At 63.8% G+C, this 56755-nt stretch carries 53 protein-coding genes and 1 tRNA gene (1 of these 54 cut by a window edge); 41 read left to right on the top strand and 13 right to left on the bottom strand.

What is annotated here, in order from left to right:
• The 3 genes from V6M87_RS24485 to V6M87_RS24475 all read right to left on the bottom strand — a co-directional run.
• Positions 1-524, bottom strand: partial view of a beta-propeller fold lactonase family protein gene (locus tag V6M87_RS24485; protein ID WP_332879287.1) — the 5' portion only. It extends 430 nt beyond the left edge of the window; 524 of the gene's 954 nt are visible here — the first part of the coding sequence; its start codon is at positions 522-524; the stop codon falls past the left edge of the window.
• Between the two features lie 137 nt (positions 525-661).
• Entirely contained in the window at positions 662-2251 is a 1590-nt protein-coding gene (locus V6M87_RS24480; protein ID WP_332879286.1) for a phospholipase D family protein, read from the bottom strand.
• The gene (locus V6M87_RS24475) at positions 2252-3028 is read right to left on the bottom strand and encodes an enoyl-CoA hydratase (RefSeq protein WP_332879285.1); all 777 of its coding nucleotides are present in this window, start codon (positions 3026-3028) and stop codon (positions 2252-2254) included.
• Between the two features lie 110 nt (positions 3029-3138).
• On the opposite strand from V6M87_RS24475, the gene V6M87_RS24470 reads away from it, so the two are divergent.
• Positions 3139-4407: an MFS transporter gene (locus V6M87_RS24470; protein ID WP_332879284.1), complete on the top strand. Its 1269-nt coding sequence runs from the start codon at positions 3139-3141 to the stop codon at positions 4405-4407.
• Here V6M87_RS24470 and mltA read toward each other — a convergent pair.
• Positions 4404-5636 carry a murein transglycosylase A gene (gene mltA, locus V6M87_RS24465; protein WP_332879283.1) on the bottom strand — a complete coding sequence of 411 codons (1233 nt, stop codon included), beginning with the start codon at positions 5634-5636 and terminating at the stop codon, positions 4404-4406. The genes V6M87_RS24470 and mltA overlap by 4 nt on opposite strands.
• Positions 5637-5723: 87 nt before the next feature.
• The gene (gene apaG / locus V6M87_RS24460; RefSeq protein WP_332879282.1) at positions 5724-6098 is read right to left on the bottom strand and encodes a Co2+/Mg2+ efflux protein ApaG; all 375 of its coding nucleotides are present in this window, start codon (positions 6096-6098) and stop codon (positions 5724-5726) included.
• Positions 6099-6246: 148 nt separating this feature from the next.
• Between apaG and rpe the strand changes: the two genes are divergently transcribed.
• The 8 genes from rpe (at position 6247) to trpC (ending at position 13739) form a co-directional block, all read left to right on the top strand.
• On the top strand, positions 6247-6927 hold the full coding sequence (gene rpe, locus V6M87_RS24455; RefSeq protein ID WP_332879281.1) for a ribulose-phosphate 3-epimerase: 681 nt from the start codon (positions 6247-6249) through the stop codon (positions 6925-6927).
• A 23-nt stretch (positions 6928-6950) separates the two neighbouring features.
• Positions 6951-8042, top strand: a complete 1092-nt coding sequence (locus V6M87_RS24450; protein WP_332879280.1) for a branched-chain amino acid aminotransferase — start codon at positions 6951-6953, stop codon at positions 8040-8042.
• A 118-nt stretch (positions 8043-8160) separates the two neighbouring features.
• Complete coding sequence (locus tag V6M87_RS24445) at positions 8161-8874, top strand: FRG domain-containing protein (protein ID WP_332879279.1); 714 nt, start codon at positions 8161-8163, stop codon at positions 8872-8874.
• Between the two features lie 51 nt (positions 8875-8925).
• Entirely contained in the window at positions 8926-9642 is a 717-nt protein-coding gene (locus V6M87_RS24440) for a phosphoglycolate phosphatase (protein ID WP_332879278.1), read from the top strand.
• Positions 9643-9828: 186 nt separating this feature from the next.
• Entirely contained in the window at positions 9829-11325 is a 1497-nt protein-coding gene (trpE, locus tag V6M87_RS24435; protein WP_332879277.1) for an anthranilate synthase component I, read from the top strand.
• Positions 11326-11889, top strand: a complete 564-nt coding sequence (locus tag V6M87_RS24430; protein WP_332879276.1) for an anthranilate synthase component II — start codon at positions 11326-11328, stop codon at positions 11887-11889.
• 8 nt (positions 11890-11897) lie between these two features.
• The gene (trpD, locus tag V6M87_RS24425) at positions 11898-12935 is read left to right on the top strand and encodes an anthranilate phosphoribosyltransferase (protein WP_332879275.1); all 1038 of its coding nucleotides are present in this window, start codon (positions 11898-11900) and stop codon (positions 12933-12935) included.
• 9 nt (positions 12936-12944) lie between these two features.
• Positions 12945-13739 carry an indole-3-glycerol phosphate synthase TrpC gene (gene trpC, locus V6M87_RS24420; RefSeq protein ID WP_332879274.1) on the top strand — a complete coding sequence of 265 codons (795 nt, stop codon included), beginning with the start codon at positions 12945-12947 and terminating at the stop codon, positions 13737-13739.
• 12 nt (positions 13740-13751) lie between these two features.
• Here the strand turns inward: trpC and V6M87_RS24415 are convergent, their stop codons facing one another.
• From V6M87_RS24415 to V6M87_RS24400, 4 genes are all read right to left on the bottom strand, one after another.
• Complete coding sequence (locus V6M87_RS24415) at positions 13752-15563, bottom strand: M61 family metallopeptidase (protein WP_332879273.1); 1812 nt, start codon at positions 15561-15563, stop codon at positions 13752-13754.
• 111 nt (positions 15564-15674) lie between these two features.
• Positions 15675-16244: a nucleotidyltransferase family protein gene (locus tag V6M87_RS24410; protein ID WP_332879272.1), complete on the bottom strand. Its 570-nt coding sequence runs from the start codon at positions 16242-16244 to the stop codon at positions 15675-15677.
• 5 nt (positions 16245-16249) lie between these two features.
• On the bottom strand, positions 16250-16975 hold the full coding sequence (locus V6M87_RS24405; RefSeq protein WP_332879271.1) for a DsbC family protein: 726 nt from the start codon (positions 16973-16975) through the stop codon (positions 16250-16252).
• Positions 16976-17000: 25 nt separating this feature from the next.
• Positions 17001-18209, bottom strand: coding sequence for an FAD-dependent monooxygenase (locus tag V6M87_RS24400; protein ID WP_332879270.1), 1209 nt, complete (start codon positions 18207-18209; stop codon positions 17001-17003).
• A gap of 130 nt (positions 18210-18339) precedes the next feature.
• Here V6M87_RS24400 and V6M87_RS24395 point away from each other — a divergent pair.
• From V6M87_RS24395 to V6M87_RS24370, 6 genes are all read left to right on the top strand, one after another.
• Positions 18340-18415, top strand: a tRNA-Phe gene (locus V6M87_RS24395).
• A 612-nt stretch (positions 18416-19027) separates the two neighbouring features.
• Entirely contained in the window at positions 19028-19828 is an 801-nt protein-coding gene (locus V6M87_RS24390) for an HDOD domain-containing protein (protein WP_332879269.1), read from the top strand.
• Between the two features lie 632 nt (positions 19829-20460).
• Positions 20461-21678 carry a hypothetical protein gene (locus tag V6M87_RS24385; protein WP_332879268.1) on the top strand — a complete coding sequence of 406 codons (1218 nt, stop codon included), beginning with the start codon at positions 20461-20463 and terminating at the stop codon, positions 21676-21678.
• 13 nt (positions 21679-21691) lie between these two features.
• Positions 21692-22330 carry a hypothetical protein gene (locus V6M87_RS24380; protein ID WP_332879267.1) on the top strand — a complete coding sequence of 213 codons (639 nt, stop codon included), beginning with the start codon at positions 21692-21694 and terminating at the stop codon, positions 22328-22330.
• 696 nt (positions 22331-23026) lie between these two features.
• Entirely contained in the window at positions 23027-24004 is a 978-nt protein-coding gene (locus V6M87_RS24375; RefSeq protein WP_332879266.1) for a Stealth CR1 domain-containing protein, read from the top strand.
• 262 nt (positions 24005-24266) lie between these two features.
• On the top strand, positions 24267-25028 hold the full coding sequence (locus V6M87_RS24370; RefSeq protein ID WP_332879265.1) for an ice-binding family protein: 762 nt from the start codon (positions 24267-24269) through the stop codon (positions 25026-25028).
• A 29-nt stretch (positions 25029-25057) separates the two neighbouring features.
• Here V6M87_RS24370 and V6M87_RS24365 read toward each other — a convergent pair whose 3' ends face one another.
• Positions 25058-26251, bottom strand: a complete 1194-nt coding sequence (locus tag V6M87_RS24365) for a glycerophosphodiester phosphodiesterase (protein ID WP_442920637.1) — start codon at positions 26249-26251, stop codon at positions 25058-25060.
• A gap of 171 nt (positions 26252-26422) precedes the next feature.
• Here V6M87_RS24365 and V6M87_RS24360 point away from each other — a divergent pair, with 171 nt between their 5' ends.
• The 20 genes from V6M87_RS24360 (at position 26423) to V6M87_RS24265 (ending at position 44138) form a co-directional block, all read left to right on the top strand.
• Positions 26423-27532, top strand: coding sequence for a hypothetical protein (locus V6M87_RS24360; RefSeq protein WP_332879264.1), 1110 nt, complete (start codon positions 26423-26425; stop codon positions 27530-27532).
• Between the two features lie 20 nt (positions 27533-27552).
• Positions 27553-28722: a toxic anion resistance protein gene (locus V6M87_RS24355; protein ID WP_332879263.1), complete on the top strand. Its 1170-nt coding sequence runs from the start codon at positions 27553-27555 to the stop codon at positions 28720-28722.
• Positions 28723-28724: 2 nt separating this feature from the next.
• Entirely contained in the window at positions 28725-30299 is a 1575-nt protein-coding gene (locus V6M87_RS24350) for a substrate-binding domain-containing protein (RefSeq protein ID WP_332879262.1), read from the top strand.
• Entirely contained in the window at positions 30299-30925 is a 627-nt protein-coding gene (locus V6M87_RS24345; RefSeq protein WP_332879261.1) for a hypothetical protein, read from the top strand. The genes V6M87_RS24350 and V6M87_RS24345 overlap by 1 nt, the downstream gene beginning before the upstream one ends.
• 139 nt (positions 30926-31064) lie before the next feature.
• Positions 31065-31871, top strand: a complete 807-nt coding sequence (locus V6M87_RS24340; RefSeq protein ID WP_332879260.1) for a mechanosensitive ion channel family protein — start codon at positions 31065-31067, stop codon at positions 31869-31871.
• A 25-nt stretch (positions 31872-31896) separates the two neighbouring features.
• Positions 31897-32685 (top strand): aquaporin Z, encoded by a 789-nt coding sequence (aqpZ, locus tag V6M87_RS24335; protein ID WP_332879259.1) that lies wholly within the window; start codon positions 31897-31899, stop codon positions 32683-32685.
• 45 nt (positions 32686-32730) lie between these two features.
• Entirely contained in the window at positions 32731-33132 is a 402-nt protein-coding gene (locus V6M87_RS24330; protein ID WP_332879258.1) for a hypothetical protein, read from the top strand.
• 226 nt (positions 33133-33358) lie between these two features.
• Positions 33359-33505 (top strand): DUF2256 domain-containing protein, encoded by a 147-nt coding sequence (locus V6M87_RS24325; protein ID WP_332879257.1) that lies wholly within the window; start codon positions 33359-33361, stop codon positions 33503-33505.
• 212 nt (positions 33506-33717) lie between these two features.
• Positions 33718-35094: an alpha/beta hydrolase family protein gene (locus V6M87_RS24320; protein WP_332879256.1), complete on the top strand. Its 1377-nt coding sequence runs from the start codon at positions 33718-33720 to the stop codon at positions 35092-35094.
• Positions 35095-35115: 21 nt separating this feature from the next.
• Positions 35116-36330, top strand: coding sequence for a sensor histidine kinase (locus V6M87_RS24315; RefSeq protein ID WP_332879255.1), 1215 nt, complete (start codon positions 35116-35118; stop codon positions 36328-36330).
• A 1-nt stretch (position 36331) separates the two neighbouring features.
• On the top strand, positions 36332-37093 hold the full coding sequence (locus V6M87_RS24310; RefSeq protein ID WP_332879254.1) for a LytR/AlgR family response regulator transcription factor: 762 nt from the start codon (positions 36332-36334) through the stop codon (positions 37091-37093).
• A gap of 116 nt (positions 37094-37209) precedes the next feature.
• The gene (locus V6M87_RS24305; RefSeq protein WP_332879253.1) at positions 37210-37572 is read left to right on the top strand and encodes a hypothetical protein; all 363 of its coding nucleotides are present in this window, start codon (positions 37210-37212) and stop codon (positions 37570-37572) included.
• Entirely contained in the window at positions 37572-37811 is a 240-nt protein-coding gene (locus V6M87_RS24300; protein ID WP_332879252.1) for a sulfurtransferase TusA family protein, read from the top strand. Before V6M87_RS24305 ends, V6M87_RS24300 begins: the two co-directional genes overlap by 1 nt.
• Positions 37812-37872: 61 nt before the next feature.
• Complete coding sequence (locus V6M87_RS24295) at positions 37873-38235, top strand: DsrE family protein (protein WP_332879251.1); 363 nt, start codon at positions 37873-37875, stop codon at positions 38233-38235.
• Between the two features lie 25 nt (positions 38236-38260).
• Entirely contained in the window at positions 38261-39136 is an 876-nt protein-coding gene (locus tag V6M87_RS24290; protein ID WP_332879250.1) for a phosphate/phosphite/phosphonate ABC transporter substrate-binding protein, read from the top strand.
• Positions 39136-39903, top strand: a complete 768-nt coding sequence (gene phnE / locus V6M87_RS24285; RefSeq protein ID WP_332879249.1) for a phosphonate ABC transporter, permease protein PhnE — start codon at positions 39136-39138, stop codon at positions 39901-39903. Before V6M87_RS24290 ends, phnE begins: the two co-directional genes overlap by 1 nt.
• The gene (phnC, locus tag V6M87_RS24280; protein WP_332879248.1) at positions 39900-40658 is read left to right on the top strand and encodes a phosphonate ABC transporter ATP-binding protein; all 759 of its coding nucleotides are present in this window, start codon (positions 39900-39902) and stop codon (positions 40656-40658) included. Before phnE ends, phnC begins: the two co-directional genes overlap by 4 nt.
• Positions 40655-42043, top strand: coding sequence for a hypothetical protein (locus V6M87_RS24275; RefSeq protein WP_332879247.1), 1389 nt, complete (start codon positions 40655-40657; stop codon positions 42041-42043). Before phnC ends, V6M87_RS24275 begins: the two co-directional genes overlap by 4 nt.
• 16 nt (positions 42044-42059) lie before the next feature.
• Positions 42060-43580, top strand: a complete 1521-nt coding sequence (locus V6M87_RS24270) for a 5-methyltetrahydropteroyltriglutamate--homocysteine methyltransferase (RefSeq protein ID WP_332879246.1) — start codon at positions 42060-42062, stop codon at positions 43578-43580.
• Positions 43581-43634: 54 nt separating this feature from the next.
• Positions 43635-44138 (top strand): SRPBCC family protein, encoded by a 504-nt coding sequence (locus V6M87_RS24265; protein WP_332879245.1) that lies wholly within the window; start codon positions 43635-43637, stop codon positions 44136-44138.
• A gap of 28 nt (positions 44139-44166) precedes the next feature.
• Here V6M87_RS24265 and V6M87_RS24260 read toward each other — a convergent pair whose 3' ends face one another.
• On the bottom strand, positions 44167-45195 hold the full coding sequence (locus V6M87_RS24260; RefSeq protein ID WP_332879244.1) for a LacI family DNA-binding transcriptional regulator: 1029 nt from the start codon (positions 45193-45195) through the stop codon (positions 44167-44169).
• A 187-nt stretch (positions 45196-45382) separates the two neighbouring features.
• On the opposite strand from V6M87_RS24260, the gene V6M87_RS24255 reads away from it, so the two are divergent.
• From V6M87_RS24255 to V6M87_RS24235, 5 genes are all read left to right on the top strand, one after another.
• A complete protein-coding gene (locus tag V6M87_RS24255; protein ID WP_332879243.1) occupies positions 45383-46534 on the top strand; it encodes an ABC transporter ATP-binding protein in 1152 nt (383 codons plus the stop codon).
• Positions 46525-48480, top strand: coding sequence for a beta-galactosidase (locus tag V6M87_RS24250; protein WP_332879242.1), 1956 nt, complete (start codon positions 46525-46527; stop codon positions 48478-48480). The genes V6M87_RS24255 and V6M87_RS24250 overlap by 10 nt, the downstream gene beginning before the upstream one ends.
• Before the next feature lie 88 nt (positions 48481-48568).
• Positions 48569-49801, top strand: coding sequence for an ABC transporter substrate-binding protein (locus V6M87_RS24245; RefSeq protein ID WP_332879241.1), 1233 nt, complete (start codon positions 48569-48571; stop codon positions 49799-49801).
• A 97-nt stretch (positions 49802-49898) separates the two neighbouring features.
• Entirely contained in the window at positions 49899-50858 is a 960-nt protein-coding gene (locus tag V6M87_RS24240; RefSeq protein ID WP_332879291.1) for a carbohydrate ABC transporter permease, read from the top strand.
• Between the two features lie 7 nt (positions 50859-50865).
• On the top strand, positions 50866-51717 hold the full coding sequence (locus V6M87_RS24235; RefSeq protein WP_332879240.1) for a carbohydrate ABC transporter permease: 852 nt from the start codon (positions 50866-50868) through the stop codon (positions 51715-51717).
• Between the two features lie 22 nt (positions 51718-51739).
• Here the strand turns inward: V6M87_RS24235 and V6M87_RS24230 are convergent, their stop codons facing one another.
• Complete coding sequence (locus tag V6M87_RS24230) at positions 51740-52615, bottom strand: class I SAM-dependent methyltransferase (protein WP_332879239.1); 876 nt, start codon at positions 52613-52615, stop codon at positions 51740-51742.
• 65 nt (positions 52616-52680) lie between these two features.
• Positions 52681-53802 carry a metallophosphoesterase gene (locus V6M87_RS24225; RefSeq protein WP_332879238.1) on the bottom strand — a complete coding sequence of 374 codons (1122 nt, stop codon included), beginning with the start codon at positions 53800-53802 and terminating at the stop codon, positions 52681-52683.
• Positions 53803-54062: 260 nt separating this feature from the next.
• On the opposite strand from V6M87_RS24225, the gene V6M87_RS24220 reads away from it, so the two are divergent.
• Positions 54063-56216, top strand: coding sequence for a DUF1631 family protein (locus tag V6M87_RS24220; protein ID WP_332879237.1), 2154 nt, complete (start codon positions 54063-54065; stop codon positions 56214-56216).
• The last annotated feature ends 539 nt before the right edge of the window (positions 56217-56755 follow it).

Below are 56755 nucleotides of genomic sequence, written 5' to 3'. Positions count from 1 at the left end.
TGCTTCTTCTGCGCCACGTCGATGACGTCGACCTGCTCGGCCTCCTCGGCGCTGACCAGCAGCCAGCGGCCGTCCGGGCTGAATACCGCATGTTCCGGATTTTTCCCTGCGACCGTGATGTCGGCCAATTGCGCACCGGTGGCGGCATCGATCAGCGTCACGCTGTTGCTTTCTTCCACGGCAATGGCCACCAGCTTGCCGTCGCGCGAGACGCTCACCCCTTCCGGCGATTTGCCCAGGGGCGTGCTGCGGGAGGCGCCGCCGGGCAGGTCGAGTGTAATCAGTGCGTTTGCACCGGCGTCGGACAGGTACAGGCGCTGCCCGGCCGGGTCGACGGCAATCCCACGCGGCCGTTTGCCGGCAGCGAGCTGGCGCACGACTGCCTGGCTGGCCGTGTCGATGACAGTGACCGTGCCGGATTTTTCATTGGGTACGTAGGCGAACGGCGCCGCGCTGGCGTTGGCGGTCAATACCGCAAGCACCGTCCATGCAGCAGCCGGCAGCGTGCGAGGTGCATGCCACATCGGTTTGTCTCCAGCTTGTTATTGTCACCAGCTAGCTGCAAGCCCCGTGCCATGCCCGAATCAGGCGCGATGGGAACGCGACTGTGGCAAAGCTGAAACAGGTGTACCGCGGCGGGCGACACACCTGCTGAAACTCGTTACAGCAGCCAGTCGATCGGCAGCCACGACAGCACTTTGACGCCCAGGCGCTGCAGGAAGGTGGTGCCCGGCTCGACATCGTAACGGGTGACGACGCCCTTCTCGGTGCCGATCCAGTACAGCGAGCCGTCCGGCGCCAGCTTCACCTGGTAGGCCCGCTCCGTCATGTTCCTGTTGAAGCTGTCGCTCAACTGGCGCGCCATGGTCGGGCTGTCGACCACGAGGCCCATCTCGGTATTGAGTTCGCGCGAACGCTGGTCGACATTATAGGAACCGACGAACACCTTCTCGCCATCGACTTCGAAGGTCTTGGCGTGCAGGCTGCTACCGGAACTGCCACCGGTGGAGCCGCCGGCGCCCGAGCCGGAACCGGTGCCGATGATGCTCTTGCGCGACGGCGCCCCCGGGGCGGCGCGCAGTTCGTACAGCGTGACGCCGGTCTTGAGCAGCGGCGCGCGCCATTTCGAATAACCCGCATGGACGGCCGCCACATCGGTCGATTCCAGTGCATTGGTCAGGATGCGCACGTCCGTGCCCTGCTCGCGCAACTGCGCGAATAGCGCGTAGCCCCGCTCGCCCGGCACGAAATACGGCGACACCAGGTTGACCGATTTTTTCGGCTTGCCGATCAGTTGCAGCAGCTGCGGCGCAAGCTTCGACGCCTCCGATTCCTGCCCCAGCACCTTGCCCGGATCGTCGCTGACGAACTGCGTGGCGGCCCATTCCAGCTTGACGCTGCGGTCGGTCAGCTTTTCAACGAACGGCGTGTTCTTGACTTCATCGAGGTAGACCTGCGCATCGGGCTCGCTGGCGATGGTGTCGAGGGCGCTCAAGGGATGCGCTTCGGGATCCGGTTTGATCAGCAAATCGACGGGATAGGCAGACTTGCTGTTCCAGTAGACGTCGAAATCGCGCGACACTTCGCGCACAACCGGCCCGAGCGCGATCACGTCGAGGTCGATGAACAGCACGTCGCTGCCGGCATCGAAGTACTCGTCGCCGATATTGCGCCCGCCGACGATGGTGATCTGGTTATCGGCCGTGAACGATTTATTGTGCATGCGCCGGTTCAGGCGCGAAAAGTCGGTGAGGTAGCCGAGCGGGCGCAGCGTGCGCATCGCGAACGGATTGAACAGCCGCACTTCCATGTTCGGCAGGCGGTCCAGCGCCAGCAGCAACTGATCCATGCCCGTCGTGTTGTTGTCATCTAACAACAAGCGCACCCGCACGCCCCGGTCGGCGGCCCTTTTCAAGGCCGCAAACAGCAGCTTGCCGGTGGTATCGGCATGCCACATGTAGTACTGCACATCGAGCGTGCGCTCGGCCGCGTTGGCCAGCAGCGCACGGGCGGCGAACGCCGAGTGGCCGGTCGACAGGCTGACCAGGCCAGCCTTGCCGGGATGCTCGGCGGTGGCCGCCGTCACACTCTTGCCCAGGCGCGTGCCATCGGTGTCGACTGCGGCGCTGGTGACGGCCCGGTTGCCCAGCTTTGGCAACGCCGTGCAGCCTTCCAGCGCGCCGCCGGCGGCCAGTACCAGGATCAGCACGGCGCTGATCCAGCGGCGTTTGCGATGGCTTGCTGCGTTCATTTACATCCCGTCGAATTGGGCTTTGCGCTTTTCAAGGAAGGCGGACATGCCTTCTTTTTGCGCCGGCGTGCCGAACGCCGCGTGGAAGAAACGGCGCTCGTAACGCACGCCTTCGGTGAGCGTGGTTTCAAACGCCCGGTTGACCGAATCCTTGATGGCCATCGCCACCGACACCGGCATGGCGGCAATCGTGTTCGCCACCGCCATCGCCTCTTCCATCAATTTGTCGGCCGGGAAGATGCGCGAGACCAGGCCGGTACGCTCGGCCTCCTGGGCATCGATCATGCGCGCGGTGAGCAGCATGTCCATGGCTTTTGATTTGCCGATTGTGCGCGGCAGGCGCTGGGTGCCGCCGGCGCCGGGTGTGACGCCGACCTTGATTTCCGGCTGGCCGAATTTGGCCGTGTCGGCGGCGATGAGGAAATCGCACATCATGGCCAGCTCGCAGCCGCCGCCCAGCGCGTAGCCGGCCACCACGCCGATCACCGGTTTGCGCACATTGAGAATATGTTCCCAGTTGCGACCGATGTAATTGTTCGGGTAGGTGTCGGCATAGGTGTAGTTGGCCATGGCAGCGATATCGGCACCGGCGGCGAATACTTTATCGCTGCCGGTCAGGACGATGCAATGGACTGCCGGATCGGCGTCGAATTTGTACAGGGCGTCGCCCAGTTCATTCATCATGTTGTCGTTGAGCGCATTCATCGCCTTTGGGCGGTTCAGGCGAATCACGACCACTTTGCCGTGGTCTTCGATCAGCAGGTCTGCATAGTCCATTTTATCCCCTTGATTGGTTGTATTTGTTCCGCGATTGTAGCGCTTCCCGGCCGCCAGGCGCACACCACTGTTATCATGAGGCAACCATTTATTTTCTTGCCATCGTAACCATGTTTTACGCACTGCACCGCGCGTTCATCGACCGCCTCGGCCGCGACCGTCTGTTGCAACTGCCCGACTTCCGGCGCTTCTGGGGCAGCACCATCCTGACCAGCTTCGGCGGCCAGATCACGCTGCTGGCCTTGCCGCTGTGCGCGGTGCTGCTGCTGCACGCGTCGCCGGCCCAGATGGGCCTGCTGGTCGCGCTGGAAGGCTTGCCGTACCTGCTATTCAGCCTGCCCGCCGGGGTGCTGCTGGATCGCTCGCGCCGCCTGCCGATCATGATTGCCAGCGACATCATGCTGGCCACAGCCCTGGCAAGTGTTCCGGTGGCGTGGTGGCTGGGCATGCTGTCGATCCACTGGCTGTATGCGGTCGGCTTCGTCATGGGCACCGGCGCGGTGGTGGGCGGCAGCGCCGAACAGATCTTCTTGACCTTCCTGGTCGGCCGCGATGGCCTGGTGCAGGCGCGCGCGAAGTTCGGCACCACCGATGCGGCGTCGCGGCTGCTGGGGCCGGGCATGGCGGGCGTGCTGATCCAGCTGCTGGGCGCCCCCATTGCGATCCTGTTCAATACCAGCGCCTTCGTCGTCTCGCTGTGGAACCTGACCCGCATAGGCGCCCGGGAACCGGCCCCGGTGTTCACCCAGGCGCACCCGGTGCGCGCCATCGTCGAAGGCTTGCGTTTTATCTCACGCCATCCGCTGCTGCGCACGCTGGCATGGACGGCGGGTGCGTGGAATCTGTTGTTTTCCGGTTATGTGGCGCTGCAGGTGGTGTTCGCCACGCGCGTGCTGGGTATGTCGCCGGGTGTGCTGGGCACGGCGCAAATGCTGGGCGGACTCGGCATGCTGGCCGGCTCGCTGGCCATGATGCCGCTCTCGAAACGGTTCGGGTCGGGCGCCATCATCCTGATTGGCCTGTGCGGCACGGTGGTGGCGTTCGCACTGCTGCCCTGCATCACCGCGCAGGCGGGGACCGGTACCACGACCGCGTTGGCCTACGGCGCCGTCACGTTCTTCCTCGACATGGGCGCGCTGCTGTTCTTCATGCCCTACATCTCGCTGCGCCAACGCGTCACACCCGATGCGCTGCTGGGGCGGATGACGTCGACGATGCGCTTCCTGGGGGTGGCGGGTGGCCCGGCGGGGGCGCTGCTGGCCGGAGCGATGGCGGAGCGGTACGGCGTGCGCGCGGCGCTGGGGGGCGTCGCCGCGGGTGGGGTCATGCTGGCGTTGGTGATGGTGTTCGGGACGCAGTTACGACACGTGAAAGATTAGCGCGAAAGCGTGTCCGGTGCCGGCTTTGGCAACAACACCCACACCGCGCCCTTCTGCTTCATCAGCCCCGCCTTGTGGGCTGCGTCCGTCCCAAAGCCATAAAAGAAATCTGCCCGCACCGCGCCCTTGATCGCGCCGCCGGTATCCTGCGCCATCATCAGGCGCTGCATCGGCTGCGCACTGCCCGCCTCGGTCGTGGCCAGGAACACTGGCGCCCCGAGCGGCACGAAGGCCGGGTCGACCGCCACCGAGCGCGCTGGCGTCAACGGCACGCCCAGCGCGCCTTTCGGCCCTACCGACGCATCCGGCAAGCGTTCTTCTTTAAAAAAGATATAGCTGGGATTGACGTTGAACAGTTCATCGCGCCGCTGCGGATGCGCGACGATCCAGGCCTTGATCGATTGGGCCGACACGGTGGCCGAGGTCAGCTCGCCCTGCTCCACAAGCCAGCGTCCGATGGCTTTATACGGATGGCCGTTCTGGTCGGCGTAGGCAATGCGCACCGTCTCGCCGGAGTCGAGCTGCACCCGGCCCGAGCCCTGCACTTCCAGGAAGAACGCTTCGACCGCGTCGTTGACCCACACCAGCTCCTTGCCCGCCACGTCCGCGCGTGCAATCTCGGCGCGGGTGCCATACGGGACCACTTTCTTGCCGACCAGACGTCCGCGCAGGCGCATGCCTTTCAAGGTGGTATAGACGCTGGCCAGTTCGACGCTGACCAGGTCGTCCGGCACCGCGTAAAGCGGCGTTTGGTAGGCGCCGCCGCGCTTGCGGGCGCCGTACAGCATCGGTTCGTAGTAACCGGTAATCAGGCCGGTGTCGGCGCCATCAACGGCGCGCAGTTGGTTGGGCACGAACCAGGTCTCAAAGAATGCACGGATCGCTTCAGCGTCGCGGGCGTCGACGACGCGCGCCGCCGCGCAGGCAGCCTGCCAGTCAACCTTTTTGATCAGGACTGCGCAAGATGCCGAAAACGCCGGCCAGGCCTGACGCACGTCGTCCTGCTGCCAGCCGGGCAAGGCGCTGAACGTGGTGGGCGTCAACACGGGCGTCGCCGGCACCGGAATGCCGACCGGGCCAACCGGCGGCGGCATGACGACAGGCGGCTGAACCGGCGGCGGCACCGGCTGCGCGGGCGGCAGCTGGGTGGTGGCGCAGCCGGCCAGCACCAGGGCGGCAGTCAGAGCGAGTAGACTGCAACGGGTCGACAATTGTGAAAGCCTGGTCATGTGGATTTTGTTCCTGGAGGCGGCGGTGGCCTTTTTTGTGCTCGTGTTCATCGTCTGGTGGACGATGTTCTCGGGCCGAAAATAATATTAGTGCAGCGTGCGTGGCAGCGACAGCACGAACTCTGGAATCTCGACTTCAAAACGGGTGCCGTCTTCGGCCACGCAGAAGTACTCGCCCTTCATCGAACCCTGCGGCGTATCCATCTGGGTGCCGCTGTTGTATTCGAACTGTTCGCCCGGCTGCAGCAATGGCTGGTGACCGACGACGCCGAGCCCGGCCACTTCCTGCACCTTGTTGTTGGTGTCGGTGATGATCCAGTGGCGCGAAATGAGCTGGGCCGCGTTGGCACCGGTATTCCGGATCAGGATCGTGTAGGCAAATACATACTGCGACTGCTCCGGATTGGACTGCTCGGGCAGGTATTGCGTCTTGACGGTGACGGTGAAATCGTAGGCGGACATCGGAATTCCTTGTAGATGAAGCGAATGCCAGGCGTGCCGCCCGGCCAATTTCCCATCATACCGCGCCCCGGCTACGCGCCCCGGACAAAAGCCATCGCCGTGCTGCTCGGCGTAAAATAGCGGTTCCCGTAACCTTGCACCGCCCGCCATGACCACCTATCGCATCGCCCCCAGCATTCTGTCCGCCGATTTCGCCCGCTTGGGTGAAGAAGTGCGCAACGTCGTCGCCGCCGGCGCCGACATCATCCACTTCGACGTGATGGACAACCATTACGTGCCCAATCTCACCATCGGCCCGCTGGTATGCCAGGCCATCCGCCCGCACGTGCAGGTGCCGATCGACGTGCACCTGATGGTGAAACCGGTCGACCGCATCATCCCCGACTTCGCCAAGGCGGGCGCAAACATCATCACGTTTCACCCGGAAGCATCCGAGCACATCGACCGCTCGCTGCAACTGATCCGCGATAACGGCTGCAAGGCCGGCCTGGTGTTCAACCCGGGCACGCCGCTGCACTTCCTCGACCACGTGATGGACAAGATCGACATCATCCTGATCATGTCGGTCAACCCGGGCTTCGGCGGCCAGTCGTTCATCCCGGAAGCGCTCAAAAAAATCGCCGCCGTGCGCCGCATGATCGACGATTCGGGCCGCGACATCATGCTCGAAGTCGATGGCGGCATCAAAGTCGACAATATCGCCGCTGCCGCCGCTGCCGGCGCCGACACCTTTGTCGCCGGCTCGGCCATCTTCGGCAAGCCTGACTACAAGGCCGTCATCGACGCCATGCGCGCGCAGCTGAACGGCGTGGCAAAAGCCGGCCAATAATACGAACTATTTAGGAACAACACATGACCACGCACCTGACCGTTACCCCATCGACCAACGCCCTGTCCGACAGCGCCCGCGCCGACGCCATGCGCGTGCTGGCCTTCGGCCGCACCTTCACCGACCACATGGTGACCATTCCCTACCGCGACGGCGCCTGGCAGCAGGGCGAACTGAAAGCCTACGGCCCCCTCAGCCTCGACCCGTCGGCCTCGTCGCTGCACTACGGCCAGGCCATCTTCGAAGGTTTCAAGGCGTTTTCCCAGCCTGACGGCGGCGTTGCCACCTTCCGTCCCGACCAGAATGGCGCCCGTTTTAATCGCAGCGCCGCGCGCCTGGCCATGCCGGACCTGCCAGTGGAGCTGTTCATGGAAGCGGCCGACGCCTTGATCACGCTGGACCGCAAGTGGGTACCGCAAAACGTCGGCGAGAGCCTGTACCTGCGTCCCCTGATGATTGCCACCGACCCGTTCCTGGGCGTGCGCCCTTCGCTGGAATACCTGTTCGTGCTGTTCGCCTCCCCAGCGGGCGCTTACTTCCCGCAAGGCGTGAAACCGGTCACGGTGTGGATCAGCGAAGACTACGTGCGCGCAGCCCCAGGCGGCACGGGTGAAGCCAAATGCGCCGGCAACTACGCGGCCAGCCTGGTTGCGCAAGCGCAGGCGCAGGAAAAAGGCTGCGACCAGGTCGTGTGGATCGACGCTGTACACCGCAAATACATCGAAGAGATGGGCGGCATGAACCTGTTCTTCGTCTACCAGGAAAACGGCAAGACCACGATTGTGACGCCAGAACTGAGCGGCACCCTGCTGGCCGGTATCACCCGCCTGTCCCTGCTGCAAATCGCGAAAGACCTGGGCTTTGAATCGGAAGAGCGCAAGATCTCCATCGAGCAGTGGCGCGACGACGTCGCCAGCGGCCGCATGACCGAAGCCTTCGCCTGCGGTACCGCCGCCGTCATCACGCCAGTCGGCCACGTCAAGGCCAAAAGCTTTGAAATGACCATCAACAATTTCGAAAACGGTCCGGTGACGATGGCCATGCGCGACGGCCTGCTCGGCATCCAGCACGGCACCACGCCGGACACGCACGGCTGGATGCACAAGGTCTGCTGAGGCTATCCGCTGCCCTTGTGCGAATGTTTTCAAGAACAAGGGCCACGTTGCTTCAACAATTTACCGTAAGAAGAACTATTCGATTTCAACACCTGTATTCAACAATATTGGGGGTTGTATGGAAATTACGTCTGTTCACGAGTTACTCAAACTAGCTTCCGAACGGTATTTTGTGAAGCCGCGTGGTCAATGGATATTCCGGGGCCACTCCGACGCTCACTACAAGCTGATTCCTTCCGTTGGCAGACCTGGTCATACATCTGCCTCTACGGACAAATACGAGAAAAGTTTATTTCAGTCGTTCTGCCGAGAGGCCGGCGCATACCTGGATCAGCCTCCGACCACGGAGTGGGAATGGCTGTCCGTTGCGCAGCACCATGGCCTTCCGACGCGCCTTCTGGACTGGTCTCTCAATCCGCTGGCTGCGCTTTACTTTGCAGTGGAAAGCAATGCCGACAGGGATGCAGAATTATTTGCGCTTCATGCCCCAACGAAGGCGCCTCAGGGCGTGCTGAGCAGGCCGCCATTTGAAGTCAAGCGCGCGATGAAATATTACCCAAACATCGTTTCGCCAAGGATTCGTGCGCAAGAGGGCCTTTTTGTCGTTTGTCCCGAACCCGAAATCGCTTTGGACAAGGATCTTCGTGGCGATTGGGAGATTGAACAAATCTCGGTGCCGCAAGGCGCAAAGGAGCGATTGAAGTACGAACTGTTTCGCCTCGGCGTCCATACGTCATCAATGTTCCCACACATGGATGGTCTGGCAGCCAGGCTGGCGTGGCAGCATTGCGTCAATCCGCTGAGCCCAGGAGAAGTAGCGCGCGACAATTGATTTGCTCTGACAACACAGGGATCGATCACCACCTAACTAAAGACCTCATCTATGTTCAGAACGACACATTCGAGCATCAAAGCCGCAATCATCGACCTCGATGGCACCATGCTTGACACCATGCCCGACTTCGCCGTAGCGATCAACGGTATGCGTGCCGACCTGGATCTCGCGCCGCTTTCTAAAGAAACGATCTCGCCGATGGTCGGCAAGGGTTCCGAGAACCTGATCCGCACCGTGCTGGCGCGCGACTTCGACGCGGCCACGGTCGAGGCGCGTTTTGATGCCTCGATGGCCAGCTACCAGCGTCACTACCTGTCCATCAACGGCCAGCACAGTTTGCTGTTCGACGGGGTGATCGCAGGCCTGGACGCCATGCGCGCGAACGGTTTGCGCCTGGCCTGCGTGACCAACAAGCCAATCGCGTTCACCACGCCGCTGCTGGCCTTGAAGGGGCTGGACGGGTATTTCGAGGTGGTCTACGGTGGCGACTCGCTGGCGCAGAAAAAACCGCATCCCCTGCCGCTGCTGCAGGTTTGCCGCGACTTCGACCTGGCGCCGTCTTCCGTGGTGGCGATTGGCGACTCGTCCAACGACGCCGAAGCGGCCCGCGCCGCAGGCTGTCCGGTGCTGACGGTGCCGTATGGTTATAACCACGGACGCCCTGTACAGGAAATCGATTCGGATGGTATAGTTGATTCGCTGCTGTCCGCGGCAGAGCTGATTCAAAAACACAACCGCACTGTATTAACGCTGAACCAACACTGATCCATACGCATGTTTTTCACTAAAAAACACACTGTCAACCAAACCGGTGCCCTTGAGGCCTGGCTTTGGCGACGCTGGCAATCCTGGTCCAACTGACCCACGACGATTGCTGCCGGTTGCGCCCACGCACCGGCAGGTTTTTTACAACCCTGCTGCCCCACCCTTTTGGCGGCCTGGAGAAAAAGCATGACCGAACTCGAATTCAAATCGCTGGCCAATGATGGCTACAACCGCATTCCCCTGATCGCCGAAGCCTTCGCCGATTTAGAGACGCCTCTCACGCTGTACCTGAAACTGGCGCAAACCCAGAACACCGGCAAGAATACCTTCCTGCTGGAATCCGTCGTCGGCGGCGAGCGCTTCGGGCGCTACTCATTCATCGGCCTGCCGGCCAGCACCGTCCTGCGCAGCACCGGCCAGCTGACCGAGATCGTCAAGAACGGCGCGGTCATCGAAACGCACGAGGGCAACCCGCTCGAATTCATCGAACAGTACCAGGCCCGTTTCAAGGTCGCGCTGCGCCCCGGCCTGCCGCGCTTCTGCGGCGGCCTGGCCGGCTACTTTGGCTACGACACCGTGCGCCACATCGAAAAGAAGCTGGCCGGCGGCGCCCCCAAGGATGACCTGAACCTGCCGGAAATCCAGTTGATGGTGACCGAAGAGCTGGCGGTGATCGACAACCTGTCCGGCAAACTCTACCTCATCGTCTACGCCGATCCGGCGCAGCCGGAAGCGTATTCGAAAGCCAAGCAGCGCCTGAAAGACCTGCGCGTGATGCTGCGCCGCGGCGTCGATGCGCCGGTCACTTCCAGCTCGGTGCGCACGGAAGCGGTACGCGAATTCGCCAAGGAAGATTATCTGAAGGCGGTCGCCAAAGCGCACGAATACGTGATGGCCGGCGACCTGATGCAGGTGCAGATTGGCCAGCGCATCCGCAAACCTTACGTCGATTCGCCGCTGACGCTGTACCGCGCGCTGCGCTCGTTGAATCCATCGCCGTATATGTACTACTACAACTTCGGCGACATGCAGATTGTCGGCTCGTCGCCGGAAATTCTGGTGCGCAAAGAGAAAATGCCTGATGGCGGTAGCACCGTCACGCTGCGTCCGATCGCCGGCACGCGCCCGCGCGGCGCCACGCCCGAGCGCGACGCCGAACTGGCCACCGAACTGCTGAACGACCCGAAGGAAGTGGCCGAACACGTCATGCTGATCGACCTGGCGCGCAATGACCTGGGACGCATCGCGCAGACCGGCACCGTGAAAGTCACCGACCGCATGGTCATCGAAAAGTACTCGCACGTGCAGCACATCGTCTCGAACGTGGAAGCGCGCCTGATCGACGGCATGTCGAACCTGGACGTGCTGCGCGCCACCTTCCCGGCCGGCACCCTGACCGGCGCGCCGAAAGTGCGCGCCATGGAAGTCATCGATGAGCTCGAGCCAGTCAAGCGCGGCATCTACGGCGGCGCGTGCGGCTACCTGTCGTTCGGTGGCGAGATGGACGTCGCGATTGCCATTCGCACCGGCGTGATCAAGGACGGCAACCTGTACGTGCAAGCTGCGGCCGGCATTGTGGCCGACTCGATTCCCGAGATGGAATGGCAGGAAACTGAAAACAAGGCGCGCGCCGTGCTGCGCGCCGCCGAACAGGTGCAAGACGGCCTGGATGGGGAGATCTGAATGCTGCTCATGATCGACAACTACGACTCGTTCACCTACAACATCGTGCAGTACTTCGGCGAGTTGGGCGAGCAAGTGCGCACCGTGCGCAACGATGAAATCACGCTCAACGACATCCATACACTCAAGCCCGACCGGATCTGCATATCGCCGGGCCCGAAGTCGCCGGCCGATGCAGGCGTCTCGGTCGAGGTATTGAAACAGTTCGCGGGCAAGCTGCCGATTCTGGGCGTGTGCCTGGGCCACCAGGCCATCGGCGCCGCATTCGGCGGCAAGGTCGTGCGCGCGAAACAGGTCATGCACGGTAAAACGTCGCTGATCGCGCATACCGGTGTGGGCGTGTTCAAGGGGCTGCCCAGCCCGTTCACGGTGATCCGCTACCACTCTCTGGCGATCGAGCGCGCGTCGCTGCCCGACTGCCTGGAAGTGACCGCGTGGACCGACGACGGCGAGATCATGGGCGTGCGCCACAAGGAATTCGACATCGAGGGCGTGCAATTCCACCCCGAGTCGATCCTGTCCGAGCACGGTCACGCGCTGTTCAAAAACTTCCTCGAGCGATGAGCGCCTCCATGAAAATCACGCCACAAGAAGCGCTGCTGCGCTGCATCGAACACCGCGAGATCTTCCACGACGAGATGCTGCACCTGTTCCGCCAGATCATGTCGGGCGAGATGTCGCCGACGATGATCGCGGCGCTGACAATCGGCCTGCGCGTCAAGAAAGAGACGATCGGCGAAATCGCCGCCGCCGCGCAAGTCATGCGCGAGTTCTCGACCAAGGTGCCGATGGCCGATACCACCGGCCTGCTCGACATCGTCGGCACCGGCGGCGATGGCGCCCACACCTTCAATATCTCGACCGCGTCGATGTTCGTGGCGGCCGCCGCCGGCGCGCGCGTGGCCAAGCATGGCGGGCGCAGCGTGTCGTCATCATCCGGCAGTGCCGACGTGATCGAAGCGCTGGGCGCACACATCGACCTGCAACCGGAGCAGATCGCGCAGTCGATCGCGCAGACCGGCATCGGTTTCATGTTCGCCCCCAACCACCACGCGGCCATGAAACACGCCGCGCCGGTACGGCGCGAACTGGGCGTGCGCACGATTTTTAACATCCTGGGACCGCTGACCAATCCGGCCGGCGCGCCCAACATCCTGATGGGCGTGTTCCACGCCGACCTGGTGGGCATCCAGGTGCGCGTGCTGCAGCGCCTCGGTGCGCAGCACGCGCTGGTCGTCTACGGACGCGACAATCTCGATGAAGTGTCGCTGGGCGCCGGCACGCTGGTCGGTGAACTGGTCAATGGCGAAATTCGCGAATACGAAATCCACCCGGAAGATTTCGGCTTGCCGATGATCGCCAGCCGCAACCTGGAAGTGGCCGACGCGCAGGCGTCGAAAGCCAAGGTACTGGAAGCGCTGAGCGGCGCGCCGGGCGCGGCGCACGACATCGTCGCGCTGAACGCCGGCACCGCGCTGTATTCGGCGGGCGTAGCGGTATCGATCGAAGAGGGCCTTGCCAAAGCGCGCGCCGCGATTGCCTCAGGCGCGGCCCGCGCGAAGCTGGACCAGTTCGTCCAGGTGACCCAACAACTGGCAGGCCGAAAGTAAAGTTCGCATATGTCCGACATCCTCAACAAAATCCTGGCCGTCAAAGCCGATGAAGTAGCCGCCGCCAAAAAATACCGCGACCTGGCCAGCCTGCGCCGCGACGTCGAGCCGCAAGCGCACCAGGATATCCGCGGCTTCGGCGCCAGCCTGCGCCGTCACATCGCCGACGGTCACGCCGGCGTGATCGCCGAAGTCAAAAAAGCGTCGCCGTCGAAAGGCGTGCTTCGCGCTGATTTTCAACCGGCCGCCATCGCCGCCAGCTACGCCGAACACGGCGCGGCCTGCCTGTCGGTGCTGACCGACGTACACTTTTTTCAGGGTTCGGTCGACTACCTGCAGCAAGCCCGCGCCGCCTGCGCCATCCCCGTGCTGCGCAAGGATTTTATTGTCGACATGTACCAGGTGTACGAAGCGAAAGCGATGGGCGCCGATGCGATCCTGCTCATCGTCTCTGCGCTCGATCACGGCTTGATGGCGGAACTGGAACTATGTGCAATGGAACTCGGCCTCGATGTGCTGGTCGAAGTCCATGACGGCGACGAGTTGACGGCGGCTTTGAAATTGAAAACGCCGCTGCTGGGCATCAATAACCGCAACCTGCGCACCTTCGAGGTCACGCTGCAGAACACGCTCGACCTGCTGCACCGCATTCCGTCTGACCGCCTGGTCGTGACGGAATCGGGCATCATGGTGCCGGCCGACGTCCAGCGCATGCGCGACGCCGACGTGCACGCTTTCCTGGTCGGCGAAGCATTCATGCGCGCGCCAGATCCTGGCGCGGAGCTGCAACGGCTTTTCAGCTAAACGGCTCTTCAGTTAGTCTGCGCTGGGGCGGCGCAGTGCGGCCCGGGATTTCGGATCGACCGACAGCGTGATAGCAGCCACGCGGTCGCCCTGCAAGGCAACCTCAAACGTCATCAACTCGTCGCGCCGGAAGGCGTGCACCTGCACCGTGTCGCCCACCCGATAGCGGGACAGCAGCGTGTCCAGGTTCGACGGCGTGCCGCTGATGCGCAAACCATCGAGCGCCACCAGCACGTCGCCGGCCGACAGGCCCGCCTGGTGCGCCGCGCCGTTTTCATGCACCTGGGACAGCTTGGTGTCGGCGCCGTCGCGGCCGATGGCGGCGTCGAACGACGGCTTGGCGCTCTTGCGCTCGTCGACCAGCTTGACGCCGAACGGCGCGTACAGCCTGGCCACCGGCACGTCCTCGGTGCCGCGGATGTACTTCTCGAACAGGTTTTTGAGTTTTACGCCAGTCACTTCATCGAACAGCGCTTCGACTTCCTTCTCCGTCACACCGCGCGCGCCGCCTTCGTAGAAATCGCTGCCGTAGCGCTGCCACAGCGCCAGCATCACGTCGTCCAGCGTTTTCGCGCCGTTGGTTTTGGCGCGGATCGTCAGATCGAACGCCAGCGCTGCCAGTGAACCCTTGGTGTAGTAGCTGATGATGGCGTTCGGTGCATTCTCGTCCTGGCGATAGTATTTGCTCCAGGCGTCGAAGCTGGAGTCGGCGATGCTCTGCTTGCTGCGACCACTGCCGCGCAGAACGCCGCCGACGGTCTTGCCCAGCATTTTCAGGTAAGTCGCCTCGCCGATGATCCCGGCGCGCACCAGCATCAGGTCGTCGTAGTAGCTGGTAAAACCTTCGAACAGCCACAGCAGCGGCGTGTAGTTTTCAGTCTGCAGGTCGTACGGCGCAAACGCGGCCGGTTTGATGCGCTTGACGTTCCAGGTGTGGAAGTATTCGTGGCTGCACAGACCCAGGAATTTCAGGTAGCCCTCGCCCGGCTCTTTCGAGGCCGGCGTGGCGGTGCTGGGCAGGTCGGCGCGGGCACAGATCAGCGCCGTCGAGGCGCGGTGTTCGAGGCCGCCGTAACCGTCGCCGACGGCCAGCGTCAGGAACACATAACGCTGCATCGGTGCGCGTTTTGCGATCGGCTCGAAGAAGGCGATTTGCGTTTCGCAGATTTTGGTCAAATCGGCCTGCAGGCGCGCCATGTCCAGGTTGGGCACGCGACCGGAGATGACGATATCGTGTGCTATGCCGTGCGCCGTAAACGTGGCCAGTGCGAAGTCGCCCAGTTCGACCGGGTGGTCGATCAGTTCGTCGTAGTCGGCGGCGACGTAGGTGCCGAAGCCGTAGCGTTTGGCGCCCCGCTCCGGCAGCGCCGTCGCCACGCGCCAGCTGCGTGCGGCGGGGTCGGCGGGACGCTGGATGTCGACCTGGTGCGGCGTATTTTCCTGGCCCGCCACGCGCAGGAACACGCTGGTGCCGTTGAAGAAGCCGTGGGTCTGGTCGAGGTGGGCGGCGCGGACGGACAGATCCCAGGCATAGACTTCGTAGTGGACAGTCAAAGGGCCGGCGGTGGGCGCCGCCCGCCAGCTGTGTTTGTCGAGCTTGACGAGAGCGACTGCGGCGCCGTTCGCTTCGGCGCGGATGCGCACGATGTTGCGGGCGAATTCGCGGATCATGTAGCTGCCCGGGATCCAGGCTGGCAGCGCGAAGTCCTGGCCTTCCGGATCGGGCGTGGCGACGGTAACGGTGACGTTGAACAGGTGCCCGGCCAGATCGGCCGGGACGATCGTGTACTGGACAGCCGGCTGCTGCGCGCGTGGTTTTCTCATGTTATTGGTCTCGTGACGTGTTTTTTGATAGTGTAGCGGATGGGGATCGCTACCGCGAGGCGGGGTGGATGGTGCGGGCGGTTTTGCAACGCCGGTGCTGCTTTCGCTACGTCAGAGATCGGCAGCGGTATCGATATCGCGAAAAATTCCCGGGTCATCGACGGCCACCTCGACGACAGCTGAACCGCGCACGATGTGGCGCGCGCCCTCGTCGCCGCTCAGCGCCAGCAAGGCAGGCAAGTGCGCAGGGCCGAAGCCGACGGGATTGCCGCGTCGGCCATTGGCGACCGGTGCGGCAATCTCAGCGCCGCCAGCAAGCGCTGCGCATAGCGCCCGTATTGTCGCCTTCTCCACGAAGGGCATATCGCCCAGCGCGATCACCCACGCCTGCGCAGCGGGCAACGAGGCCGCCACGGCATGGGCCAGCGACGCGCCCATGCCGGTATCGGCGTCCGGGCAGACAGTCACTTCGCAGCCGAGTGTGCGCAACGCCTGGGCGACGCCGCGGTCAGACGGCGGCACCACCGCAAGCACGCGCGGCAGCACGGCCAGCAGCGTGCGCGCACTGGCCACCACGACGGCATCGCCATCGGGGAGGCGCTGCAGCAGCTTGTCGGCGACGCCGGACGGGTCGAAGCGTCGCCCGCGCCCGGCGGCCAGCAGGATGCCAACCGTGTGCACGGGTGTTACTGCTTGATGGTCGAGAACTTCGCTTCCAGGCCCTTCAGGTCGATCGCACCGGGAATGCGGGTGCCATCGGCAAAGAAGATCGCCGGGGTGCCTTCGATTTTCAGCTTGCGTCCCAGCGCGAAGATTTTGTCGTTCGGCGTGGCGCAGTTGGCCGGTGCGGCAGCAGCGGCTTTCCCGCTGATCATCCAGTCATCCCAGGCCTTCGACTTGTCTGGTGCGCACCAGATGTTCTTCGACTTGGCAAACGAATCGTCGGACAGGATGTTGTACATGAAGGTGTAGATGGTGACGTTGTCGACGTCCTTGAGGGTGGTCTGGCGCAGTTTCTTGCAGTAGCCGCAGTTCGGGTCTTCGAACACGGCGATGACACGCTTGCCGTTGCCCTTGACCTGCTTGATGGCCGAATCGAGCGGCAGGTCGGAGAAGCTGATCTTGTTGATTTCATCGATGCGCGCGCGCGTCAGATCCTGCGAGGTCTTGGCGTCGTACACGTGGCCGATGACGAGGAACTCGCCCTTTTTATCTGTGTAAAGGATGTCGCCGCCGACGCGCACTTCGTACAGGCCGGCATACGGCGTTTCGCGCACCGACTCGATCTTGGCGCCATCGCCCAGGCGCGGTTCGAGCGCCTTCTTGATGTTCGCCTCGAGCGGCGTTTCGGCGTTGACGCAGGACGCGATCAGGACGGACGCTGCCAGCAGCGCGAGCTTGGATTTCAACATGGTGAGGCTTTCGTAAAGGTCGATCTTATTTGCCCAGCGCGTGCGCCATCAGGCGCCGTTTGAGCATTGGTAGGTGGTTCAACACGTTCATGCCGAGATTGCGCGCCAGGCGCAGCGGCTCCAGGTTGGCGCCGAACAGGCGCTCAAGGCCGTCGGTGGCCACCTGCATCAGCAGCACTTCTTCCTTGCGCGCCCGCGCGTAGCGCGCCAGCACGCGCGCGTCGCCGATGGCGCGCTGGCCTTCGCGCGCCGCCAGTGCGGCCAGCAGCGCGTCGATGTCGCCAAAGCCCAGGTTCATCCCGTGTCCCGCCAGCGGATGCACGGCGTGGGCCGCGTCGCCGACCAGCGCGACTTGCGGCGCCACGATGGTGTGCGGCCGCACCAGCGTCAGCGGCACCGCTTTCACGGCCTCCGGCAGCAGCGGTTTCAATGCGCCCAGGTCGGTTTCTGCGTAGACGGCCAGGCGGATCGCCAGCTCGCCGAGTGACTCGTTCATCAAGGTATCTGCCAGCACGTCCGGCGCCGACCACACCAGCGACACGCGCTCGCCCGGCAGCGGCAGCAGCGCGATGATGCCTTCGGCCCCGGTAAACCATTGGTGTGCCACGCCGTGGTGCGGCTTGGTGCAGGCGAAGTTGGCGACGATGGCCTTCTGGTGATAGGCGCGGTAGTCGACATTGATGTCGCACTGCGCGCGCACCCACGACTGCGCGCCGTCGGCGCCGACCACCAGCGCGCTGGTGATCACGGTACCGTCTTCGAGGCGTACGCTGGCGTCATCCGGACCCTGCGTCAGGCAGGCGGCGCGGCCCTGCACCAGTTGCACCTTGGGTGCGAAGCGCAGCGCGGCGTCGAGCGCCTGGTTCAGGTTGCGGTCCTCGATGATCCAGGCCAGCGTGCCGACATGTGCGCTGAATGCATCGAACGCGAGCAAGCCCGCATCCTTGCCGTCGCCATTGACCTGCATGGTATCGACCGGCGCCACGCGCGCCGCATCGAGCGCGCCCCACACCTTCAGCTTCGACAGTAAAGTGTGGGCGGTGCGGTTGAGTGCGTAGACACGCACGTCCCATGACGATTCGTCCGGTACAGCGGGGCGCGCGGGCGGCGCCAGCATGGTGACGCTGTAGCCGGCTTGCGCCAGGCCGAGGGCAGCTGTTTTGGCGATTGCGCCATTGCCGACGATGCACACATCGCTGCGCACGGCGGTCGAAGAAGTGGAGGATGGGTTCATGCGGCTCATTATAGCGGCTTGTTTCACAGGCCAGTTTCAACACACTTTCCACGGCCGCGAACATCTTTTTCAGCAAAGTTGCAGGAGGGACTTGCAAAGCATAGTTCGGCTGTCTATAATCATGCCTCTTGGCCTGGTAGCTCAGTCGGTAGAGCAGAGGATTGAAAATCCTTGTGTCGGTGGTTCGATTCCGCCCCGGGCCACCAAGAACAAATAAAAAGCCACCTTCGGGTGGCTTCTTTGTTTCTGCACCACGCTGCCCTGATGTGCTCGCAAGCGTTTCATCTGATCTTCCGCCAGTTGGCAAGCCCGGAGGAATGGATTGCGCACTTCGTGCAGCGCACATGACAAGGCGTCGACAATATTCCCAGAACCGGGCCACCCAGAACATCGCTTACCCAACACCCACGCATGCAAGTGGGCGTTTTTGTTTCTTACTGTCGAAGTCTTCGTGTCCGGTCTATTCCCGGTTGACCGCCTTTTGTTGGGCGCGACTTGACGTTCGTGACTCGGTCCAATCCGGCATCTTGCCAATCTTTTCCAACAGAAAATCGATAAAAATCCTGACCTTTGCGGTAAGGATTCGATTTCGGCTAGACGAGCCAAAGGGCTGTCTGCCCGTCGACCTTGAAGTCGGGCAGGACACGCACCAGTGACCAAGTGGGCTTTCTGGCATCCGCCATCCTTGTGTCCGGTCCGGGGAATAATTTCCCTATCTAGTTCCCAGGTGAAACAAATATGCTATCGTGAACTTTCAATTTCACCACATCTCGCGACCGTCAGACTAGCGCAGCGGCGATGTTCTTTGGAGGATAGTCATGAGCGAGTTATCGTCTTTTTTTCATGCCGTAAAATTGCCCGTCATTTCAGAAGTCGCCCATGCATTGATCAAAACGCTCGATGATGAGGATGCGTCGGCCACCCAAATTAGCGCGATCATTGCGCGCGACCCCGCCCTCACCGCCAAACTGATGCGCCTGGCCAATAGCGCCCGCTTCGGCGTTGTGCGCGGTGTAACTTCACTCGACGATGCCATCGCCATGGCGGGCCTTGGGCACGTGCGCACCTTGGCCCTGGCTGCCTGCTTCGCCGAAACCTTCCCGGACCTGCCGGGCCTCGATAGCGACGAGTTTTGGAAAAGCAGCATGGCCTGCGCCGGCTACGCCAAGTGGCTGGCCTCCTGCCTGGGCGACGATGGCCAGGATGCCTGGCTCGCAGGCATGATGATGCGGCTTGGCGAACTGCTGATCTACCAGGCGGCGCCGGCAACTTTTGCCGAGATCGAGGAGCAACCCCACCTGCCGGGCGGACGGTGGGAACGCGAGACGCGACTGCTGGGCTTTTCGGAGGGGCAAATTACCGCCGAACTCGGTCGTCGCTGGAATTTCCCAGTCGTCATTGTGAGCGCATTGGAAAGTTCATCCGATCCAATAGCCGCCCACCCATTCAGCAGACTCGGTGCGATCATCCACCTGGCCAGCCTGCTGGCCGACACACCGAGCGACGATCCTGCCATCCTCGAGAGCTTGCCGCAAGACGTCGTTACCGCTTTGCAGCTGAACCGCGACTGGATGCACAAAAAGTTTCCATCCCACGCTTCCTTCTCGGCCGCGCCATGAATCGCCTGGTCGCGCTCACTAGCAAACCCGTCTGGCGATGCGCGCAACCGGCAGCCTGGACAGTGGAGCGCACTGCCTCCGGACCAGGCCATCACGCAAAAAATTGGCCTGGCAAATCGAAAGCGGGGGAAATAGCGCGGCACGAAGATTGAAAATCCTTGTGTTGGCGGTTCGATTCCGCCCCGGGACCACCAAGAATATCGTTCACGCACCGCCCACTCTTGCAAGTGGGCGGTGTCGTTTTGGGGATGCGTAGTCCTTGTGTCCGGTCCATTACCGGTGATCTTGTGAGATCGCTCTTTCACGTCACCTCTGGCTCTTTACCGGAAGCGTGGGTGATCATGTAGAGCTGCCCTGCGCGCACGCATGGAAGCGATGCGACCTGCTGAGCATCAAGTGCCACCCTTGGCGGGACCGATGCTCACAGCTGCTGAGTAGTTAGCAGCCTGCGTGCATCACGTGCCTACGTCAACGTTCGCACGCCCAGTAACCTGATTCGACGCTCCATTATTTAAATATATGATAATTATCAAAAAGGATAGTCTATACAATGGAAAACTTACAATAAGTAGACGCGCTTTCACCAAAGAGTTTGCATACCGAGCCGCTTTCCCATCCGCACTGGAGGAAATATGCTACGTCCAATCGCTTCCGCCTGCCTGCTCATTCTCCTGTTTTTCCAGCCAGCCTCTGCCGCAGACGTCTGCCGCAACGAGTATTTCCAAGGCATGAAGGCGCACAAAGATCGGGCGAAGTCCGTACTGCCTGTCGAAGTAACACGGGACGTGTCTAAGGCCCAGGTTTACGTCGAGTTCGATGGCGAGGTTCTTTACTATCATTCCAACTTCGTATCGGAGGGAAAGGACGAGGATGGCAAGCCTTTTTTTCCAACCAAGGTCAAGGGAGCGCCTGGACTGGACTCGCCCTTCTCCGACGCCAGAACTGTTTTCAAGAATATCGTTTTCACGGAACCTCCGGGGTCAGCACAGACCGCCATCATGGATAGAGCCCTCTTGGATAGCGTTCAATTTCATCTCGACATTTCCGTGTTCGACCCAGACGGGCGTCCGCGTATCGACGTCACGGGGATTAGAAACCTACGAATTGTAGATGGAAAAATCGGCCAAACTATCGGCGTACAACCGGAAACACTCTTTACGTCGTTGCCGCCGCCGTCCCTGATCGCCAAGTTGAAAGGATGTTGCCTGTTTGGCCGCCCCCCGCACGCAGTTCCAAAGATGCTCAATGCGCTTAGCGCCCAGCCATTCAAGGCAGCCGATGTGAAGTTTGCATCCCTTTTCATCGACTCGGGGACGGAGGCAGCAGTTCGCAACAATCCACATGTGCGGCAGACGCGCCTGGCAGGGGATGGCGAGAAATTGCGCAGTAAAGAAGACTTCTCTAAACTTATGGCCGAGGCAAAGGGCGCGACGCTTATCATGATCGGCCATGTCGAAGGCAGGGACTACGTTATCCGCGACAGCGGCAAGCAAGAAACGTTTCGGATTGCAATTGCGGATGCACGCAACTTGGCCCGAATCAACGGCGTGCACCTCATTGACATCGGCTGCGAGACAACGAGGGCGATCAGGGAGGCAAGCTTCGGGTTCGGCGTGATGACGAAATATAACTCGGTCGATGCCATCCAGTCGATCAACAGGGGGCTAACAAATGCCAAGACGGTGCAGGACTTTCTGGTTTCGCTCACCTCGGAAGGATTGAAGGTGGTGGTTGAGCCCAGTTTCGTCGGCAGTCTTCCAGAAAAACGGGCCTCGATCTATTCCAGAACTCGCGACAAAGCAAAGGTACTTTGGGCAAAAGTCGCAACGATAACTTTTACCGGCTTTTGAGAGAGGAACGGTCATGGGCAATGCAACCGGCGCACCGATCAACGAGGCTGTGCACGTCCTCTCCTTGCTCGACCCCATGCACTTCCTAGCGCTCAGAGAAGAATTTCCCAATATTGCCCACGAATTAAAGGAGGGGCAAATTGGCGGGGGGGCACCGGCAGAAGGGAGCGCTGAAGGTCACGATGCATACGATCTTGAGCGTGCTGAAGTGGCCGCGCGCGCATTGACGGCGGTGGCAAAGCGTGCTGTTACCGAACTGGTCAAAATTGAGCGCCGCATGGGTGGGGCACGTCGAAAACGCCTGGTCTCGCAGATCCTGACTCTGGTTTTCAGTTCGGGGATACTTGCCTCGCTGGCCATGAAGGAGGCAACAGTGGCCGTTACCAGCGCCGTATTAACGCTTATCGCCTCGGTTGGAAACCTGCTCGCCGACTACAGCGAAAAGCTGCTCAAACCGGGGCATGGCGACGTGTATGAAGCGTTCGAGCAGGCGAGCAATGCAAACTATGAAGCGGGGCGGCTGGCCGATGAAATCCGGCTTAAGCTCAGGCACAAGATCGCCGACGCCGAGTTGGTAACACTCGTAACAAGTGCCAATCAGCTTTCCGCAACTCTTAACGGCTGGGTTGTGAAAATGGCTGGCAGTAGTTAGATGCCTGCCGACCGGTGCGCCGTGCTACCAGAATAAGCCACGTAAAAACCACCTTAGCTCCAGCATCCACGCTCGCCCCCACGATGCTTTCCCGATAAACCCAGCAATACGCATGGCCGGGCAGCAGGCGCGGAGCAGCGTTTTGAAAATCCTTGTGTCCGTGGTTCGATTTCGCCCCGGGCGGGCCACCAAGAACATTAAAACGCCACCTTCGGGTGGCGTTTTTCGTTGTGGACGGTGTCTTTGTCGAGCGCCGGTCAATTTGCGGTTCATCTAGAGCCGAGAATACTCACCCGTACAAATCGTCCAATTTATCAGCATCGCAACGTCCCGAGTCTCTGCGCTGGGCTGTAAAAGATGTCGTCAAGTCAAGCATGCCACACCATGCATTACGTTGACCGAGCGTATCTTCCTCCTGCTCACCAGGCGTCACCTGCCCTCGGGTTCACAGTTAACTGCCTGGATCACCGGGGCGCAAGTCTTGCCCGGTGAGCGTGGTACTACCGCTGCCCCTGCCGAGACTTGTCCCGCAAAAATATATTCATCAAGCACAAATAATTGCCGAATTTCACTACAATCGTCGATTATTTGATTGCAAAAGAATTCCATGATGTTCACAAGCGTGACTATGCACCCTCGTTTGCGCGCTGAACTGCCGCGCACAACGCGTGGCTGCACGGCCTGGGCCAGGACGACATGACGCCGCCAGATGCCGATCGCATCGACGTCGTCTACCTGTGGGTCGACGGCGCCGATCCGCACTGGCAAGCGAAGCGCAGCGCAGCGCAGGCCCGCAGCGGCGCTAATGCCGGCGCGGCGCGCTTCGGCGACGTGTCAGGCCGCTACCGCGACAATGGCGAATTGCGCTACAACCTGCGCGCGCTGCAGCGCTTTTTCCCGGAACACGGGCATGTGCACATCGTGACCGATGGCCAGTGCCCAGCCTGGCTGCGCACGGGACCTGGACTTGGACCTGGCGTCAGCGTCGTCGACCACCGTACCCTGATGCCGGCGGCCGCGCTGCCGGTGTTCGACTCCGGCCATATAGAAACCTACCTGCACCACCTGCCCGGCCTGTCCGAACGCTTTATCTACTTCAATGACGACGTGTTTCTCGGCGCGCCTTTCGACGCTGCATGGTGGTTCTCCGAGGCCGGCCTGGCAGTCTTCAAGGAAGCGGCACTGCTGCCCGATTACCCCGCGCCCCAGCCGCATGAAAGCGCGCTGGTGAACGCGTCGCTGCTCTCGCGCGCATGGCTGTCCGCGAGCGACCCGCATTACCGTCACGTTCCGCGCATCTTCGCCCATTCGCCGCGCCCGATGCTGGTCAGCGCAATGCGCCAGCTCGAGCAAGAAGCACCGGAACTGTTCCACGCCGTGCGCGGCACCGTATTCCGTTCGTGGGCGGTGCCGCCGCTGATCCCCGACCTGGTGCCACGCTGGATGGTGCACCTTGGCCGCGCGATCGTGCGCGAAAGCGCGTCGGCCTACCTGTCAAGCGGCGCAGCCGACGCCGCCGAGCAATTCGGCGAGCTGTGCGCCCGCTTCGGCAAGCTGGACTTTTTTTGCATCAACGACACCAGCGACAACGCTGCGCCGGACGCGCACCAACTGCGGCGCATAGGCGACACACTGGAACAGCTCCTTCCCCACCCTTCGCGGTTTGAACACTGATTATTCTGGGCCTGCGTTTTTTGGGTGGGGCTAGCGTTGACATGCACAAGAAGCGCGCAATTCAACCAGCCACCTGACCGGCCGCTCGGCCCCGGCATCCCACTTCCTTTGTAACTGTTGTAACTATGTGCGCCAACGCACCCGCCAATTTCCGTGCGGAACGGTATAACCAACTGTCATGCCAACGGCCCCAGCGCCGGCGCCTCCACTCTGCCCTGAAAAACCAGGCTCTGGATCCGCAAAAAAATACAAAGGAAACACCATGAACCCATTCCAGACCAAGCCACACGCCCTCGTGCTGGCAACGATCCTGAGCGCCCTGCTGGCGGCGACGGGTAGCGCGAACGCGGGTACGGCGTCGCAGGTTCAGGCACCGGTCAAGCTGGGCTCGGCGGGGACGTTTGCACTTCTGAGCAAAACGGGTATTACTGATGTGTATGCCTCTGTCATTACCGGCGATGTCGGTGCCAGCCCGATTACGGGCGCGGCAATTGGCCTCACTTGTGGCGAGATCGCCGCCGGCATTCTCTACACCGTCGACGCCGCCGGTCCGTTGCCATGCAGCGTGACAGCCGCCACCTTGCTCACTGCGGCAGTGAGCGATATGGAAACCGCCTACACCGATGCGGCTGGCCGGGTCCGCCCTGACTTTACCGAGCTCGGTTCCGGCGAAATCGGTGGCCGGACGCTGGTGCCGGGCCTGTACAAATGGGGGACCGATGTCAAGATCTCGACCGACGTGAAACTGGCGGGCGGTCCGAACGACGTCTGGATTTTCCAGGTTTCAGGCGGCATCCACCAGGCCAGCGCAACCCGTGTCACGCTCACTGGCGGCGCCCTCGCAAAGAACGTTTTCTGGCAGTCAGCCGGCGCAGTGTCGATCGGCACAACGGCCCACTTTGAAGGTGTCGTGCTGTCCAAGACGCTGGTCGCCGTGAAAACCGGTGCATCCGTCAATGGACGCCTGCTGGCCCAGACCGCGGTTACGCTTGAGAAGAACACCGTCAGCCAGCCAGCCCCGTAATCACGTGTGCGCGGCGACAAACTAACCAGTCAATAACCGGCTTCCTTCAGATACGCCGCGCGCGCCACCAGGGCCGTGTCGGCAAAATCTGAAAACAGCCCATCGACGCCAAGGGCGAAGAACTGCCGGTATTCCTGCTTGGGGTCGCCCTTGTAGTCGGCCGCCAGGCGCCGCTGTTCGTTGCGGAAGGTGTAAGGATGCACCAGCAACCCCGCCTTGTGCGCATCCGCGATCAGGGTGCTCGATGGCAAGCTGGTGGCGTCGCTCTCGTTCACCTTGCCGTCGCCGTTGACATCGACGACCTTGCCGTCGGTACCAACCTTCCCCTTGACGCTGACGATGTAGCGTTTCCATGGCCCGATGCCGTCGGCGTAGGTCTTGATCTCGGCCAGGCCGGCCGGCGTCACCATGTCGCTGAACAGACGCTTGTCGCCCGCCACGGCCCAGTCATACGGGCGGTCGAACGGGGCCGCGTAGGTCAGTGCACCGGTCTTCAGGTCGACATCGTCGGCGTCGATCAGTTGCACCATTTTGAGGGTCGAACCCTTGCTGCGCATGTATTTAAGGCTGCCCGGCTCGAACGACTGAATGAACACGGGCGCACTCCGGTCGACCCAGCCGGCCCCGGTCAACAGCGTCAGCAACTTGTCTTCGAGAGGCAGACCGATCTGGCGATGGAAGCTGGGGTTTTTGGTTTCCACGTACAGCGCAATCGGCTTGCCGCTTTGCTTGATCAGGTTGATCACTTCGCCGATGGTGGCGATCTTGTACCTGCCGTTGTACTGCTGCGGACGCTCGGCATCGGTCGACACGCCGCCCAGGGTCTTGATTTCGGCCAGCGTGAAGTCGCTGGCGAACCAGCCGTCCTGCACGTCTCCGTCCACGCTCATCTTGCGCTTGCGGCCGGCAAATTCGGGATGGTCGGCCACGTCCGTGCTGAACGCCAGGTTGGGATCGTGACGGGCGATCAGCACGCCGTCTTTGGTCGAGACCGCATCCGGCTCGATGGCGTCGGCGCCCATGCTGATGGCCATGGCATAGGCTTCCACGGTTTCTTCGGGCAGGTAGCCGCCCGCGCCCCGGTGCGCCACCACCAGGGGCGGCTTGCCGTCGAGCGTTTTGAGGGGCGAGGCGCTATTGTCGCCACCGCAGGCTGTCAGCAAGGTGGCAACGATACTGGCGAGCAGCATGGTGCGGGGGTACTTTGAGGGGATTGCGGACATCGATTTGCTCCTCTATAGGGGACGTGCCGATGTTGGGGTGTCAATATGACAACGCGATGACATCAAGGCCAGCGTGCATTAAAACGCAACAACTGCCTGGCACGCCGGTTACAGCCCGATGTTCATTGTGTGTATGATCAAGCGCATTGATATAACGTGGATGGAGAACGCGTGCAAATTCGACGCATCTTGGCCCCCCTGCTAGCGCTGTGCCTTGCCGCCGGCATTGGCTCTGCCATTTACATCTCCGCCCACCGCAAGGCCGACCAGCGTTTGGCCACCATGGCTGCCGCCGCCGTCGTCGACATCAAGGGCATGATCGGCTCCGAGAAAGAATCGTTCTTCCTCGATCCCCAGGTGCAGGACATCCTGAGCAAAAAATACGCGCTGCGCGTGAGCATCGAAAAAGTCGGCTCGCGCGAGATTGCGGCGCGCGATTTCAAGGGCTACGATTTTGCTTATCCGGCCGGACTGCCCGCTGCCATTGCCTTGCAGACCAAGTCGAAAGCGAAGCAAACCTATTCCACCTTTTTCACGCCGATTGCGGTCGCCTCCTGGCGCCAGCTGGTGCCGCTGCTGGAACGGGAAGGCATCGTCAGGGCCCACGAGGGGAGCTTCTATATTGTCGACATGAAGCGGCTGCTGGACCTGATCGGCAAGGGTACGCGCTGGCGCGACCTGCAAGGCAACACCGTGTACGCGACCGGCAAGAGCATCCTGATCAATTCCACCGATGTGCGCAAGTCGAACTCGGCCGCCATGTTCCTGAGCTTGGCCAGCTACATTGCGAACGACAACAATGTGGTCGAGAACGTGGCGCAAGTGAACCAGGTCATGCCCCTGGTGGCGCCCCTGTTCGTGCGCCAGGGCTTGCAGGAAGGCAGCTCCGCCGGGCCGTTCGACGATTACACCACCATGGGCATCGGCAAAGCGCCACTGGTGATTGTCTACGAAAGCCAGTTCCTCGCCTTCCAGTCGCAACGCGCGCAGCCCAATCCCGACATGGTCCTGCTGTATCCGCAACCGACCATTTATACCAAGCATATCGTCGTGCCGTTTACCGAGCAGGGCCACAAGCTGGGCCAGGCGCTGGCCAGCGACCCCGACCTGCAAAGGCTGGCAGTACGCCATGGCTATCGCACGGCCGTGCCGGACCACTTCAGCGCCTTCCTCAAAGAAAAGAAACTCGACGCGCCGCCGGTGCTGGTCGATGTGATCGAGCCACCCAACCTGGAACTGCTCGAACGCATGATCGCCGCCATCGAACAGAAGCTGCAATAAACCATCCTGAAAGGCTGACCATGTCCGGTACCACGCAAGCAACTGCCGAGCAGATGCTCACCCCGCCCGACGTGCTGACCCTGGTGCCCGACGACAAGGCGCCCGAGCTGGTGCCGCTGGCGCCCGCCAGCGCCGCCGCGGTGGCGGCGCAGGCCCAGGCGTTTGCGCAGGGTTTACTGACCGACGACACCCAGAGCGATGCCTTCCGCGCCAAGCTCGATGCCGCATTCCGCCTGGGCCGCGAAGAAATTTCCAGCGCCGCCAGCCTGATGACGGGCCGCTTCATGGCGCGCAATTTCACCGGCATTGAAGACGCGGCGTCGTTCCAGTCGATCAACCGCATGCGCACCCTGCTCGACGAGCTCAACCCGGGCAAGCAGGGCGATCTGCTGCAGCCGCAAAAACTGTTGGGGCTTATCCCCTACGGCAACAAGCTGCAAGCGTATTTCCGCAAGTTCCAGTCGGCCGGCACCCACCTGCAAAGCATCATGGCGCAGATCTACGCGGCGCGCGACGACATGCAGCGCGACGCGGCGGAAATTGAACAAGTCAAAAGCAAACTGTGGGACGCCATGCAAAAGCTGAAAGGCGCGATCCATTTTGCCGGCGTGCTGGACCAGCAGCTGGCCACCCAGGTCGCCGCGCTCAAGGCCAGCGACCCGCTGCGCGCCAGGGCCATCGAGCAGGAAGTGCTGTTTTACGCACGCCAGAACCTGCAGGACATGCAGACCCAGATGGCGGTCAACGTGAACGGCTACCTGGCCATGGACGTGCTGAAAAAAACCGCGCGCGAAATGGTCAATGGCTGCAACCGCATCGCTACCACCGGCATGTCGGCGCTGGCGACGGCGCAAACCGTGGCCAGGGCAACCGGCAACCAGATCCAGGTGATGGAAATGCTGGGCGGCGTCAGCGCCACCATCGGCGACCTGGTCACGGAAACGTCGCGCCAGCTCGGCACGCATGTCGAAAAGACCGGCGCCTTTGCGCAGAACCCGATGATCGGCATTGAAAAAATCCAGGAGATGTTCGACAACACCTTCAAGGCCATGGATGCGATGGACAATTTCCGCAGCGCCGCCATCACGGTGATGGGCCAGAACAACGCGCTGATGCAAGCCCAGATCGACCGCTCGGAACAGTATCTGAACCGGGCCCAGGCGGCCAATCCGGGCCCGGTGGCGCTGTGAAGGTGCGGCGCCTGTTGCCCCTGCTGCTGGCCGCTCTGGTGCTGCTGGCGGCCTGCAAGCGGCCCGCCGATGCGCCCGCCACCGACAACGTGCAAACCTTGACCGTGCTGGCCGGCTCCGAGCTAAAGGATATCGAGCCGCTGCTGCCCGAGGTGGAGCGGGCCACGGGCGTGCGCCTGGCGTTGACGTATGCCGGCACGCTCGATGCGGTGGAGCGCCTGAACGGCAACGAAGCCGTCGATGCAGCCTGGCTGGCGAGCAATCGTTACGCCATGCTGATGCCGGGCGTGCGCGCGCGCATTCTGGCGTCGGAAAAGACCATGCTCACCCCCGTGGTGCTGGGCATCAAACAGAGCAAGGCGCACGCGCTCGGCTGGGACAAGCAGCCGGATGTGTCATGGAAAGACATTGCCCAGGCTGCGGCCGCGGGCAAGTTCACCTTCGGCATGACCAGCCCGTCGTCCTCGAACTCCGGCTTTTCGGGGCTGCTGGGCCTGGCTGCCGCGCTGTCCGGCACCGGTGACGCCCTGGAAGAGAAAGATATCGATGGAAAACGCCTGGCCGCCTTCTTCCAGGCCCAGCGCCTGACGGCCGGGAGCTCGGGCTGGCTGGCCGACGCCTACCTGCGCGAACCGGGTCAGGTCGACGGCCTGATCAACTACGCCTCGACGCTGCTGTCGCTCAATGCCAGGCCGGAGCTGGCCGAAAAACTGGTCCTGATCTATCCACGTGATGGCATCGTGACGGCCGATTACCCGATCATGCTGGTCAACCCTGCGAAACGGGCAGCCTACGACAAGGTCACCGCCTACCTGCGCGACAAGCCCTTTCAGCAGGCCATGGCGGCGGCCACGCTGCGCCGTCCGGTGAACCCGGACGTGCAGGTGGCGGGCCAGCCGGCCCAGGCCCTGGTGGAGCTGCCCTTCCCGGCCCGGCTGGCGGTGGTCGATGCCATCCTGGCCAGCTTCGACAACAATCTGCGCCTGCCGACCGACTCCACCTTCGTGCTCGATAAAAGCGGTTCGATGCAGGGCGCGCGCATCGCCGACCTGCGTACGGCCATGCTGGGCCTGTCCGGCGCAGACGCCAGCATCAGCGGCCGCTTCGCGCGCTTTCGCAACCGCGAGAAAATCTACCTGCTGCCCTTCTCCAGCGCGCCGGAACGGCTGGAAACGTTCGAGATGGGCAGCGATGCGGCATCGAACCAGGCCGCGCTGCAACGCGTGTCGCAGCGCGTGCGCGCCCTCGACGCCGACGGCGGCACCGCCATTTACGATGCGCTCAGGGATGCGTATATGGCCGCGATTGCGCGCCGCCGCCAGGATCCGGCGCGGTTTTATTCCGTGGTTCTGATGACGGACGGGCAGAACTCGGCGGGTAGCAACATCAATGATTTCGTGGCATGGTATGGCGCCCTGCCAGCGCGCGACAAGGGCATCAAGCTGTTCCCCATCGTATTCGGTGAGGCCGACCAGCGCGAGATGCAGCGCATCGCCGAGCTGACCGGTGGGCGCAGCTTCGACAGCCGCAAATCGAACCTGCAGGCGATCTTCAAGGAAGTCCGGGGTTACCAGTAATGCCGCCAATGTCGTTGCGCCAGCGCTTGCTGTTGTTTGTTTATGGCGACCGCAACCTGGCCGGGTCGATCCTGGCCCTGGCCGGACTGGGCGCCTGGTTCGGCGGCCTGTTCGACGACTGGTGGTTGCCGATTGTCGCCGGCCTGTACGGGGTCGGCTACCTGGCCATGCCGGCCAACCGCCAACACGAAGCGCAAGCGCAGCAGGCAGCCACGCAGGCGAACCTGACCGACAGCGTGGCCCGCCTGCTGGACGATAGCCGCAAAGCGCTGCCGCGCGAGGCCATCGCGCTGCTGCAGGCGATTGGCCAAACGGTGGCGGCGCTGGCGCCCAGGCTGGCCGAGGGCGGCATGGCAATCGACACGGCCGCCGCGCTGATCAACGCCGTGACACGCGACCTGCCCGAGACGGTGCACAACTACGCGCGCCTGCCGACCGCCTTTGCCAACCTGCATGTGGTCGACCAGGGCAAGACCTGCAAGCAACTCCTGCTCGAACAACTCGCGCTACTCGATGCGCAGTTGCGCAAGATGGCCGACAGCGTGTTCCGGGATGACGCCGAGGCGCTGGTCGTCAACGGCAAATTTCTTCAAGAGAAATTCCATTCGATGTCGTTCGTGCGGTAAAGCCGGCGCCTGGCATCCGGTCCAATCGACGGAACCTTGCACGGCTCCCGCTGTCTTACCTTCAAGTGGCTTGATCGATGCCGCTACCACGCACTGCACTGGTGTGCCGATTACCCACATCGACATTTTGGAGGGCAACATGCAGCAAATCACGAACTGGAGCGAGGCCTTGCTGGCCTCGCTCGCCGGTGCGGTCTCCCTGTTCTTTGCCGCGGTGCCACGCTTGATCGGCTTCGCCATCATTCTCATCGTTGGGTGGGTGATCGCGTCACTGATCGAAAAAGCGCTGGTGACGGTACTGCACGCTGCGCGCTTCAATGTCCTTGCCGACCGCGCCGGCGTGGCCGACTTCCTACAAAAAAGCAATGTGAAGGGCGACGCCGCCGGCACGCTCGGCGTCATCGCAAGATGGTTCGTCCGCCTCATTGCCCTGGTCGTGGCGTTCGACGCGCTAGGCCTGGTCGCCGTATCCGACATTCTCCGGCAACTCCTGATGTGGCTGCCCAACCTGGTGGTGGCGCTGGTCGTGCTGGGCATCGGCGGGCTGGCGGCGAATGCCATGGCCAAGCTGGTCCAGGGGGCGGCAGCGGGAGGCGGCGTGGACCGCCCCAACCTGCTCGCCAAAGTGGCCAGGTACGCCGTGTGGGCCTTCGCAGTCATGGTGGCCATCAACCAGCTCGGCATCGCCACCTCGCTCATCAATATACTGCTGACGGCAACTACCGGCGCCGTTGCGCTGGCGCTCGGCCTGTCGTTCGGACTCGGTGCGCGTGACACCGCGGCGGCCGTCGTCCGCAAGTGGTACGAAAGCCAGCAAGCGAGCGGTCCGCAGTTGCGGCAGGCCGGCGACGCTGCCAATCAGATGAACATACTGCAAGAATATCTGGGCCCGGAACGCCGCACCATGTACGTCGACCGCCGCGCGCACGGCGGCATGGCGGAATAGCAGCATCTTCCCTGAGGAGAGCGAGATGAAACCGTTCGGCGCCGAGTTCCTTGGCACATTCTGGCTGGTCATGGGGGGCTGCGGCAGCGCCGTTCTGGCCGCCACGTTTCCGGAAGTCGGCATCGGCCTGCACGGCGTTGCGCTCGCGTTCGGCCTGTCGGTGCTCACGATGGCCTACGCGATCGGCCCCATCTCGGGCTGCCATCTGAATCCGGCCGTCTCGGTTGGCCTGTGGGCGGGTGGCCGCTTCCCCGCCAACAAACTGCTTCCCTACATCGTCGCGCAGGTCGCCGGCGGCATCGCGGCTGGCGGCGTGCTCTACCTCATTGCCAGCGGCGCGCCTGGCTTCAGCCTTGCCAGCGGCTTTGCCACGAATGGCTACGGCACGCATTCACCGGGGGGCTACTCGTTGCTGGCGGCGCTGATCAGCGAGATCGTCATGACGACCTTCTTCCTGCTCATTATTCTTGGCGCCACCGACAAGCGCGCCCCCGCCGGTTTCGCGCCCATTGCGATCGGCTTCGCGCTCACCTTGATCCACCTGATCAGCATTCCGGTGACGAACACCTCGGTCAACCCTGCGCGCAGCACGGCCGTGGCGCTGTATGTGGGCGACTGGGCCACGGACCAGCTCTGGCTGTTCTGGGTCGCACCGGTCGCGGGCGCCTTGCTGGGTGCGGCAATTTACCGTTTCATTGGCGCGCAAGATCCCGCCGCAGCGCTGGCCGATGCGCGCGCGCCCGCCCATCCGGAGCGCCGCCAGCGTCAGGTACGCGGGAGCGGTCAACGCCAGGATTTGAATCCGGGCACTTGACGCGCAGTCCGGCATTTCGCCGGCCAACGCCTGGTCTACGAACTGGTGGCGCCGGCATCCATTGATGTCATAGCCGGCGAGCGCCTGGTACGCATCGACCGGCGCCAGTCCGAGCACCTGCTGCTGCGAACGATGTGGGTGCTGTTCAAAACCTGCTTCGGTAGCGCCGACCGGACCGACCGCGGCAGTTTCGATGCCGGCATGCTGCTGGCCGCTTACGAAACGATGCCGGCCAATCTGCTGGCGCCGGAACGCAAGAAGCGCGCCTTCATCAGTGGCGTACTGGCACGCAATGAGGTCGAGCGCGACTATGCCTACAACCGGCGCCTGTTCCTGCGCCTGTCGACCGGCCATTACCAGTTCAATCCCGCGCTGGCGAGGCGTAGAACCGCCAGGACGGGGCCGCGTGGGTGCCGGTGTTTTCAGTCCTCAGCCTTGCGCTGGTGAAGGAGACCACCAACCGGCGCCACGCCTCGCTCATCCGCACGCTGCTGGGCAGCGCCGCGCCTGCGCTGGCGCCAGAAACCGCGGACAGCTTATAGTGGTGCGTCTCTTTTCCCTGCCGGTCATCTTCCCGGTATCACGCAGTGAACAAAACAGGAACAACGATGGACCCGAACCAGGAGCGCGTACCTCACGTTTTTCCAGGACGACGTGTCGTCGCTGCGCTGCCATGAAAATGCGCAAGAAATCCGAGCTTCCAAGCAAGCTGTGCGCCTACTGCCAGCTTCCCTTCACCTGGCGCAAGAAGTGGGCACGCGACTGGGACCAGGTCAAATACTGCTCGGAGCGATGCCGGCGTGCGACCGGCAAGGCGTAGCGCTGCCCGCGCAGGTGCGCCAGCAAGGCAAGCGGTCGAAAGGACATTTCCCGATCTGCTGAAGGATCTCTGCCGGTCGTTTTTTGGCCCTGCGCTTTCATGACAGCGATACCGGACATCGTGACACGTAAACGGCCGCTCACCGCATCGACCTGCACCCGCGCTGACGCCAGAGCTAGAGTCGGTGCATTCCAACATCCTATTTCCCACCCATGAAAACGACGTTCATCCGCTTCACTGCTTTGCTGGCCATGTCGACCTTTTCTGCGCATGCCGAAGACGCCCAGGGATACTGGCGCGGCAGCGTCGCCAACGCGCTGCCGGTGAGCGTGCAGTTCACCAGATCCGCAGACGGCCAGTGGGAAGGCACACTGTCGGTGCCGACCCAGAACCTGGTGACCAGGGTCGAAAAGCTGGTGGTCACGCCCGACCAGATCGACTTCGCCCTGCCCAAATTCAAGGCCACCTACAGCGCCACCTGGAACGACAAAGACCAGGCCTGGAACGGTACCTGGATGCAAGGCGGCCCCGCACCCCTCGTCCTGACCCGCACCACCGGAGCGGCCCTCAAGCCGCAGCGCCCGCAGGAAGACGCCATCGCCGCCGGCCCGCTGCCGTACACCAGCAGCGACATCGTTTTCGACAACGCCGCCGGCAGCGCCACACTGGCCGGCACCTTCACGGTCCCGCAGGGCAAGGGCCCCTTTCCTGCGGTGGTCCTGATCCATGGCTCCGGTCCCATCAGCCGCGACGGCGACGTGTTCGGCCACCAAACCCTGCTGGTGCTGGCCGACCACCTGAGCCGCCACGGGATCGCCGTGCTGCGCTACGACAAGCGCGGCGTCGGCAAGTCCACCGGTACCCGCCAGGACGCCACCATGCTCGACCTGGCGGCCGACGCCGAAGCGGCCGTGCGCTTCCTGCGAGGGCGCGCCGAAGTCGATGTGCGCCGGCTCGGTGCGGTGGGCCATTCCGAAGGCGGCCTGATTGCGCCCTTGCTGGCGTCGCGCGATCCGGCGCTGGCGTTCGTCGTGATGCTGGCCGGTCCGGGCATTCGCGGCGAGCGGCTGCTGGTCGAGCAGCAAGCCCTGCTCGCCGCCGCGCGCGGCGTGCCGGCGGCCATCGTGGCCCGGGAACGGGCTTTGAACGAGACCCTGTATGCCGCCATGGTGGCCGCCCCCGACCTGGCCGGCGCCAGGCGCGAGGCGACCCGCATCCTGGGTGACGCCGAACAGCGCGGTGACATGCCGCCCGGCGCCGCGGCGTCCCTGGTCGAACGCTTCGGCACGCCCTGGTTCGTGGGCTTGATGCGCTATGAACCGGCGCCGGTCCTGCAGGCCGTGCGCCAGCCGGTACTGGTCCTGAACGGCGAACGCGACCTGCAAGTGCCCGCCGCCATGGACCTGGCCGCCATCCGCACGGCGTTACAGGGCAACCCGCGCGCAACGATCCGCGAAATGCCGGGTCTGAACCACCTGTTTCAGACCGCAAAAACGGGCGCGGGCGAGGAATACGCCCAGATCGCCGAAACCTTCGCGCCGGCGGCGCTGGCTACCATCAGCGACTGGATCAACGCCACCACCCGTTGAGCCGGCGCGTAAAATACCTGCATGCGCAACCCCGTCCGCCCGCTGCACGACCAACCCCTGCCTGCCGGCCTGGCCAGCAAGCTGGCGGGCTATGCGAGTACGGCGCGCCAGTATCCGATTTTTGGTTCAACCTGGTTCGGCTACCGGATGCGCTCCTTCCTTGCGCCGATGGTGTTGCTGGCGCTGCTCGTCGGCGTCATCGGCGCCGTCATGCCGGCGGCGGCACGCGTGCCGGCCGTGTACCTCGCCCTGGCCGTGACCTGGCTAGCGGTGGCGCTGGCCCTGGCGCTCGGGCGCGCGCTGGCGGTCGTCGTCTGCCGGCAGCAATGGCCGGCGCGACTGGAGGTGGCCGGCGTCGTCTTCGCCTTGCTGATTGGTATCCTGGTGCCGCTGGCGCTGACGCCGCTCACCAGCGTCGGGCAAGCGGCCAAGGGCGCTCGTGCGCCCACGCCCGCGCAGGTCGAACGGGCGCGCGAGAACCGCCTGGTCAATCTGGCCATCTGGTTCGTGGTGCTGGCGTGGCTAGCCGGCAGCCTCGACCTGGTGGCGTGGCTGCGCCAGCGCCGCCTGCTGCACGATACCGCCCTGCTCGGCGAGGTGGCGCGCTACAAGGATGAACGCAACGAAGTGGAGATGCGCCTGGCGATCCTGGCCAGCCAGGTCGAGCCGCACTTCCTGTTCAATACCCTGTCCGGGGTGCGCGCGGCCATGCTGTCCGACCCGGCGCGCGGCGTTGCCATGATCGATCACCTGGTCGACTACCTGCGCGCGACCATCCCGCAGCTGCGCGCAGACCAGGCGCACCCTTTTGTGTCGCTTGGCTCGCAGCTCGATGCGGCGCAGGCTTACCTGGGCATCATCACGGCGCGCATGCCGCGCCTGCAGTCGCGCATCGATTGCCCGCCCGGTTTGCGTGACACTGCCATGCCCCCGCTGATGCTCATTTCGCTGGTCGAAAACGCGGTGAAACACGGCATCGAACTGAAGAAGGGACCCGGCATGATTCACGTTAGCGCCGCCTGCAAGGACGGCGCGCGCCTGGAACTGTCCGTGGCCGACGACGGGGTCGGCTTCGGCGCGGCCACCACCGGCACCGGCATCGGCCTCGTCAACATCCGCGAGCGCCTGCAGCACCTGTTTGGCGCCGAAGCCGCGCTGGCGCTGCGCGCGGGCGTCGATGGCGGGATGGTGGCCAGCATCGTGCTGCCGTTACGCCCGATGCAGGACAGCGCCTGACATGCCCACCGCAATCATCGCCGACGACGAAGACCTGCAGCGCAGCGACCTGCAGCGCATGCTGGCCGTGGCCTGGCCAGAACTGACCATTGTCGCCAGCTGCGAAGACGGCAGCGACGCCCTCGACGCCATCGCACGCCTGCGTCCAGACATCGCCTTCCTCGATATCCGCATGCCCGGTGCAAGCGGGCTGGAGGTCGCGGGCGCGAGTGGCGGCGCCTGCCACATCGTGTTCACCACCGCCTACAACGCCCATGCGATCGACGCGTTCGACCTGGGCGCCATCGACTACCTGTTAAAGCCCGTCACGGAACAACGGCTGACACAGGCGGTGGCGCGCCTGCGCGCGCGCGCCGCCGGCAGCGCCAACCTGCTGCAAGCCATGGCGGACCTCGACCGGCGCCTGCGTGCAACCGTGCAGCAGGAGCGCATCCGCTGGCTCAACGCCACGCTGGGTAACACCATTAAAATGTTTGCGATCGACGAAGTGCTGTTCTTCGAATCGGATACGCGTTACACCCGCATTGTCAGCGCGACTGACGAAGGCGTCATTCGCAAGCCCCTGAATCAATTGCTGGAAGGGCTCGATCCCGACCAGTTCTGGCAGATCCACCGCGGCACGCTGGTGGCGGTGCGCGCCATCGCACGGGCCCGGCGCGACGAGTTCGGCAACATCACGGTCGAGCTGCGCAACCATCCGGCACAGCTGAAGGTAAGCCAGACCTATGCCTGGCGTTTTCGCAGCGAAGTGCTGTTGGGCTGACGCGGCCAGGATCACCCTTTCTGGGTAATAATTTTGCGTCGCGGTGCCCGTCGTTGTGGAGAAGTCACTGTTGTCGTGTAGCATATCGGTTCTTGTACCCACTTTTGCCCGCGCCCATGCCAGAACCCTCCCCCGCCCGCGCGCCGCGCCTTGTCATCGTGCTCAATACAGCGTCAACCGACACGCTGGCCGTTGCGCTGCGCTATGCGGTGACGGCGGCCGCGATGGATATGATGGTGGAACTGCATGCCGTCGGCGCCTCCGCCACCCTGCTGCGCCATGACGCCCTTGACGCCGCCTTGCTGGCGCAGATCCGGCAAGCCACGGCGCTGGGCGCCGCCCTGTTTGCCTGCCCCGCCGCGCTGGCCGATCACGGCCTCGCTGCCGACCAGCTCATCGCCGAAGTCACAGGTGTACGTGGCGCGGCGTCCCTGCTGAGCGCCGGTTTCGAGCCGGGCGCCCGGTTCATGGTGTTTTGATGCGCTTGCCAACAATCTTCGACCACGACATCGAATGGGACGCCGGCACGCTTGGCTGCGGCGATCTGGTGTTGGCCTTGCGCCAGCGCGTGCGTGCCGCGCCCGGCCAGGTGTTCAAGGTGACGGCGCTGGACGCCGGTGCGCCGGCCGACATCCCGGCCTGGTGCCGCATGACCGGCCACGCGCTGGTCGCCCACGACCCGCTCACGCACGCCTTCTGGGTGCGCGCCAAGCCATGATTTTTCCTGCGGGCGCACGGCGCCTGCTTCCCACGTACCACCAACTTGAATGGAGACTCCCATGTCCGGAAAATTCCTGATCAGCCTGACCCACGGCCTCGATAACACCGACAAGGCCACCGTCGCTTTCGTCATCGCCAACGCCTCGGTAGCGTCGGACAAGGAAACCATCGTGTTCCTGTCGATCGAAGGCACCCGCCTGGCCCAGCTGGGCGCCGCCGACGCGGTCCACGAAGAAGGCTTCGCGCCACTGAAAGAGTTGATGGACAACTTCGCGGCCGCCGGCGGCAAGATGTTCGTCTGCTCGCCATGCTTCAAGAAGCGCAAGCTGGACGAAGACAAACTGGTGGCCGGCGCAATGATCGTCGGCGGCGCCAAGCTGGTCGAGTTCATGAGCGACGGTTGCCCTTCGGTCAGCTATTAATACAAACAACAACAAGAAAGCCACCATGACCGCATCCCGCCGCACCCTCCTCGCCGCCGCAGGCGCCCTCGCGCTGGTCGCCGCCGTACCCGCCATCGCACAGACGAAGCGCAAGCTGCGCTTCGGCGTCGGCCCGCTGCTGCCGACCGCGGAAGACACCAAGAAAGCCTACACGCCGTTCTTTGCCCACCTGGCCAAAGAACTGGGTGTCGACTTCGAACTGTTCGCCACCACCGACTGGGCCGGGATGGCCGTCGCCATGGGGTCGGGCCAGCTCGACCTGGCGTGGATGGGGCCATGGGGCTACATCATTGCCAACAACAGCACCGGCTGCACCGCGCTGGCCACCGTCAAGTACGACGAAAAGCCGTTTTATCACGCCATCGTGATCGGCAAGCCGGATCTGAAAGTGGTGAAGTTCCCGGAAGACAGCAAGGGCTTGACGATGTCGTTCGCCGACGTCGGCTCGACCTCGGGTTGGTTGATCCCGACCTGGTACGCCAAGGAAGTGTGGAAGATCGAACCGAAAGCGTTCTGGAAGTACAGCGAAGGCGCAACCCACGCAGCCAATGAAATGGCCGTGCAAGCGGGCCAGGCCGACATGGCCACCGACTTCGACCGCAACCGCAACGCGATGATCGAATCGGGCAAGGTCAAGCCGAACGCCAACAAGATCCTGTGGACCTCGGCACCACTGCCGAACGACGCCATCGTCGTCCCGAAAGGCACGCCGCAAGCGCTGGTCGAACAGATCCAGAAGATCGTCACGGCCATCACCGTCGAGCAATCGAAGACGCTGCTGCCGCCGCACTACACCGGTTTTGTGAAGGCCGATCACGCGTCATACGCATCGATCGAGAAGGCCGGTATCGCGGTCGGCAAGATCAAGCCAAAAGCTTGATGCACGCGGTGACCCGGCGTTGGCGCGTCTGGCTGGCGTGGCTGGCTGCGGCGGCGTTTTACGTCGTCTGCTGGCGCGTTGCCAACATCGACCTCGGGCGCCTGGCCGAGGGCTTGCCCAAGCTGGGGCACTGGATTGCCTCGGCCTGGCCGCCGGACCTGGCCGAAATGCCGCTGTTCGGCGAACGCATCGCCGAAACCGTGGCGATGGCCGCCATCGGCACCACCGGCGCGATCCTGCTGGCGCTGCCGATGGCGGTGCTGGCCAGCCGGAATATCACCCCGTGGCCAGCGCTCTATTATCCGGCGCGCTGGCTATTGAATGCCCTGCGCGGCATCGACTCCTTTGTCTTCGCGCTGCTGTTCGTCGCCGCCGTCGGCCTGGGACCGTTCGCCGGCGTGATTGGCATCGCGCTGCACACCTGGGGCAGCGCGGCCAAGCTGCTGGCCGACCATATCGAAAACATGCCCACCGGTCCGCTCGACGCCATCCGCAGCACCGGCGCCGGGCGCGGCACCGCGATCATGTACGCGGTACTGCCAGAAATTCTCCCGGTGCTGCTGTCATCGAGCCTGTACTGGCTCGAGTTCAATGTGCGCGCCTCCACCGTGCTGGGCGTCGTCGGCGCCGGCGGCATTGGACTGGAACTCAAAAACAGCATGGACCTGCTCGATTTCCCGCGCCTGTTCACCATCATCGTGCTGATCCTGATCGTCGTCACGGTCCTCGACCAGGCCAGCAATTGGCTGCGAAAGCGTCTCGTATGAGCGGCCACCTGTTTGTGGCCGAGGGCGTGGGCCAGCGCTACGGCGCCCGCATCGCGCTCGACAACGTCGGCTTCACGCTGGCGCCCGGCCAGATGCTGGCCTTGCTCGGTCCCAGCGGCGCCGGCAAGACCACCCTGTTTCGCTGCCTGGCCGGCCTGCAACAACCGGACAGCGGCCGCGTGGCCCTCGACGGCCGCGACGTCGCCTCGCTGCGCGGGCGCGAACGGCGCCGCATCGGCCTCGTGTTCCAGCAATTTAATCTGGTCGGGCGGCTGTCGGCGCTGGACAACGTCCTGGCCGGCCGCCTCGGCCACGTGCCGGCCTGGCGCGGCTGGCTGCGCACCTTCGACGCGGCCGATCTGGCGCTGGCGCACAGTTGCCTCGACCGGGTCGGCTTGAGCGGCCACGCCGACCAGCGCGCCGACACGCTGTCCGGCGGTCAGCAGCAGCGCGTCGCCATCGCGCGCGCCCTGGCCCAGCAACCGGACGTGATCATCGCCGACGAGCCGGTGGCCAGCCTCGATCCGGGCTCGGGCGCCGGCATCCTCGAGCTTCTCAAATCCATCTGCCATGCGGACGGGCTGGCGGTCGTCTGCAGCCTGCACCAGCCAGAATACGCGCGCCGCTATGCCGACCGCGTACTGGGCCTGCGCGCCGGCCGCGTTGTGGTCGACGTTGCGGCTGCCGATTTCGGGCCCGCGCAACAGGACACGCTGTACGATGGCCTTCTCCACGATACCGGACTCGCACCATGAACCTGACACGCTCCCTGCTGGCTACCCTGCTCGCCGTCGCGCCGCTGGCGCACGCCGCCGACTACGCGAAGCTACTCACGCGCGCGCAACCCGACATGCCGCTGGCGCACCCGATAGCGACGACTGACATCGCGCCGCCGCCGCTGTCGCTGATCGCCGACCGGCCGAAAGATCCGGCGTATGTCGCCGGCCTGCCCGGCCTGCCACAGGGCCGCATGATCGTCGACGACGCCGGCAACAAGAAGCCGAAATACGACGGCGTTTTCATCCGCCGCAGCCGCGTCGAGAACGGGCAAGTGGTCATTCCGCCGGGCGGGCTGGTGTACCTGGAAGACACCTGGGGCGGTGAAGTGGCGCTACGCGGCGAGCAATTGCCGGTGCTGGGGCGCATGCCGACCTATATCGATTACGACATGTCCATCGTCGTGAAAGAGAACGTCACCATTCCGGCCGGCCAGAGCGTCACCGTGGGCGGCCAGGTGTATCAGTATTACGCCACCGTCGGCCATGAGCAGACCTCGAACCACACGCTGCACGTAAAAACCGTGGCCGGTACCGACTGGGACTGGGCCTTCGGCAATCCGGTGCTGTCATCGAACCAGCCAGGCTGGTGGGGCATGAAGTTCACCCAGCTCTACAACCAGGGCCAGGCGCGTGAAGTAACGCGCGAAAAAATGGTGTTCGACTGGATTTCCGGCGTGCGCACCGAGCGTATGCTGCTGGGCGATAAAGCCTTCGCCGGCATGGCGAAAGCCGGCCAGGAGTGGACCATCGGCACGCGCACGGTGCGCCTGGCCGCGATCGACGAGAAGGCCGGTACGGTGCGCATACAGGTCCTGGAAGGCAAAACGGTGAAATACGACCGCGTGCTCGGGCCGGTGCAGCCGCAGCGCGTGATCGAAGACACGGCCGCACGCAAGGCGCTGGTGTTCGAGTACGCCGACATCGCTGGCTTCCTGGTGCCCAGCGCCAGCGCGCTCAAGGATGGCCAGGCCGAGTTGAAACTGTATGCCAAAACCTTCAGCCTGAAATACGGCGACACGTATGCGGCCGACCCGCGCTTCGCGGTGTATCCGATCGCCTGCCCGACCGGCCACAACTTCGGCTTCATGTTGACCAACAAGGACGAAATCCGGCTGGCGCCGGGCGCCTCGGTCGACGGCCCGGAAAAGTATTTTAGCGTGACGCTCGACCAGCTCGACGGCAACCAGGTGCGCGCCTGGCATATCGCCGACCGTGACGGCAAGCGTTCCGCCAACCTGGGCGGTGCCGGCGTCGTCAACATCGACCTGGTGCTGGGCCAGGGCCGCGTGGCCGGCCAGGCCATCCTCAAGGACGTCGGCCGCGCGATGCTGGTGCGCATGTCGACCGCCCCGACACCCTAAACTATTCGAGAACATCATGAGCTTCCAACATCCCCACAATGCCGACGTCGGTTTCGACGGCGGCGACCTCGATTGCGGCAACGGCTTGCTGCTGTTGATCCGCAAGCACATCGACCCGCTGCCGCGCGGCGGCCTGCTCGAAATCCGCTCCACCGAAACCTCGGTGGACGAAGATTTGCCGGCCTGGTGCCGCATGACCGGCAACGAGATGGTCTCGTTCCTGCGCGATGGCAAGCAGCGCAGCTTCCTGGTCGCAAAGGGCAAGCTGGCCGAACGGGTTGCCACTGCCACCGGCGCGCCCGAGATGGGGTCGCGTTTCGAAGTGGTCGACGTCAAACCGTTGCTGGTGTTTCCGCCGGTGGCGCCGGCCCCGGCAATCCGGCCCCTGTCGGTGATGGGCATCGGCAGCTGGCCACGGCCGCGCTGGATGCTGCAGGCCGTGCACGAACACATGGAAGGCCGGCTTGATGAAGCATCGTTCCAGGCCACCGCCGACGATGCGGTGCGCCTGGCCATCAGCGCGCAAATCCGCGCCGGCGCCGACGTTGTCAGCGATGGCGAACAACGGCGCGACAGTTATTCCAGTTTCGTCGCCTCGCGCCTCGACAACTGCCAGCTGATTCCATTGACCGACCTGCTGCCGCTGGTCGACGACCCGGAAGAATTCGAGCGCGAATTGCGTGCACTCGACATTCCGGCCGGCGACGTGCGCCATCCGGCGCTGTTCGGCCCCCTCGGGCGCAGCCGCGGCATCGCCGTGCACGAAGCCGAATTCGCCCAGACGCTGACCGAGCGCCCGGTGAAGGTGGCGTTGCCAGGCCCGTACCTGCTCACGCGCACGATGTGGATGGAGTGTATTTCCGACCGCGCCTATGCCGACCGCGAGGCGCTCGCGGTCGACATCGTGCGCGTGCTGCGCGAAGAAATCGCCTGCCTGCTGGCGGCCGGCACGGCGCTGGTGCAGCTGGACGAACCGGTGTTGTCGGAAGTGGTGTTCAGCGGCCCGGCCAACCAGCGCAGCTTCATGTGCGGCGCCTTGTCGGCCAAGAGCGACAGCCCGGTCGAGCTGGCGTTTGCGCGTGACCTGGTCAACGCCGTCACCGAGGGTTTCCCGCGCGAGCGCATCGCCCTGCACATGTGCCGCGGTAACTGGTCGGCCGACGAGAGCCTGGCGCTGGCGGGCGACTACACGCCGCTGGTCGATATTCTCGGTCAGATGAACGTGGGCACCCTGTTCCTCGAACTGGCCACACCGCGCGCGGGCGAGATGGAAATCCTGGAACGCCTGCCCAAGCACCTGCGCATCGGCATCGGTTCATGCAACCAGAAGCATGCGCACGTGGAAAGCGTCGAGAGCATCGTTGCGCACGTCGAAAAAGCGATTGCGCTGTTCGGCGCCGAGCGGCTGCTGCTCACGCCCGACTGCGGCTTTGCCACGTTTGCCGACAACCCGCTCAATTCGGACCGCGTGGCCGAGGCCAAGCTGGCCGTGCTGGCGCAGGCGGCGGCGATTTTGCGCGAACGTCACGGGGTTTGATGTCGACGGCGTCGGCCGGCGACCAGCCATTTTAACTGTTCTGCAAGGAGAAATATGAACACGACCAATAACGAACGCTTCGTCATCGAACGCAGCTTCGACGCACCGCTTGCCCAGGTGTTTGCCATGTGGATCCAGCCCGACGACCTGGCGCGCTGGTTGCCCCCTGCAGGTTTTGCGATGCGCTTCCTGCGCGCCGACCTGCACCAGGGCGGCAGCACCCTGTTTTCCATGGCCGGCTACGGGATGACGATCACCGCCCGCGCGGAATACGAAGAAATTCGCAGTCACGATCGCATCGTCTACACCCAGCAATTCTGCGACGAACACGAACAGGTCATGCGCCATCCGATGGCGCCAGACTGGCCGGCCACTCTGCGCATCACCGTCGCGCTACGCGAAGAAGCCGCGGGGCGCACCCATGTGACGCTCTGCACGGACGTTGCGGGCGACGCGACCGCAGAGGAGATCGCCGCCTTCGTCGCCGGTCATGCCAGCATGGCGATGGGCTGGAGCGGCTCGTTCGCGCAACTGGACGCGGTGCTGGCGAACGCGTAACAACCTGGCAGGCGTCCGGACTTCCCGATCACGAGCCGGCGCGCGGTTTGCCGGTGGAAGCGCGTGCCACCAGCCACGGCGGCGAGGCCACGCGCACCGGCGCCGGCTGGTGCGGGTTGGCCACCAGTTCCAGCAGCAGCGCAATGGCCATCGTCGCCGCTTCGTTGGTTGGCACCGCCACCGTGCTCAAGGCGGGCCGCGTCTGGCGCGCCAGCTCGATGTCGGTGATGCCGATCACGGAAAGGTCGTTTGGTACCTGCAAGCCCAGGTCGGCCGCCGCGTGCATTGCACCCAGCGCCGGCAAGTCGTTGGTGGCGAAGATGGCGGTGATCTGCGGCGCCGCTACCAGCAGCCTGGCGGCGGCGGCGTAACCGCCTTCGACCGTGTCGTGGGCGTGCAGCGGCGCCAGCGCGGCGTCGGGATGGCCCAGGCGGGTCAACTCCTCGACGAATCCGCGATGCCGTTCGGCGTGGATGCAGCTGTCGCCGCCGCCGACGATGGCGCCGATCGTGCCGCTGCGGCCGTGCCCCAGTTCAACCAGGTGGCGCGCGGCGATGGCGCCGGCCAGGTAAAAGTCGACCGCGATGCAGGGCAGACCGGGTGGCTCGTGCGGCTTCTCCCACATGCACAGCACCACCGGCGTGCCGCGCTTTTCGGTTTTGCGCAGGTCGTCGAAATGCAGGTTCGCATTCATGATCAACACGCCGTCCGACAAGGTGCCGGCGATCTGGTGCAAGTAGGCGCGGCCGATCTCCGGGTCGTCGTTGGTGTTGCAGACCAGCAGGAAGCGGCCGTGCTGGCGCGCCGCCTGTTCCGCCGCCAGCGCGAACTGCGGATAGAACGGATTGGCGATGCTGGCCACCATCAGCGCCAGCGTCGGCGCGCGACCCTCGGCCAGCGCGCGCGCCGTCAGGTGCGGGCGGTAGCCGAGTTCCTCGACGGCGGCCAGCACGCGCGCGCGCGTGTCCGGGCCGACCCGGCCGCGATCGCGCAGCACGTTCGAGACAGTGGCCGAGGTGACGCCGGCGTGCGCCGCGACTTGGGACAGGGTGGTCATGGGTACGGAAAAAATAGCGATTGCATCACGAAACGGGCTTTGGTATATTCGAGCAAAATAGAAATAAAAACCACAACGGAGACAGCAACATGAAACGACAGGCCACGCACCAGGCCATTTTTTTTGTTCCTGATGATTAAGCGCTTAATCGCATTCTAAGCGGCTTCTTCAACATCAGGGAAAAAACATGGCAAGCATTTCATTACGGGCCGTACACAAGGCGTATGGCAGCAATCCGGACGTCATCCGCGACGTCAATCTGGAAATCGGCGCGCACGAATTCTGCGTGTTCCTGGGCCCTTCCGGCTGCGGCAAGTCGACCCTGCTGCGCATCGTCGCCGGCCTGGAAGACGCCAGCTCGGGCGAGGTGTGCATCGGCGGCAGCGTGGTCAACGACGTGGCGCCGGCCGAGCGCGGCGTGGCGATGGTGTTCCAGAGCTACGCGTTGTTCCCGCACATGACAGTCTACGAAAACATCGGTTTCGGCCTGAAGCTGGCCAAAACGCCCAAGGCCGAGATGGACCTGCGCGTGCGCGAGGCAGCGCGCGTGCTCCAGCTCGACGCGCTGCTGGAACGCAAACCGAAGGAACTGTCGGGTGGCCAGCGCCAGCGCGTGGCGATCGGACGCGCCATCGTGCGCCGGCCCGGCGTGTTCCTGTTCGACGAGCCGCTGTCCAACCTGGACGCCACGCTGCGCGGCCAGACCCGCATCGAAATCGCGCGCCTGCACAAACAATTCGACCACGCCAGCGTGGTGTACGTGACGCACGACCAGGTTGAGGCGATGACGCTGGCCGACAAGATCGTGCTGCTACGCGCCGGTCCCGATGTGGAACGCCTCGGATCAATCGCCCAGGTCGGCACCCCGCTCGAGCTGTACCACCGGCCTGCCAACCGCTTCGTGGCCGGTTTCATCGGCTCGCCGCAAATGAACTTCCTGCCCGCCACCGTGACGGCGGCCGACAGCGCCAGCGTGCGCATCGTGCTCGACCATACCCAGGAAGTGCTGCAACTGGCGCTGGACGGCAGATCATTGGCGCACGGCGCACAGGTGACCTTGGGCGTGCGGCCCGAGCACCTGTGCCTGAACCCGAGTGCGGTGCAAACCCTCAAACGGCGCGTGATGCTGGTCGAGCGCCTTGGCGAACAAACCTATCTCCATCTGGAGCAGGCCGGCGGCGACGTCCTGATGGCGAAATTGCAGGGCAATGCGGCGCTCGACATCGGCGCCGAAGTGGTGCTCGGCATCGCGCCCGACGCCTGCCATCTTTTCAGCGCGGACGGCAATGCCGTGCCCGCGCCCATCCATGCCAAACAGGAGAACATATTATGCGTTTAGGCGTCTGTTATTACCCCGAGCATTGGGACGAAGCGATGTGGCAGGACGACGCGCAGCGCATGAAGGAACTGGGCATCGCCCAGGTGCGCATCGGCGAATTCGCCTGGAGCCGCATCGAGCCGTCGCCCGGCCAGTTCAACTGGGGCTGGCTCGACCGCGCCATCGCCGTGCTGGGCGCGGCCGGCCTGGACGTGGTGATGTGCACACCCACCGCGACGCCGCCGAAGTGGCTGATCGACCAGTATCCGGACATCCTGCCAGTGGGCGCAGACGGTCGTCCGCGCGCGTTCGGTTCGCGCCGCCATTACGATTTTTCTTCGCCGAGCTATTTCGAGGCCTCGCAACGCATCGTCAAGCTGCTGGCGCAGCGCTACGGCGACAACCCGGCGGTGACGGCCTGGCAAACCGACAATGAGTACGGCTGCCACCACACCGTGGTCAGTTACGCGCCGGCTGCCGTGCAGCGTTTCCGCGCCTGGCTGCAAGATCGTTACGGCAGCATCGAGGCGCTCAATGCGGCCTGGGGCACCGTCTTCTGGAGCATGGAATACCGGTCCTTCGACGAGATCGACGCGCCGGTGGCCACCGTCACCGAGGCCCATCCATCGCATCGGCTGGACTACCGCCGCTTTGCATCAAGCGAAGTGGCGCGCTACAACCGCATGCAGGTCGATATCCTGCGCCAGCACGCACCGGGCCGCGCCATGGTGCACAACTTCATGCAGAGTTTTTACGAGTTCGACCACTACCCGGTGGCGGCCGACCTCGATGCGGCCACGTGGGACAGTTACCCGCTCGGCGCGCTGGAAGAGTTCTGGTTCGATGCCGACACCAAGGCGCGCTGGCTGCGCACAGGGCACCCCGACTTCGCCTCCTTCAACCACGACCTGTATCGCGGCATGTCGAAGCAGCCGTTCTGGGTGATGGAGCAGCAACCGGGCCCGGTCAACTGGGCGAACTGGAATCCGGCGCCGTTGCCGGGCATGGTGCGGCTGTGGAGCTGGGAAGCGTTCGCGCACGGCGCCGGCTGCGTATCGTATTTCCGCTGGCGCCAATGCCCGTTCGCGCAGGAGCAGATGCACGCCGGCTTGAACACCCCGGACAACCAGCTCGACCTGGGCGGAGAAGAAGCGGCCGTGGTGGCGCGCGAACTGGCGTTGCTGGCCGCGGCCGACAAGGATGCCGCCTGCAAGGTGCGCACCAAGGTTGCGCTGATTTTCGATTACCAGGCCAAGTGGCTCTTCGAGATCCATCCGCAGGGTGCCGATTTCCTGTACGCGCGCATCGTGTTCGACTACTACTCGGCGCTGCGCTCGCTGGGGCTCGATGTCGACGTGATTCCCACCACGGCCGCGCTGGACGGCTACGCCATGATCGTGGTGCCGCCGCTGCCGGTGCTACCAAGCGAGCTGGCGGCGCGCCTTCAAGAGAGCGGCGCCCACGTGGTATTCGGCCCGCGCAGCGGCTCCAAGACAGTCGACCTGCGCATTCCGGCCACGCTGCCACCAGGTGCGCTGGCCGCGCACTTGCCGATGCGGGTGTGGCGCGTCGAATCGCTGCGGCCGAACGTCAAGGAAGCCGTCACCAGTGGCGCGCTGTCCGGCCAGGGCGGCTTCTGGCGCGACCTGATCGAGGTGCAGGGCGACACCGTGGTGGAAGGCAGCTTCGCCGACGGCCACCCGGCCATCGTCGGCCATGGGCGCTTGCACTACCTGGCCAGCGTGTTCGACAGCGAATTCACGATCGATTATTTCCACCGCGTGGCGCTGTTGGCCGGGCTGCAGGCCGAGCGCTTGCCGGACGACGTGCGCATCAGCCGGCGCGGCGCACTGACCTGGGTATTCAACTACGGCAGCGGCGTGGCCACGGCGCCGCATCCGGCCGGGGCCCAGTTCGTCATCGGCCAGGCCGAGGTGCCGCCGCAGGGCGTGTCGGTGTACAGGTAAGCAGCACAGCAGGGCAACAAGCAATGCGCACAACGGGCACACGATCCGGCGCATCGGCAGAATCATCCATATAACAACAGGAGACAAAATGAAGAAAATAGTCAAACTCGGTATGCTGTCCGCAGTCCTGCTGGCCGGCGCAGCGCAAGCCGGCACGCTGGCCATCAATATCGCCTTCAAGGGTGCCAGCCAGCGCGCCGTCTGGCAGTCGACGCTGGACGAATTCAAGAAGGCCAATCCCGATATCGAGATCAAGGCCGCCTTCATCGACGAGGAAGCCTACAAGGTGCAGCTGCCGGGCTGGCTGTCGACGGCGGCGCCCGACATCGTCACCTGGCATAACGGCGAGCGCATGGCCTACTACGCCAGCCGCGGCCTGTTCGAAGACTTGAGCGCCGACTGGGCCAAAAACAACTGGAACCAGATGTACGCCTCGGGCAAGGACGCTTCGTCGTACAAGGGCAAGCAGTACGCGCTGCCTACCGTGTACTACTCGTGGGGCCTGTTCTACCGCAAGGACGTGTTCCAGAAGGCCGGCATCACGGCCGAGCCGAAGACCTGGGCCGAATTCATGGAGGCCAACAAGAAGCTGAAGGCGGCCGGCGTCAGCCCGTTCACCGTCGGTGGACGCGACGCCTGGACCCTGGCCGGCTGGTTCGATTATCTGGACCTGCGCATCAACGGCAACGCCTTCCACCAGCAGTTGATGAAGGGCGAGATCGCCTACACCGACCCGCGCGTGAAAAAAGTCTACGCCGCCTGGAAGACCCTGATCGACGCCAAATACTTCATCGACAGCCCGCTCTCGTACGACCTGGACGCGGCCCAGCCGTTCCTGTTCCAGGGCAAAGCGGCGATGATGCTGATGGGTACCTTCATCGCCAAGGGCTTCCCGCCGGCGCAGGCGGCGCAGATCGGCTATTTCCAGTTCCCGATCATCGACCCGGCCGTGCCCACCGCCGAGGAAGGCCCGATCGAGTCGCTGCACATTCCGACCAAGGCCAAAAACAAGGTCGACGCGCGGCGCTTCCTGGCGTTCGCCGGCACGCCGCAGATCAGTGCCACGCTGGCCGAGGGCCTCGGCTCGCTGCCGGCCAACAGCAAATCGCCGGCGCCGGCAGAACCGATTTCCAAAATCGGCTTCGAGATCCTGTCCAACACAAATGGCGGCATCGCGCAGTTTTATGACCGCGACATGAACAAGGAAATGGCCGACGAGGGCATGAAGGGCATGCAGAAATTCCTCAACGACCCGAACGCGCTGGACGACATCCTGAAACAGCTCGAGCAGACCAGGAAGCGCATCTACAAGAAGTCCTGATGCTGCAGGCTGGCCGGCCGCACCCGCGGCTGGCCAGCCTGACGTTCGATCCGTTTTTCGCTGTTTTTCACACGCTTGATGAGCAAGGTGCACCATGATGGACGCAAAACCCGGAGCCAGCCTGACGCTGGCGCAACGACCGACCAGGACATCGCCGGCGCCAGCTGCCGCGCGGCCAGCACGGCGCCGCACGGCGTGGTACGCCGCGCAATCGTTCCGGCGCCATCGGGCCGCCTTCCTGTTCCTGGCACCGGCCTGCTGCATGGTCGGACTGTATGTGGTGTATCCGATCATCAGCACGATCTACCTGAGCTTCTTCACCTGGGATGGCATGACGGACAAGACCTTCGTCGGCCTGGCCAATTACGTCGAACTGTTCCAGGCGCCGACCTTTTTCACGGCGCTCAAAAACAATCTGCTATGGCTGCTACTGTTCCTGCTGGCGCCACCGGCCGGGTTGGCGGTGGCGCTGTACCTGAACCAGCAAGTGAAGGGCATGCGTCTGGTGAAGTCGCTGTTTTTCGCGCCGTTCGTGCTCTCCGGGGTGGTGGTGGGACTGATCTTCAGCTGGTTTTACGATCCCACCTTTGGTTTACTGGCGCTGCTGCTCGGCCATGGCATCCCGGTGCTGGGCGACCCGCGCTACGTCAATTACGGCATCATCTTCGCCGCGCTGTGGCCGCAGACGGCCTACTGCATGATCCTGTTCCTGACCGGTCTCACCTCAATCAATGCCGACCAGGTCGAGGCGGCGCGCATGGAAGGCGCCAAAGGCTGGAACATGCTGCGCCACGTGATCCTGCCGCAGCTGCGCCCCAGCACCTTCATGGCGGTGGTGGTGACCATCATTGGCGCGCTGCGCAGCTTCGACCTGATCGCCGTGATGAGCGGCGGCGGGCCGTTCGAGAGCTCCACCGTGCTGGCGTATTTCGCCTACGACCAGGCCATCAAATATTATCGCCAGGGGTATTCCGCCGCCGTCGCCGTGGTGCTGTTCGCGCTCATGCTGGTGTATATCGTCTACCACCTCAAGCGCATGTTGCGCAACGAAAGATAGGCCGACCATGTATCCGATGCCGATCGAAAAATGGACGCCGAAGAAGCGCTTCCTGTACAAACTATCGCTGCCGCTGGCGCTGCTGGTCTGGCTGCTGCCGATGCTGGCCGTGCTGGTGACCTCGGTGCGCTCCAGCGAGGAGCTGGTGCAGGGTAATTACTGGGGCTGGCCGAAAGACTTGTCCATGCTGGCCAACTACCGCGAGGCGCTCACCAGCTCGCCCATGCTGCACTACTTCTGGAACAGTTGCCTGATCACGATCCCGTCCGTGATCGGCGCCATCGCGCTCGCGTCGATGGCCGGTTTCGCGCTGTCGACCTATCGCTTCCGCGGTAACACCCTGTTGTTCGCTGCATTTGTGGCCTGCAATTTCGTGCCGGTGCAGATCCTCATGATCCCGGTGCGCCAGTTGTCGCTGGACTTTGGCGTGTTCAACACGGTGTGGGGGCTGGTGCTGTTCCATACTGCGTTCCAGACCGGCTTCTGCACGCTGTTCCTGCGTAACTTCATCAAGCAGTTGCCGTTCGAATTGATCGAGGCCGCGCGCATCGAGGGCGCCGGCGAGTGGACCGTGTTCACGCAAGTGATCCTGCCTTTGATCCGGCCAGCGCTGGCGGCGCTGGGTATTCTGGTGTTCACCTTCGTGTGGAACGATTATTTTTGGGCGCTGGTGCTGACCCAGGGCGACACGGCCGCGCCGATCACGGTTGGCGTGGCCGGCCTGAAGGGACAGTGGACCACGGCCTGGAATCTGGTGTCGGCCGGCTCCATCCTGGCGGCGCTGCCGTCGGTGCTGATGTTTTTCCTGATGCAAAAGCACTTTGTCGCCGGCCTGACGTTTGGCGCGACCAAGGGCTAGGCCGCGCCGTCATCGCTGCAAGTTAGTGCATCACCTTCGTTGCGCGCCGGGTGACGATCACTTCCAGGTATTCACCCGGCACCACCAGCGAGTCGGGGCCGGCCGTATTGTGCCGCTCCATCATCTGCAACAGTTCCTGCTCGAGCATCCGCGCGGCGACAGGGCTGAGGGCGGCGAATGCCTTGTGTACCGGGCCGTAGAAGTCGCGGAAAATTTGCAGCATGTGGGCGGCCGAGCCGTAGCGGAAGTTGAATATCTTGCGTTCGGCATGGATGGCGGACGCTGCATTGCCGAACAGCTGGCGCATATAGTCTTCCGTGCCCCACAGCAGGGCCGGTTTCAGGCCGGGGGGCGGCGGCAGGTGCTTGCCGACGATTTTGAATAATTGGCCGACAAAACCTTCGGGCGTCCAGTTGGCCAGGGCGATGCGCCCGCCGCCGCGCACCACGCGCAGCATTTCCCCGGCGGCGCGCTCTTGGTCGGGGGCGAACATCACGCCGAAAGTGGACAGGGCGACGTCAAAACTATCGTCGGGGAACGGTAGTGCTTCGGCGTCAGCCTCGATGAACTCAACTTGCAGACCCTCGGCGGCGGCGCGCGCGCGGCCCTTGTCAAGCAACGCCGGGACGTAGTCGGTGGAAGTGACCGTGGCAAAGCGGCGCGCCGCCGCCAGGGTGGCGTTGCCGTTACCTGCGGCGATGTCGATGACGGTTTCATGGGCGCGGATATCGGCCGCTTCGGCCAGCGCTTCACCGACGATTTGCAGCGTGACGCCGATGACGGCGAAGTCGCCGCTGGCCCATGCTGTTTGCTGATATTGCTTGATGCCGGCAAGGTCGGGCGCCCCTGCGTCGCGCGCGCTCGCGGACGCGGGTGGGGTTTGGGCAGGCTGGGTCATGGCGCACCTCCGGGTTGACGTGGCTAAAAATCGTTTGACCAGCGCGCACCCGTGCAGTTCACCGCTCAGCCTGGTGCGCGGCGCAAGATAATGCGCGTCAGCTCCGATGGTTTGCCCAGCCGCAGCGCGAGGCCGCCCCACAGTGCCGTGCCATTGTTGACATACAACTGCATCCCCTGCACGTCATACAAGCCCGAGACGAAGCCGGCGTTGGCCAGCGCAAAAATGCGGTCCAGCCCGACGATCAGCCCGCCATGGGTATGGCCGGACAGCTGCAGCGCCACGCCCTGCGCCGCTGCCGCGCGCGCATTGCGCGGCTGGTGGTCGAGCAGTATCACTGGCGCGCCACGCGGCGCGCCGGCCAGCGCCTGCGCAAGGTTCGGCTGCGGGTAGCCGGCCCGGCTGGCGGACAGGTCGGTCACGCCGGCCAGGACCAACTGGGCGCCGCGCCGTTCGATCACGCTGTGGCGGTTTTCCAGCGGCCGCATGCCAAGACCGGCGAAGTGGCGCATCCAGGCTGGCTCGTCAAAAAAATATTCATGGTTGCCGGGAATGACGAACACGCCGTCCGGCGCACGCAGGCCGCGCAGCGCAGCCACGTCCAGCGTACGCTCGGCCACGCCGCCATCGATCAGATCGCCGGTGATGACGACCAGGTCGGCGTTGGCCGCGTTGGCGCCCTCGACCAGCGCACGCGTCCACGGCGCCGGAAACAAGGGACTAATGTGCAGGTCAGTGAGCTGCAGCAAGGTGTAGCCGTCGAACGCGGGGGGCAGGTTGTGTATGCGGACCTCAACGTCTTTCAACGGCGGCACCCGGATGGCCTGGTGCACCCCGATGGCGGCCAGCACCAGCGCTGCGCCGGCCATTGCATAACGCAGGCCCGGCGCTATCACCCGCCGCCGTGCACGTACCAGGCGCGCCAGGACGGTCGCCAGGTCCAGCACGATCTGCATCAGCGCCAGCAGCAAGATGGCGCCAAAGCCCCAGTTGAACAGGATCACCAGGCTTCTCGGCATTTCCGCCGTGAATACACTGCCCGACGACAGGCGGCTGAACAGGTGGTACTGCGCCGCCAGCAGCAGTATCAGGGCGACAGCAACCTTGGCGGACCTGCGCCACGGCAGCGGCCAGAGGAAACGGGTAACCACCACGAGCCAGGGAAGCGTGAAAACGAAATGAAACATCAGATCCTTGAAAGCGGTCTAAAATTGATTCCGCATATTATTACAAACAAACAAGTATCGTAATTCTGCAGAATACCGGGCATTCCGGCGCGGCCGTGTTTTTTTGTCATGATCAATTCACTGCAGTGGTCGCTTTCGTGGACCTGACACCACACCAGACGAGCATGCCGGCACTGTCCCGCCCGATCCTCGTAAAACTGTGGCCTATTACGCTATGATTCAATAGTTGCCCCTAATAAAGTACCAGGTCGTTGTCGCACATGCAAAACACCACCAAGCACATCGTCCGTCTTGCCCAGCGACAGGCACTGAGCAGCTTCGCAGAACTGGTCGCCGACATGCTGGTGGACACGAACGCCCAGATCGGCGCGGCGGTGCGCGCTGCGCCGGCGTCGGAGCAGGCTGCCCTGGGGGCGGCCCGCAACTGGCTGTATCAGACGGACCGCGCGTTCCGCGAGACCATGCTGGCCAAATTCAGCACCTTGCTGGAACGCGCCATGGAGACCATGCACACCGATCTGCGCGCGGCCTTGCACGATATTCGGGCCGATAACCTGAGCCTGGTGGACGACGATGTGATGACGCGCCAGATCGAGCTGGACCGCCTGGCGGTGCGCCTGCGTGACGTCGATGAAATCAGCCTGGGCCGCATCAACCTGACCATTGCCAGCCTGCACGGTGTGAGCAAGGTGCGCGAGCGCGAAAATCCGTTTCGCCCCTACCTGGCCGCGCGTGCGCTGTATGAAACGGTGCGCGAGATGGTGCGCGAACCAGCGGTGGCGAAAGTGCTGTTCGATTACATGGCCGGCGCCATAGCCAACCGCCTGCCCGGCTACTACGCCGCCATCCTGGGCCACTTTCAGGCCCGCGGTCTGGATGCGCGCCTGCTGGCCCAGCCGTCGGAAATGACGCGCGAGCAGCGTGAACGGCTGAGCGCACAGTACGCGCCCGGTGGCGCGCACCAGGTGCAGGGCTTGCAGGAACTGGTCTGGCAAGTGCTGGACCAGCAGGGCAAGCCGCGCGGCGCGGTGGCAGCGCGCCATGCCGCAGCCGCCCCGCAAGCGCCAGCCGGCGCGCTGACGCCGCAGCGGGCCCGGCTCGACGCCCAGCTGCGCCAGCTTCAGCATGAACGCCTCACCGACGACGCTGCACCGGCGCCCTCGCCGCTGGCCTTGAGCGAACAGATCGGTGAAAAAGCGGACCCGCTCAACCGCGTCACCATCGACCTGGTCGGCCTGGTGTTTGACTACATCCTGCGCGAGGAACTACTCCCGCAGGCGATGCGGATCCTGCTCGGCCGCCTGCACGTGCCCTTCCTGCGCGCCGCCGTGCTCGACCCGGCATTGCTGCAGGAATCGGGGCATCCGGCGCGCAGCCTGCTCGACCGCCTGGGCACGCTGGGCGCCGCGATGCTGCCAGTGCCTGGCGCTGCCGACATGCCAGCGCTGCGCGACGAGGCCAGCCGGCTGGTCGAGCGGGTGCGCCAGGGCTTCGACACGGACGTGCAAGTGTTCTCCAGCGCCGAGCGGGAACTCGATACCGTCGTCAGCACCATGCTGGCGCGTTCCAACCCGCTGTACACCCGCCTTCGCGACGCGGTCGCCGCCGCCGACGCCAGCGACGCGCAGTTATCTAGCCTGCAAAAAACGCTGACGGTGTTGCTGGCGCCATTGCAGCTCGACCCACGCCTGGCCACCTTCATCGATACGGTCTGGATCAAGGTCATGTTGCATCAGGGCGACGGTGCGATCGACGCGGCGCTGCTGCCGGAGTTGATCTGGAGCGCCCAGGAGAAGGCCGCGCCGGCCGACCGCAGTGTGTTGATGCGCGCCCTGCCGACCCTGGTGCGGCGCGTTCGGGAAGGCATCGCGCTGCTCGGTTTGTCCCCCGCAGCGGCGCAGGCGGCGCTCGACCAGCTGGCGGCGGTCCACATGGACGTGCTGGGCCAGCGCGTAGCGCCAGGTGGGCGCTCGATGAGCCTGGACTGGCTGCACGTGCACTTCGCGCCATTGCAGGCGGCAGCGGCACCGTCGACCCAGGCCGAGCCGTTGTCGGCCGCCGCGCTGGAAGCGGCGCTGGCGGGTCAAGGCCTGTCCGCCGTGGTACACAGCGAACCGGTGTACCGCGACGCGATGGCAGTCGATGAAGACTGGCTCGGACAGGCGCGTCCGGGCGCGCGCTTCGAAACGCTGGTCGACGGACGCTTCATGGTAGTACGACTGGAAACCGTCGACGCCGAGCAGTCTGCGTTTATTTTCAGCACGCCGGTGCCTGCCCTGCCGCTGGTGTACCGCAGAAATGCCCTGCTCGCCGCCATGCACACGGGCACCCTGCGCCCGGTCGAATACGCGCCGCTGTTCCAGCGCGCCGTCAGCGCCTCCATGGCCGGACTCGGGGCGCTGGCGCCAGCGTGATGCCGCCGGCCTGGTTGGCGGCCGGCGTCGCGTCAGTGACGCTCTTTCGCGTACTCTGGCCTTGTACAGCGCTTCGGCGTGGGTCTTGTCGCTGACCACCAGGAATGCGGGAGGCGCCGACAATGCCGCCACGTGGCTAGCCTTGCTGGGGAGAACCGGGGAAACGGAAAAAATCTTACTCGAAGGCCAGTTCGTCACGGCGGTATGGAAGGGCGAACAACGCCCTTGATGGAATTCCCACAGAATTCGGAAAATCGTACGTCTGGCTGGTCATCGCTCAATGGCCGCGATCGCCCCAAAGCGGACGATCTAACCCTGCTTCCGCTTTGCCTTTTCCTCTTTCAAGATCGAGTTACACTCTTCGTCGGTGGGTATCGTCCGCTCAGTAAGAATGCTATGCCAGCCCCCGCATTCGGGTGTAGGGCATCCACACTTTGTAGCCCGTATGGGATGCTTGGTAAGTGTCAAGACCCGCTTGGTTATAGACGCGTTTAACGAATAATTCTGGCTTTTTATCGTGCCAGTTTTTCAGTGCCTGG

The organism is Massilia sp. S19_KUP03_FR1, assembly GCF_036688685.1.
GTDB lineage: Bacteria > Pseudomonadota > Gammaproteobacteria > Burkholderiales > Burkholderiaceae_D > JALYUM01.
The sequence above is the reverse complement of the archived record's forward strand: the minus strand, read 5'-3'. Positions and strand labels throughout refer to the sequence as shown.

What these genes read in the sequence shown, in the direction of transcription:
- V6M87_RS24480 (WP_332879286.1), bottom strand. Translation starts at nt 2,251, where the DNA reads ATGAACGCAGCAAGCCATCGCAAACGCCGCTGGATCAGCGCCGTGCTG.
- V6M87_RS24475 (WP_332879285.1), bottom strand. Translation starts at nt 3,028, where the DNA reads ATGGACTATGCAGACCTGCTGATCGAAGACCACGGCAAAGTGGTCGTG.
- V6M87_RS24470 (WP_332879284.1), top strand. Translation starts at nt 3,139, where the DNA reads ATGTTTTACGCACTGCACCGCGCGTTCATCGACCGCCTCGGCCGCGAC.
- mltA (WP_332879283.1), bottom strand. Translation starts at nt 5,636, where the DNA reads ATGACCAGGCTTTCACAATTGTCGACCCGTTGCAGTCTACTCGCTCTG.
- apaG (WP_332879282.1), bottom strand. Translation starts at nt 6,098, where the DNA reads ATGTCCGCCTACGATTTCACCGTCACCGTCAAGACGCAATACCTGCCC.
- rpe (WP_332879281.1), top strand. Translation starts at nt 6,247, where the DNA reads ATGACCACCTATCGCATCGCCCCCAGCATTCTGTCCGCCGATTTCGCC.
- V6M87_RS24450 (WP_332879280.1), top strand. Translation starts at nt 6,951, where the DNA reads ATGACCACGCACCTGACCGTTACCCCATCGACCAACGCCCTGTCCGAC.
- V6M87_RS24445 (WP_332879279.1), top strand. Translation starts at nt 8,161, where the DNA reads ATGGAAATTACGTCTGTTCACGAGTTACTCAAACTAGCTTCCGAACGG.
- V6M87_RS24440 (WP_332879278.1), top strand. Translation starts at nt 8,926, where the DNA reads ATGTTCAGAACGACACATTCGAGCATCAAAGCCGCAATCATCGACCTC.
- trpE (WP_332879277.1), top strand. Translation starts at nt 9,829, where the DNA reads ATGACCGAACTCGAATTCAAATCGCTGGCCAATGATGGCTACAACCGC.
- V6M87_RS24430 (WP_332879276.1), top strand. Translation starts at nt 11,326, where the DNA reads ATGCTGCTCATGATCGACAACTACGACTCGTTCACCTACAACATCGTG.
- trpD (WP_332879275.1), top strand. Translation starts at nt 11,898, where the DNA reads ATGAAAATCACGCCACAAGAAGCGCTGCTGCGCTGCATCGAACACCGC.
- trpC (WP_332879274.1), top strand. Translation starts at nt 12,945, where the DNA reads ATGTCCGACATCCTCAACAAAATCCTGGCCGTCAAAGCCGATGAAGTA.
- V6M87_RS24415 (WP_332879273.1), bottom strand. Translation starts at nt 15,563, where the DNA reads ATGAGAAAACCACGCGCGCAGCAGCCGGCTGTCCAGTACACGATCGTC.
- V6M87_RS24405 (WP_332879271.1), bottom strand. Translation starts at nt 16,975, where the DNA reads ATGTTGAAATCCAAGCTCGCGCTGCTGGCAGCGTCCGTCCTGATCGCG.
- V6M87_RS24400 (WP_332879270.1), bottom strand. Translation starts at nt 18,209, where the DNA reads ATGAACCCATCCTCCACTTCTTCGACCGCCGTGCGCAGCGATGTGTGC.
- V6M87_RS24390 (WP_332879269.1), top strand. Translation starts at nt 19,028, where the DNA reads ATGAGCGAGTTATCGTCTTTTTTTCATGCCGTAAAATTGCCCGTCATT.
- V6M87_RS24385 (WP_332879268.1), top strand. Translation starts at nt 20,461, where the DNA reads ATGCTACGTCCAATCGCTTCCGCCTGCCTGCTCATTCTCCTGTTTTTC.
- V6M87_RS24380 (WP_332879267.1), top strand. Translation starts at nt 21,692, where the DNA reads ATGGGCAATGCAACCGGCGCACCGATCAACGAGGCTGTGCACGTCCTC.
- V6M87_RS24375 (WP_332879266.1), top strand. Translation starts at nt 23,027, where the DNA reads ATGACGCCGCCAGATGCCGATCGCATCGACGTCGTCTACCTGTGGGTC.
- V6M87_RS24370 (WP_332879265.1), top strand. Translation starts at nt 24,267, where the DNA reads ATGAACCCATTCCAGACCAAGCCACACGCCCTCGTGCTGGCAACGATC.
- V6M87_RS24365 (WP_442920637.1), bottom strand. Translation starts at nt 26,251, where the DNA reads ATGTCCGCAATCCCCTCAAAGTACCCCCGCACCATGCTGCTCGCCAGT.
- V6M87_RS24355 (WP_332879263.1), top strand. Translation starts at nt 27,553, where the DNA reads ATGTCCGGTACCACGCAAGCAACTGCCGAGCAGATGCTCACCCCGCCC.
- V6M87_RS24345 (WP_332879261.1), top strand. Translation starts at nt 30,299, where the DNA reads ATGCCGCCAATGTCGTTGCGCCAGCGCTTGCTGTTGTTTGTTTATGGC.
- V6M87_RS24340 (WP_332879260.1), top strand. Translation starts at nt 31,065, where the DNA reads ATGCAGCAAATCACGAACTGGAGCGAGGCCTTGCTGGCCTCGCTCGCC.
- aqpZ (WP_332879259.1), top strand. Translation starts at nt 31,897, where the DNA reads ATGAAACCGTTCGGCGCCGAGTTCCTTGGCACATTCTGGCTGGTCATG.
- V6M87_RS24325 (WP_332879257.1), top strand. Translation starts at nt 33,359, where the DNA reads ATGAAAATGCGCAAGAAATCCGAGCTTCCAAGCAAGCTGTGCGCCTAC.
- V6M87_RS24320 (WP_332879256.1), top strand. Translation starts at nt 33,718, where the DNA reads ATGAAAACGACGTTCATCCGCTTCACTGCTTTGCTGGCCATGTCGACC.
- V6M87_RS24315 (WP_332879255.1), top strand. Translation starts at nt 35,116, where the DNA reads ATGCGCAACCCCGTCCGCCCGCTGCACGACCAACCCCTGCCTGCCGGC.
- V6M87_RS24310 (WP_332879254.1), top strand. Translation starts at nt 36,332, where the DNA reads ATGCCCACCGCAATCATCGCCGACGACGAAGACCTGCAGCGCAGCGAC.
- V6M87_RS24305 (WP_332879253.1), top strand. Translation starts at nt 37,210, where the DNA reads ATGCCAGAACCCTCCCCCGCCCGCGCGCCGCGCCTTGTCATCGTGCTC.
- V6M87_RS24300 (WP_332879252.1), top strand. Translation starts at nt 37,572, where the DNA reads ATGCGCTTGCCAACAATCTTCGACCACGACATCGAATGGGACGCCGGC.
- V6M87_RS24295 (WP_332879251.1), top strand. Translation starts at nt 37,873, where the DNA reads ATGTCCGGAAAATTCCTGATCAGCCTGACCCACGGCCTCGATAACACC.
- V6M87_RS24290 (WP_332879250.1), top strand. Translation starts at nt 38,261, where the DNA reads ATGACCGCATCCCGCCGCACCCTCCTCGCCGCCGCAGGCGCCCTCGCG.
- phnE (WP_332879249.1), top strand. Translation starts at nt 39,136, where the DNA reads ATGCACGCGGTGACCCGGCGTTGGCGCGTCTGGCTGGCGTGGCTGGCT.
- phnC (WP_332879248.1), top strand. Translation starts at nt 39,900, where the DNA reads ATGAGCGGCCACCTGTTTGTGGCCGAGGGCGTGGGCCAGCGCTACGGC.
- V6M87_RS24275 (WP_332879247.1), top strand. Translation starts at nt 40,655, where the DNA reads ATGAACCTGACACGCTCCCTGCTGGCTACCCTGCTCGCCGTCGCGCCG.
- V6M87_RS24270 (WP_332879246.1), top strand. Translation starts at nt 42,060, where the DNA reads ATGAGCTTCCAACATCCCCACAATGCCGACGTCGGTTTCGACGGCGGC.
- V6M87_RS24265 (WP_332879245.1), top strand. Translation starts at nt 43,635, where the DNA reads ATGAACACGACCAATAACGAACGCTTCGTCATCGAACGCAGCTTCGAC.
- V6M87_RS24260 (WP_332879244.1), bottom strand. Translation starts at nt 45,195, where the DNA reads ATGACCACCCTGTCCCAAGTCGCGGCGCACGCCGGCGTCACCTCGGCC.
- V6M87_RS24255 (WP_332879243.1), top strand. Translation starts at nt 45,383, where the DNA reads ATGGCAAGCATTTCATTACGGGCCGTACACAAGGCGTATGGCAGCAAT.
- V6M87_RS24250 (WP_332879242.1), top strand. Translation starts at nt 46,525, where the DNA reads ATGCGTTTAGGCGTCTGTTATTACCCCGAGCATTGGGACGAAGCGATG.
- V6M87_RS24245 (WP_332879241.1), top strand. Translation starts at nt 48,569, where the DNA reads ATGAAGAAAATAGTCAAACTCGGTATGCTGTCCGCAGTCCTGCTGGCC.
- V6M87_RS24240 (WP_332879291.1), top strand. Translation starts at nt 49,899, where the DNA reads ATGGACGCAAAACCCGGAGCCAGCCTGACGCTGGCGCAACGACCGACC.
- V6M87_RS24235 (WP_332879240.1), top strand. Translation starts at nt 50,866, where the DNA reads ATGTATCCGATGCCGATCGAAAAATGGACGCCGAAGAAGCGCTTCCTG.
- V6M87_RS24230 (WP_332879239.1), bottom strand. Translation starts at nt 52,615, where the DNA reads ATGACCCAGCCTGCCCAAACCCCACCCGCGTCCGCGAGCGCGCGCGAC.
- V6M87_RS24225 (WP_332879238.1), bottom strand. Translation starts at nt 53,802, where the DNA reads ATGTTTCATTTCGTTTTCACGCTTCCCTGGCTCGTGGTGGTTACCCGT.
- V6M87_RS24220 (WP_332879237.1), top strand. Translation starts at nt 54,063, where the DNA reads ATGCAAAACACCACCAAGCACATCGTCCGTCTTGCCCAGCGACAGGCA.